This window comes from Eisenbergiella porci, assembly GCF_009696275.1.
Taxonomy (GTDB): Bacteria; Bacillota; Clostridia; order Lachnospirales; family Lachnospiraceae; genus Eisenbergiella; species Eisenbergiella porci.
In genome coordinates, this window is sequence record NZ_VUMI01000012.1 from 1 (window position 1) to 57671 (window position 57671).

The following is a 57671-nucleotide window of genomic DNA, read 5'->3' on the forward strand; positions in this document are numbered from 1 at the left end:
GTACCCAAAACCCTCTATTTTCGTACCAGATACAGAGAAATGTCCATCCTCTTGGCTCATTTATCTGAGATATGAAATTAAAAATTTCTTGAAAAATAAGGAAAAAACACTTGACTAAATAGGGAGGAAGAGGGATGGGGTGCAAAAGTAATTGACCGTATGGCCAAGGACTTAAAGGATGCATTTCCTGAAATGTCCGGTTTTTCTCCCAGAAATATTAAATATATGCGTAAGTTTGCCGAGTGCTGGCCTGATTTTCAAATTGTGCAACAGGTTGTGGCACAAATTCCGTGGAGAACAAATCGAATGTTGTTAGATAAACTGGATACTGAGAAAAGCCGTATCTGGTATGCATACAAAACAATAGAAAATGGCTGGAGTAGTAATATGTTGGAATTGCAAATACAGAGTGGCCTTATGGAGCGTTCGGGAAGAAGCACAAATAATTTTCCAGTGGCACTTCCACCAGCGGATTCCGATATGGTCAATCAAGTGTTTAAAGATCCTTACTTGTTTGATTTTCTTGGCACTGATATGCCTCGACGTGAGGTAGAGATTGAACGGCAGTTAACAGAACATATTCAAAGTTTTCTTTTGGAATTGGGACAGGGGTTTGCATTTGTGGGTAGACAGGTGCATTTGGAAGTTGGCGGTGATGATTTTTATATTGACCTTTTGTTTTATCACTTGAAGCTGCGGTGTTATGTAGTAATCGAACTGAAAGCTTGCGACTTTGAGCCGGGATTTATCAGTCAGCTTAATATGTATCAAAATGTGGTAAACGATATTCTGTGTCATCCGGATGACAAGCCTACTATTGGTTTATTACTGGTAAAGGGCAAGAATGAAACCGTAGTAGAGTATTCTCTAGCGGGCTATCAGAATCCTATTGGCGTGGCAGAATGGAAGAATCAGATTGCTAAGGCACTACCTGAAGAATTGCGTAGCAGTCTTCCGTCTATCGAAGAAATCGAAAAAGAGCTGGAGTAATTGTGCCACAGCTTGTGGCACAATTAAATCCGGTTTATGTAGAACATCACTGCCAACAATAAGACGCTTAAACTCTGAAAGTTCATGCGTCTTATTGTTGGTAATGTTCTATAATCAACAAATCATTTTTGAGAGTTGCTGCAGATATTTCAAAAATTTAGTATTTATGATACACTCTAAAAAATATGATGCGAAATGATTTATGGGTAAAAAAGCCAATATTCTACTTGAACAAGAAAGATAATGCTTTCCCCAAGGAGAGATTATACTTGCGGGACATCATTATTACCCACTCAACACATTGCGAGGTTTGTGTGAAATTGTATCGAAAATAAACATATTTTGGCTGAATTAACTCGTTGTGTTACTTTCATAATCAAACAATAAGAGGGATTTCTTGTTAGTGAGGAATTACCAGAAGGGTTTTGAGTATGTGGAATATTGCTATTAACAAAACCTGTCATATACTCATGGAGATTATGAAAACGGTAAAAACTTTATAGAAGCAAGGAGGAGTGTGAAATGGCTTCACAGCCGATTTATCAATTTTATGTAGAATTGCAAGATTATACACCCAAAATATGGCGTCGCTTCCAGGTGCTTGGAAATGTTACTGCGGCAAGGCTTGCCTATATTATCATGACGATGTTTGAAATGCAGGCAAGCCATTTGTTCTGTATCGATGTAATGTACCGTCGAAATTTTTATCAGGCTATGGGTAAATCTTTTCCATCAGAAGAGATAGAAAAACTATTTCCACCAGATAAAATAAAAGAAACCTGCCGTTATGATGTGCAGAATCAAATGACTGTTGATTTTGACGATGAAGAAGCGGAGAATGCAGCGTATGTCAAAATATCACAGCTGGTGTCAAACAGCGGTGATGAAATGGTTCTTTTCTACGATTATGGTGATGGCTGGGAGGTTTCCATTACTCTTGAAAAAATATTTGAGGATAAGGAATTACCGGGAAGAGAGTTGCCGCGGGTTCTAGAGGGCGACGGTTATGGGATTATTGAGAACTGTGGCGGACCAGGCGGTCTTAAAGAATTGGAAAAGGCATTCAAGAAGAAAAGCGGAAAGAAATATCGGGAATTTTGTAATTGGCTTGGATTTGAGGAATTGGATCTGACATCCTTTGATGTTGACGATATGAATTTCAGACTGAAAAAAGTCCCAAGAATTTATGCCGATGCATATGAATTGGGTTTAGAGCCGACAAAACAATCATTAAACTTGCTCACGAGAAAATATAAAAAGTAAATGTTTAATGTAAAGTATGCTTTAAAGAAAAGAACAGGGGATTATCGTGGACAAAAAGCATTGTATGAAACAATTGAAGATCTATCATTGGCGCTATTGTATTTGACGAGGTTTCAGAATAATTATAAATTTTGTCGGTATATGGATTTTGATGTAGTATTCATGGAGGAGATCTTTTAATAATAGTTATTTTTGGTGTATCCAATGTGGAAAAAACTGTGATAGGAAAGAAGGTTGAGGCTGGTGAAACAAAACAGGAAGCCCTTATCAGAGAATGCGAGGAAGAATTGGCAATAGAGCTTTCTGTAGAGGAAGAATTTATGTCTGTAGTACATGAGTATCCAGATATAAAGGTTCGCCTGACATTGTTTAATGCTGCAATTAAAAATGGAGTGCCTCAAAAGCTGGAGCATAATGATATAAGATGGATTCGTAGAGATGAGATTCCCCAATTTGCATTTTGCCCCGCGGATATTGAGATACTGAAACGGATAATGGAAAGCTAAGCTTGCATCTGAAGGCCCGCCTTAGGCCAATACAGTTAAAACCATAAATACCCAATACCATAATCACCCAAAAACATAAACACCTATAACCCAAAAACCCAAAACCACACCCAACCTGCCGCATATCACTGCCCCTCTCTCCTCAGAAGGCCCCTCTGATATGCAGCAGGTCAATTTTTGCCGGAGCAGGTCAAGAATATCACATTGTTGATCTGTTCCGGCCGTTTTATACTTTACTAAAGGCTTAAAATGGCCAAAAATCCAATCAGCCACAAAAAACAGAGGAGAAAAAATAAAAATGTATCAATACGAAATGTTCGAATTAAGCCTCACCGGCGAACCGCCCCAGGGCTCCCAGGCGCTGTTCACTTTCCAAACCGTATTCCATCTGGACGGCGAAGAAAAGACCGTAAAAGGCTTCTACGCAGGAAGCAATACTTATAAAGTACGTTTCCTCCCCAAAAAAACCGGCCTGTATTCCTGGAAAACCGAAAGCAATATTCCCTTGGAAGGACCTGTGGCAGGGGAAGAAGAATGCCTGCCGGCAAGGACCGGACGACATGGTATGGTAAAGACAGAGGGCCTTCATTTTGTTTATGAAGACGGTACGAAATACCTGCCGTTCGGAACCACCATTTACGCCCTTGCCCACCAGAGCGAGGAGATAATTGAACAAACCATGCACACCCTGGAGCACGCCCCCTTTAATAAAGTGCGCCATTGCATTTTTCCGAAGCATTACAGATACAATCACAATGAGCCGCAGTTTTTCCCTTTTGAAAAAAATGCGGAAGGGAAGTGGGATGTGCACCGCCCCTGCATGGACTACTGGGAGCATTTTGAAAAAATCCTGGTCCGACTGGGAGATATGGGAATAGAAACGGATTTGATTTTGTTCCATCCTTATGACCGTTGGGGCTTTTCCATAATGAGTATGGAAGAATGGAAAATTCACCTGGATTACCTGCTCCGGAGACTGTCCGCCTATCCCTTTATCTGGTGGAGCCTGGCAAATGAATATGATCTGATGTTCAACCGTACGATGGAGGATTGGTATGAGATAGAGGAATTTGTCGCTGCCAATGACTGCTATGAGCATTTGCTGAGCAATCATAACTGTCTCCATTTTTACGATTTCACCCGCCCCAATGTGACGCATTGCTGCATTCAGACGGATGGTATGCATAAGGCGGCGGAATGGCAGGAGAGGTATCAAAAGCCGGTGGTTTTTGACGAGTGCTGTTATGAGGGCAACATCGATATGGCCTGGGGGAATATTTCCGCATTTGAGCTGGTGAACCGTTTCTGGCGCGGCTGCGTTCAGGGGGCCTTTGTGACCCATGGGGAAACTTATGTTTCGGAGGACGAGGTGCTCTGGTGGGCGAGGGGCGGCCGTTTGAAGGGGCAGAGCGCGCAGCGGATTGCTTTCCTGAAGGATTTTCTGTACAGCCTGCCATCCTGCATAAGTCCCTGGAAGGAGCCTTTTGTGATGGGGCCGGATGATAGGAACATTACGGCCACAGTTTTTGAGAAACCGGAGGAAGCATATGAACGGTTCCGGGCTTTGGTAAATACAGAGGAACGGGAGCTGTCCCAGGCAAAGGACGCATGCTATTATGGCCATTGCGGGGATCAGGTCTACATAAAATATTTTGCGAGGCAGTGTTGCGCTATGTGTTTCCTTACCCTGCCGGAGGATAAAAAATACGAGGTTGAGATCATCGATGCATGGGAAATGACAAGGACGACTGCGCTGGAGGAGGCCTGCGGAAGGGTCGAAGTCAGGCTGCCCGGCAAAGAAGGGATTGCCGTGATTGCAAAACAGCTGCAATAATTAATTAAACAGCTGCAGTAATTAATTAAACAGCTGCAATAATTGTGAACGTACCGGACGTTACGTATCTTGAACGCACAATCGGGTTCCTGTATACTGGACTATACAGGGTAAAAAACGGAAACAGGCAGGTCTGCGCATTTACTGCGCAGACCGTGGAAAAACGCTGCGCTTCAGGCATCCGGCCCACAGCGCAGCGTTTAATTGGCCGGATGCGGTAACGGTTCGGCCCCGTCTGAACCGTTACAAAAAGACGCTCCGTCCGGCTTCCCGGAGGGGGAAAAAGCTTCTGATATGGGGGAAGGGGCATGAAAAAGCAGGGTATGGTGAGTGTTTTTAAAAAGCTGTACATTCTTTTTGTAATCATCATAGTAATTATCTATGTGAGTACAATCATAATTTTCCTGAAATATGCGAAACAGCAGAGGAATGTGGAAATAGGCGGGATGCAGAGCGCCGTCGTCCATAATGTTTCGGCGCTGGAGCAGCAGCTGGAAATTATTTATAATCTGGAACGCAATCTGGTCAGCGACGGAAGGATTTCGTCCCTGGTATATGACACTTCCCTGAACGGGTATGAAAGGTCCCAGCTGATGTTGGCGCTGCTGGTGAATATGCAGGGCTTTCAGTCGCTGAATAATATCATTGAGGATATCACCATTATTTTTCCCAAACAGGAGATGGAGCTGAGCGCGGTGGAGGGGCATGGCAGTAAGGAATATGTGCCCATACCCAGGAACGGGGATAATACGGCCCGCAGCCTGGTATATTGCGACGGGAAGGCGCAGATGGAGCTGCTGTACCCTCTGACCTATTCCATAGAGGAGGATTACGTCCCTGATTTCGGCGTGAGCATTACGCTTTCGGAGGATTATCTGCAGGAGCTTCTGGAGCTGTTTGGCAGCGGAGAACAGGCGGGCGCGTTTTTTGTGCTGGATGGCGGGGAAGTGCTTGGCCAGCAGCCTGTGGAGGGGGAAGCGCAGGCGCAGCTGATGGACTGCTGGTACCGGGCATGGGAGAAGCAGGGCGGAGGAGAGAGTTTTCTCGGTAAGGGAAGGTGCCTGGGGACAAGCAATCTGTTTATGTCAGAAAGCATTCCCGGCTACGGGATTACCGTGGTTGCCTACCGCAGCGGCAGAGGGATAGGCAGCTCGGCAATGGTGGCTTTGCTTATGATGGGAGTTGTGCTTTTGGTCATCAGCATACTGTTTTTTGAAATCCTCTATCAGACCAACACCGCCGTGAATAAGCCGCTGAAAAAGGTGGTGCAGGCGTTTGGGCAGGTGCAGGAGGGCAACCTGGAAATCCGGATTTTCCATAAGCCCCAGGATGAGTTTCAATACATATATTCGTCCTTCAACCGAATGGTGGAACGCATCCAGGAGCTGATTGAAAACGTAAAGGAGCAGGGCAGGCTTTTACAGAATGCGGAGCTGATGCAGCTGCAGTCCCAGATCAACCCACACTTTTTGTATAACAGCTTCTATCTGATCCGGATTATGGCTAAAAATGAGTCCTATGATCAGATTATACAGTTCGTCACCTCCCTGGCAAAGTACTACCGTTTCCTGAACAAGGAGGTGGAGCAGAATATCCTCCTAAGCCGCGAGGTGGAGCATATGGAGAATTATATCGACATCCAGCAGATGCGGTTCGGGGATAAAATCACGGTGCATAAAGGGCAGCTGCCGGAAAGCGCGGCCGGTTTCCTTGTGCCGAAGCTGATACTGCAGCCTGTCATTGAAAATGCCTATAATTATGGCATGTCGGATATTTTAAAGGACGGCCGGATCGCCATCTCTTATTCTCATAAGGAGCCTTACCTTTGTATTGTCATTGAGGATAATGGGAACGGCGGAAGCAGCGAAAATATTGAAAGAATGCGGGAATACATCCAGGATTATCAGGGTCGGGCAGCCGGACATGCGCTTTCCAATATAGAACGCAGGCTGAAGCTGGCTTACGGGGAAACAAGCGGCATCCTGCTGGAACAAAGTGAGCTGGGAGGCTTGAAGGTGATCCTGCGGATTGACATGAGGGTAACGCTGTAAGCCGTAGGCTGCTTTATACTTTTTTGAAAGGCTGGAATGGCCGCAGAAGGAGGAGGTAAAATTATGTGGAACGAAGCATTATGGCTGGGAGTGCCAAGGGCTGAGATCGAGGAAAAGAAAATATACCAGGGGGATATGAACGGGCGGTTCGCTTACTACCGCCTGGATTTCATGCTGGAGCAACGGGTGGAGCTGAAGGCGGATATTTCCGCCAATTCCCGCTACCGCTTGTGGGTAAACGGACAGCCGGTGCTGTCCGGTCCCTGCCGCGGCGATCAGTTCAGGCACTATTATGAAACGGTGGAGTTGGGGGATTATCTGCGGATGGGGAAAAACGTGCTTGCCGTGCAGGTGCTTTTGTGCGACAGCATGTATGTAAAAGAAGGACCAGGGGACAACCGGGCGCCGTTAAACAGCGTGGCGACCCTGCCGGCGGGGCACAGGCTCGCCGTGGAGGGCGTGCTTAAAGGTGAGGAAGGTAATCCGTTGGGGGAGGTGACAACGGGAAAAGCCCCCTGGAAGGTATGGCTGGACAATACGTTTTTCCTTACAAAGGAACCGGTGGTGAATGGGAATATGGGCGCGCTGACGGAAAGGATTGATTTCAATGCGACGCCGGGCGGCTGGAGACTGCCGGATTTTGACGACGGCGGCTGGCGGGCCGGCGATGTGCTGGAGCCGGTAAAATGCGGGTTTGAGATGATGTTCGGTATTCTCAAGACCTTTATGATGGAGGAGCGTCCCATCCCGCTGCTGTATGAGCGTCCGGCCGTCCTTGAAAAGGAGCTGGGAGAAAGCGTTATGAGGAAAGCAGCCTACGTGACGGTGCGGCCAGGGGAACGCAGGACGCTTCTGTTTGACGGGGATGGGCTTTTCAACGCCTTTTTCCGGTATCAAATCGAAGGCGGCGCAGGGGCGGAGATTTCTTTTACCTATTTTGAAAAGTTCACGAAGGGCATTGATCAGGTAAAAAGGGATGATTATATCAATGGGGAAATCGGGCAGAACGGACAGCGGGATACCATCGTGCTAGATGGCGGCAGCCTGCTTTATGAGCCTTTCTGGTACCGGACCATGCGCTTTTTAAAGATTGAAATTCAGGCGGCGGGGGAGGAAGTGCGTTTTTACAGGCCTGCGCTTTTAAAGACCGGTTATCCTTTAAATCCCGGCTCCTATATCAAATCGGACGCTCCCTGGGTGGAGAAGGTGTATGACATGTGCGTGCGCACCCTGCAGGGCTGCATGATGGAAACCTATATGGACTGCCCTTTCTGGGAACAGATGCAGTACCCTATGGATACCAGGCTGCAGGCGCTGTTTACCTATGTGTGCAGCGCGGATACGAAGCTGGCGGAGAAGGCCCTCCGGGATTTCCATGATTCCATGCTTCCCATGGGCCTGATTCAGGGCAGGGCGCCCAGCAACCCGAAGCAGATTATATCCACCTTTTCTTTGTACTATATTTTCATGCTGCTGGAGTATTACAGGCGTACGGGAGATACGGATATACTGAAGCGTTACCGGGCGGATGTGGACAGCATCCTGGAATATTATGACAGGCATCTCGGGCCGCAGGGACTGGTGGAAAATCTGGGCTTCTGGGATTTTGTGGACTGGCAGGAAAGCTGGCATGATACCATGGGACGTCCCGCGGCGGTACGAAAAGGCCCTTCCACCATTATTAACCTGATGTATGGACTGGCCCTGCTTGACGGGGCCGAAATCAATGAGGCCACCGGCAGGGCCGGCCTTGCGCAGGAGTACAGGGAACGGCAGAAAAACATCGTGGTTAAGATCCAGAGCCTGTGCTGGGATGCAGGGCGGGGAATGTTCCGGGAAGGCCCCTCCTGTCAGGAATTTTCCCAGCATGCCCAGAGCTGGGCGGTGTTAAACGGCATGCTTTCCGGGGAGGATGCGCGCAGGGTGATGCGCAGGACCTTTGAGGAAAAGGATGTGCTGCGCTGTTATTTTTCCACCTGCTATGAGCTGTTCCGCGCCTGTGAAAAGGCGGGCTGCTATGAGCTCACCGCCCGGCAGATGGACTGGTGGATTAAGCTGCTGGAGGAACATTGCACCACCTGCCCGGAAACACCCTCCAATTCCAGAAGCGAGTGCCATGCTTGGAGCGCGCTGCCCATGTATGAGCTGATCAGCGTCATGGGAGGCATCCGCAGGGAAGCGGGCAGTCCGGCGCGGGTGGAGGTCTGTCCCCATCTGGACTATGTTCCCAACCTGGAGGGCGGCATGCTCACCGAATATGGGCTGGTTACCTTCCGCTATTATCCGAAGGATGGCGGCATGCAGTATGAGCTGACGCTGCCGGAGGGAATGGAAGGAAGCTTCCGGGGAGCAAACGGCGGCAGCACTGTGCTGAGGGCCGGTAAAAATGAGATCTGGGAGCCTGTGAAAAAGGCCTGAAAAACAAGGTGATGGATATAACAAATAGTAAAATATCAGCCGGGGCAAAGCTGTCCCCGGCGGCGTGGAGGTTATTTATGGAACATACGGATGTGGTAATTATCGGTGCGGGAGGCGCGGGCATGATGGCCGCGCTGACGCTGGCAAAGGCCGGCAGGAGCTGTGTTGTGCTGGAGAAGGGAAAGCATTTGTCCGTAAGCAATGCGGCCAGGGCGGGCGGCCCTTCCCTGGCAGATACTCTTTTGCAGGAGGAGGAAAACTGCGCCGTTTCAGCAGAGATGTTGTTTAGGCATATGTATGGATTTTCCCGGGGCACCGTGGACGGCGGCCTGCTGTACCGGTGTATCAGAAACGGAAGGAAGGTTGAGGCGCTGCTAAGGGAAAGCGGCATTCAACTGAGGCTGACGGAGGATTTATACAGTGTTGGCTTCAGGGCCAGGCATTTTTTTGAAACGCCTGCGCCGCAGCGGTGGGAGCTGCTTGCAAGGAAGCTTGCGGAATACGGCGGCAGAGTGATCCTGAATGCCTGCGCCGGGGAGCTTTTGACGGAAAATGGCAGGATATGCGGCGTCCTGGCCGTTGACGGACAAAGCGGGGAACAGACGGCGTATTACGGAAAGGCGGTCATCATCGCCAGCGGCGGCTATCTGGGAAATGAAGAGATGCTAAAGCAGCATTTCGGGGATATTACCGTAGGCCCGCTGGGCAGCCGGCTCAGCGATGGGGCGGGGATCGCCATGGCGCTGAAGGCCGGAGGCATGGAGGATCGCAGCTGGGGAATCTGCGCCGGGGAGTTCGGCGGCTATCACAGCAGGATGAAGGGACGCTTTCCCGGGAATATGCGCTGGGCCATGACCGGCGGTCTGCTGGTGGACCGGGAGGGCCGCCGTTTTATGGATGAACAGCTGCTGGCGGATCAGCCGCTTTCCGTGGGAGGGGAAGCGACCCTGCGCGCCGGAAGCTATTATGCGGTGCTGGACGAAGCTTTTTATCAGGGCATACGTTCTGCCAGGTCGGTATACGACTTTTATGGCCGTCCGGAGGAATGGAAGACTGGAAAGTCCGCCCTTGACAGGGGACCCTGGCCCTTCCCGGAGGATCTGGAAAGGGATATCAGTGAGGGATGGGCTTTTTGCTGCGGCAGCATTGAGGAAGCGGCGGCGCATTTTTCTCTTCCTTTTCTGGAAGAAACGGTTACGCGCTACAATGCCATGTGCGAAGCCGGGCAGGATACGGAATTCGGGAAAAACAGCTGGCTGCTGAAGCCGGTGGCAAAGGCGCCCTTTTATGTATTTGCCTACGAACCCAGCGCCTGGTGCACCATAGGCGGCGTGAAGACGGACGCCTTCTGCAGGGTACTTGACAAGAAGCAGAAGCCAATTTCAGGGCTTTATGCGGCTGGTGTGGATAATGGAAGCTGTTACTGCGCTCCGTACTATGATACGGAGGGCGCATGTCTGGGGCTGGCCTTCACCAGCGGGATCACCGCGGCGGAGCATATTTTGGGTAACTGGTCCGCCTGATTGGTCCGCCATATTATGAATGGCATGGCTGAACAGTAAACATTTTGCAGGCGGCAGTTCGGGTAATGGGACGCTGTTTGGGAACAGGTCAATTTTTGAACCGGGATATCAAGAAAGTTGCATTGTTGGATTCCGTTTTCCTTTTTATACTGGCCTTAGATGAAAAACACAGCCGGGAAGGCAACGGACGGCTGGAGGAAAACAAAACTCAAGGAGGAAAACACATGAAGAAGAAAATTGCGTTATTGCTGGCGGCGGCAATGACCGTAAGCCTGATGGCAGGCTGCGGAGGGGATTCCGGCAGTGCACAGACAGCGGGAAACAGCGAAGCGGCCGGCGCTGTCGCCGAGGAAGAGGTGGATCCCAGATTCAAATATGAGGAACCGGTTACCCTGACCTCTTATTTTGAAATCTCACCGGCTTTGGGTGAGTTCAATAAGGAAGACATGCTTAACAGCGTTTATTACACCAGGATGACCGAAGAAACCAACATTTCCATCGACTGGCTTTGGTATGCGGCAAACACGCCGGATGATTCCCAGCAGAAGAAGAGCGTGGCAATTGCCTCCGGTGAAATCCCGGATTTCATGATTGTCAACAGCTCCCAGCTTTCCCTGCTTGCCAAGAGCGACCTGATTAACCGGAACATCGGTGAGGTGTTTAAAAAATATGCATCCGATGAGCTGATGGCATGGACGACCGGGGAAGGAGATGCCGCGCTGGAGGCCGCAACCGATAAGGGAGAAATCATTGCGATTCCGCTGGTGGATTCCTCCATTGATAAAGCCCCCATGCTGTGGATCAGAAGAGACTGGATTAAGAAGCTGGGCCTGGAGATGCCCAAAACCCTGGATGAACTGTACAATGTCATGGTTGCCTTCCGGGATCAGGATCCGGACGGAAACGGGAAAGACGATACCATCGGCATGGTATTCCACAATAACTTCCTCAGCGCCGGACTGGGCGACGGCGTGGGCGTTTTCAACGGCTTCGGCGCTTATCCCACCGCCTGGATTGAAGACGGGAACGGCGGTCTGGTATATGGATCCGTGAAGGAGGAAAATAAGGATGCGTTAAATTTCCTTGCAAAAATGTATCAGGAAGGGCTGATTGAACAGGATTTCTCCTCCAATGACGAGGTAAAGGCGTCCGAAGCGGCGGCTTCCGGACGGGCGGGCATCCAGTACGGCCTGATGTGGAACGCCAACTGGCCCCTGAATTCCACAGTCCAGAACGACATAGAAGCCGACTGGGTAGCCCTTCCCATTCCCACGGCTGTGGACGGGGATGCAAAGCCCCAGATTTCCCTCGCCATTACAGGCTATGTTGTGGTAAATAAGAAATGTGAGCATCCGGAGGCAGTGGTGAGAATGCTGAACTTCTGGGTTGACAAATACGGATATTCCGGAGAAGAATATAATGATTATCTGGTGAAGGATGCCAACGACGTCCTGAACTTCCCTCTCCACTGGGTTATGCTGAAGACCTGGTTCCCCTTAAAGAATCTGACAATCCACAACAATATTGTGGCGGCGCTTGAGAGCGGTGACAGCTCCTCCCTGAATGCCGAGGAGCTGGTAAGCTATAATGACATCCAGAATTACCTCTCGGGCGATATCGTGACCAGCTACGGCGGAATGAAGACCTTCGGCAATGACATGTCGGCTTACGATACCATGAACGAATATTATGAGAAGGATATGTTCATGTGGGATAAGTTCACCACCGGCCCCACACCGACCATGGGTCAGAAGATGTCTACTGTGACGGATAAGGTGATGGAGTATTATACCAAGGTTATCATGGGCATTGAGACTACCGACAATTTCGATGATTTTGTCAAGGAGCTGAATTCTCTGGGACTTGATAAAATAACGGAAGAAGTAAACGAGTGGTACGCAGGTAAGTAATCATGAAAGGGAGCTGGGCATAAAAGGCGTGAGAGTTCACACAACGTAAACTATTGCGAAAGGGCCTCGCTCCCTTTTTGTGAAGTAAGCAGAGAGAAGGGGACTGGGATGAAACAGAAAAAAAGCCTGGGCACAATTATGAAGAGGGAATGGCCGCTGCACGTAATGTTGCTGCCCGCAATCATTTTATTAATCATTTTTGCCTATCTTCCTATGGTAGGTATTGTAATCGCCTTTCAGGACTTTGTCCCGTCGGGCGGGATGAAAGGGTTTTTCACCTCCGAATGGGTGGGACTTGATAATTTCAAATACATTTTCGGCATGAAGGATTTCCGGCAGGTGCTGGTGAATACGCTGGTCATCGCGCTTTTGAAAATCATTGCGGGCATTATCGTGCCACTGATTCTGGCGCTTTTGCTAAATGAAGTAAATAACAAGGTTTTCAAGAAAGCGACGCAGACGATCATCTATGTTCCGTATTTCCTTTCCTGGGTGGTCCTGGGCGGTATCCTGGTGGATATTCTTTCACCTACCAGCGGGATTGTAAATACCGCGATTACTGCGCTTGGCCATGAACCCGTCTTTTTCCTGGGAAGTCTGGAAACCATCCGTGGAACCCTGGTGGCCTCCGATGTATGGAAAGGCTGCGGCTATAATATGGTCATCTTCCTGGCGGCGCTGACGGCCATTGACCAGAGCCAGTATGAGGCGGCTAAGGTAGACGGCGCAGGCTATTTTAAACAGATGCTTTATATTACGCTGCCCGGCATCCTGCCGCAGATCATCCTGGTGACGGTCCTGGGCATGGGCAATATCTTAAACGCAGGCTTTGACCAGGTATTTAACCTGTACAGCCCCATCGTTTATCAGAAGGCCGATATCCTGGACACCTATGTGTACCGCCTGGGTATGCTGAATCTGCAGTACAGCGTTTCCACCGCAGTGGGGCTGTTTAAATCAGTGATTTCCTTTATCCTGATCGCCTCATCCTTCACCCTTGCAAAGAAAATTGCAAACTACAGAATTTTTTAGGAGGCCGTTATGAAAATAAAATCATCTCCTGCAAGAAAGGCATTTCTGGTAGTCAACTATTTTTTCCTGACGCTGGTCATGTGTATCTCCCTGTTTCCGCTGGTGCATGTGTTCGCCCTTTCCTTAAGCTCCAACTCCGCGGCGCAGGCGGGCTGGGTAACCATCCTCCCGGTGGATTTCACCCTGGATTCCTATCAATATATCCTGGCAAAACCGGAATTTTTCCAATCTTTCGGCGTGTCGGTGGTCAGAGTGGTTCTGGGGACCCTGCTCAGCATAGGGCTCACAATCCTGTGCGCTTATGCCATGGCTCAGCCGGATGAAAGATTCCATGCGAGAAAATATTATGTCTGGGCGTTCCTGGTGACCATGGTATTCTCCGGCGGGCTGATCCCTCTGTTTATCGTAGTGAAATCCGTGGGAATCTACAACAGTATCTGGGCGCTGATACTGCCCGGCGCGGTGCAGACCTTCAATATCATACTGATGCTGAACTTTTTCAGGGGCCTTCCCTATGCGCTGACGGAATCCGCGCTGATTGACGGGGCAAACCACTTCCAGATCATGACGAAAATTATCGTGCCGGTATCCAAGCCCTCTCTGGCGACCGTGGGTCTGTTCACCATGGTAAATCACTGGAATTCCTGGTTTGACGGCATGATTTACATCAGCGATACCGCCAAGTATCCGCTGCAGACCTACCTGCGCAACGTCATCCAGTCGGTGGATATCGCCAGCATCGACCTGACCAGCGTGGGCGCCATGACAAATGTGTCACAGAAAACCGTGACGGCGGCGCAGATTTTCGTGGCGATTATCCCCATCCTTCTTGTTTATCCGCTGCTCCAGAAGTACTTCATTACCGGTATGACGCTGGGAAGCGTGAAGGAGTAGCAGCGGGCGGTACTGGCCCAAATGTGGCGGGAGTGAGAAGAGACTATGTACAGTGTTTTGATTGTTGATGATGAAAAAATGATCCGGGATGACGTATACGGCCTGCTTTCCATGGAGGAATCCCTGGAGCTTGATCTGACGACGGCGGCCAGCGGGGTAGAGGCGCAGGCCATCCTGGAAAAAAGGAAGATAGATATCGTGATTATGGATATCAACATGCCGCAGATGTCAGGTCTGGAGCTGTACGATATCGTCAGGGAAAGATGGCCTTTCTGTAAGGTCATCTTTCTCACGGGCTATTCTGATTTTGACTATGTGTATAAGGTCCATAAGCATGCAAAGTATGTGCTGAAGGCGGAGGAGGATGAAAAGATACTGGAGGCTCTGCGGGAGTCTGTGGAAGAAATCGAGAACAGCCTCCTGCTGGAACGCCTGACCGATCTGCAGCGGGAACAGCAGAAGAAACCCCTGCTCCATGAAAGAAGCATGTTTTTACGGGAGCTTTTTGAAGGATACAGGGGCCTGTCCCAGTTTACCGGGGAGCTGTCGGTACAGCTTGGGATCGATCTGGATCCGGAAAAAGAAGTGTATTACCTCCTCCTCAGACATGAAGCCTGGTACTGTGAGAATTACCAGGAGCAGCAGAATGCCACCCAGGACTGTTATCAGCTGCTGGAACGGTATTTCCTGGATTTCATGCGGGGCGCCTTTTTTGAATACAACAAGAATTACATCGTACTTCTTCTCCAGCCTGAAAAGCTGCTGCACGAGGAAACTATTGTAAAAATGCTGGCCGGCGCGGGGGAGCTGTTCCAGAAAGCGCTGAAAAAGAACCTGGGCAGGACGGTATCCATCCTGGTGGGGGAACGGCCGGTCACTCTGTCACAGCTATTGCAGGAATTTATCGGCATATGCGACCGTATGATCTGGCTGTCCGGGGAAGAGCTGGTGCAGGAGGGGCTGCAGAAGGAGGCACTCGCCAAAGAAACCCTGCCGGAGCACAAAAAGCAGGAGCTGATGCAGATGCTGTGGCGGCTGGAATATTATCTGGAAGGGATGGAGGAAGAAAATTCCCTGAATGTGCTGCGTCAGCTGCAGACAGAGCTGCAGAGCGTCAAGAGCATGCACGATCTGTTCGCGCTGGAGGCATACTGCACCATCAGCTCCCGGCTGATCGGCTGGATCAAGCGCCTGGAGCTGCACGAGGAGCTGGCCTTTCGGGTAGGCATCCTGAATTTGTACAATGTGTCAATGCATGCCAACTGGCAGGATGCCTTCGGCTACCTGCGGCATGTGGCGGAGAGCATTTTTTCCCTGAAAAACCAGAGTGTGGAAAAGCAGACCGAGGATGTGGTGAACCAGGTGAAAAAGTACATTGTGGAGCATCTGGACGGCGACACCTCCCTGTACAACCTGGCGGAGCAGGTACATTTCAGCCAGGAATATCTGCTGCGGATTTTTAAGAAAAAAGAAGGAATTACCATCCTTCAGTATATCAATGACTTAAAGCTGGCTGCGGCCAAGCAGCTGCTCACGGATTCGGAGCTGCAGGTAAGAGAGATTGCGGACCGGCTGGGCTTTGCCAGCCAGGGCTATTTCGGACGTTTTTTCCGGAATAAGACGGGCCTGACGCCCAATGCCTACCGGGAAGCGGAAAAGAGGAAAATTGAAAATGGATAATTATGTGGTTAAGACAGCCTCCGGAAAGGTCAGGGGCTTTGCAGAGGATGGCCAAATCGCTTTTCTCGGCGTCCCCTATGCCATGCCTCCTGTGGGAGAGCTGCGGTTGAAACGGGCGGTTCCGGTAAAGCCCTGGGAGGGCGTGCTGGACGCTGTAGCATACGGCCCCAAAGCGGTGCAGTATAATGACGGCGTATGCGAAGGCTCAGAGGACTGCCTGACCTTAAACATCAGAAGACCCATGGAGGGAGAGAAACTTCCCGTACTGGTTTATATCCACGGCGGCGGCTACAACTCCGGCTGTGCCTCCGACGAGCTGTACCACGGCAAATCCTTCGTCAGCCACGGGATTGTATATGTCAGCTTCCAATACCGTCTGAACGTCTTCGGTTTTTATGATTTTACCGGCTATCCCGGCTGTGAAGAGTTTGACAGCAACTGCGGCCTGTCGGACCATATTGTTGCCATGCAGTGGATTCATGAGAATATCCGGGCCTTCGGCGGCGATCCTGAAAGGGTGACGATAGCCGGAGAATCCGCCGGGGGAACGTCCATGATAGCGCTGATGGCCGCGCCGGGCGCAAAGGGCACCTTCGGGCAGGTAATCGCTTCCAGCGCCCTGCCGAACTGCTTTTTTACCAAGGAGACGGCAAAGAAGAACATTGACCTTTTTCTGGAAGGAATGGGCTGGACAGAAAAGAATCTGCCGAGACTGAAGGAAATCGAAGCCTATGAGGTACTAAAGGGAAACGAATATGTGGCAAAAGAGCATCAGTACCGCAATCCCGGCATTTTCCTGCCTACCGTTTCCATTGACGACCTTTTGCCTGAAAGGCCCCTGGAAGCGATAGCGCGGGGGAGCGCAGAAGGAATCCGGCTGATGATTGGATCCAACCTTCATGAAGGAACCATGTTTGTCCGCCCGGAGCAGACGAATTTTCCCAATTCCTGGGATATGGTAAAGGAAATGTTTGTGAAGAACCACAATGAGGCGGGCTTTGCACGGATAAAGGATTATTATGAAAAAAGAAATGACGGCAGCGTCAATGGGGTGGAGATGGCTTTCATCAATTTTGCCACGGATTATGCGTTCCAGATGCCCGCGGTGAGGACGGCGCAGGCCCAGAAGGGCCATGGCCCGGTATGGATGTACCGTTATGAATTTATGTCGCAGATGGCGCGCAAGACAGGAATGCTTTGTTCCCACGCCATGGATCTGCCCTGCGATTTCAACTGCCTGGAATTCGGCTTCAGTGCGTTTGTATTTCAGGATGAACCGAAGGAAACGGTGGAGAAGATCGTCAATGATGTGCATCTGCGCTGGGTGAACTTTATCAAGACAGGCGATCCCGGGCAGGACTGGCCGCAATATGCAGGCTATGACTCCCCGGTCATGATTTATGACCGGATGGGCGGGGCGCAGCAGCTTGACAGGACTGAGATGATGGACGTGTGGGGAGATATGAGGTTTTATGAGGATTAGGAAAGCTGTGCGCCCGGAATCCTGAAAGGGCGGCGGCTTAGGAAAAAAATGAAAATACGGATCCGTCATGGCGGTCATTAGCTGACTGCTGGCGGATCTGTTTTTTGTTTAAAGTCAGGAAGGGCAGTGCATTTACTGTGGCGGTTAATAAGGCAGACAGGGGAGCTTATGGAACAAGGCAGCTATTTTCACCGGAAACAGATACAAATTTCGAATTGTACCAAACTTTTCTTCCTTTTCATTATACTATAAGGATATATTTATCTTCTTACAGGAAAGGAGTCTATAAAAATGGCATGTCGATTAAAAATAATTTCCGGTGTTACTATTTTTTGTATCCTTACCGGATGCGGAAGAAGTTATGCAGATGGTTTTTCAGTTTCCGGCTCTTCGAAAGATTTTAATGAGAGCGGGACATTTTATGGGCAAGACAAAAAAATACAACCATAAATTTAGAGGGAACCCTTGAAAACGAAACGGGCAGTATAAGTATCAGATATCTTGCGCCGGATGGTTCGGAAAATCTTATATTTAGTGATGTGGGTACAATTAACCAAAATGTAGAGATAGAAAAAGGAACAGGTGAAATCTTTTTTGTTGGGGAAGAAGCGGAAAACAGTATTGATTTTGATTTAAAGATTTGCTTTCCTGAGGAGGTGCATCTGACTCTTGAGCAAAACAGCTTAAGTGATTTGGTTGAACCAATTCTAAATGATATTATTTCGGATGAAATAATACCGGACGAAATAATTCCGGAGGATAATGATCAAAAACAATATTGCAGAACGGCTGCTGATTGGGATATGGATAACTGGCCGGAGAGTTTCGGCGAATAAAAAGTTAAAGTTGTATTCTGGTTTTTAATCATATAGAATATAGACATCAATTATCTTATTCCCGTTTACAGAAGGAGAATATTATGTATAAAATTGGAATCTGTGATGACAGCAAGCTTACATGCACAGAACTTGAAAATATGTTGAGAGACATTATGCAGAGCCTGAGAATAGAAGCAGAAATTGAACCATGGTATTCCGGAGAATCGTTATGCAAATATCTGGAAGCCGGGAACCGGTTTGAACTGATTTTTCTGGATATAGAACTGTTAAAGTTAAGTGGGATTGATGTTGGAAACTACATCAGGAATTATCTGGATGATTTAAAAACCAGCATAATTTATATCTCTTACAACAGAAGTTATGCAATGCGGCTGTTCAAAATGCAGCCGCTTGATTTTCTGGTAAAGCCGCTGCAATACAATTCGGTCAGAGAATCAGTTGAAATGTTCCTGAAACGTGCCGGAAGAAAGAAGACATTTCTTGAATACCGGACAGGGAATAATTACTGCCGGGAAATGTGTGAGGATATCATATATTTAACCAGTGATAATAAGAAAATCCATTTGATTACAATTGCAAATAAGGAGATAGAATTTTATGGAAAACTCAAAGCGCTGAAACCACAGTAAAAAGTTTTATGCTCACATGCTATTCCTGTTCAAGCTTGGTTTACAAGCATGGTTTACCGGAAGAAAAAATCTTGACTTTTAAATCTTACATATGTAATATATAGAACATAACAGCAATATGGCGCACAAAAAAATATTTCTTACATGCGTAGGAAAAGGAGAAAATAATTGAAAGAGAAAGGATTTGCTTCTATTTTAATTATTATGATAACAGCGGCTTTGGCAATAACCGGCTGCGTTAAAAACGCGGCGGTCACGCCTTCAGATAAAGAGGAACCTGTGAGAATAGAAAATACCGGCATTCCCGCAGCCATAAAAGAAGAACGGACGTCGGAAGAAACAGCGGAGCTTTACCGTGACATTTACGAAAACGCCGCCTCCAATCCGTCTGCCACTTCTGCCGGCAGCGCAGCCTCATACTATGACAGGCTTCCGGTCATCCGCCAAATCGTAGAAAGGCTTGGTTCTTACGGATACGCGGCCATTGACTCAGAAAACAAAAACCAGCTTAACATGGTCAATCCCGGGCTGATAGAAGACTTTTGCAGGAAAGTGGAGGAAAAAAAGGAGGCCTGTGCCACACTTTTTTCAGTTATGGAAAATCTTGGTTTTATCCGTTTTGATTTCGTTACTTCAGAAGAAATGGAAGGAAAAGTCCATGTTACAAGAAGCGTCCTCTGCTGGATTGGCGATATGCCCAGGGTTACTGATAAATACAGCTATAACGCGGCCATATGGGAATACACAAAAGAAGGCTATCTGTTTTTCGAAGAAAATACGCCTGTGGCATACGACGGCCCGCCCGGCTATACGGCAGTGAGGGTGAAACCCTTGGAGGAGGAATGCAGGGAACTGAACCGGCATTATATCCTACCCATAGGCTATGGCGCCAACAATATGTTCCTGACGGACTGGAATGAAGAAAATTTCGGGGAGCTTGATTTTTATGATCTGTTCCAGCTGCTGTACCCCTTTGTATACTATAGGAATTCTCCCTACGGGCTGACCGTTGACGGAGCAAAATATCGGGTGCCGGAGGAAGAATTCAACCGCGTGATCATGACATATTTTAATATAGATGAAGAGACCCTTCACAGCTGTACGAAATATCTGCCGGAGGGAAAATACTATGAGTACCGCACAAGAAGCTTTCTTGATTATGGAAATTCCCCCAATACCCCCTGGCCGGAGGTGACTTCCCGGAAAGAAAATGCGGACGGTACGATCACGCTGACGGTAAGTGCGGTGTGGCCGCAGCGCCATTTGGGAAGGGCGATGTCTTCGGAAGTAGTAATCAGGCCTTTGGAAGACGGCGGTTTTCAGTATGTTTCCAACCGCATCATCGATTCGCCGGAAAATGTGGAACCCGACTGGTATGAAATCCCCAGCCGGGATAAAATGTCTTCTGTGATTTCCGCGGCCCTGCTGCCTGCCGCGCCGTCGCTTCCCTGAATATTTGCGGCAAAGCAGTATACCTGTCCTCTGGTTTCCACATACCCTATGAACCAGCCGTTCACGTCTTTGCCATCCACCCGTCCGGTTCCTGTTTTGCCGTAAAGGCTGCCGTCCGGAGTTTGGGACAGAAGCATTGCATCCTTTACCGCCCGGATATTGGCAGGCGCAAAGCCGAAGTCATTGCGGTACAGCTTTATGAGAAGCGCGGTCTGCTCCATGGGAGAAATTTTCAGGGAAGCTTCCAGCCAGTAGGAGGACAGCCCTGCGCTGCTGTCCTGGTTTCCATAACTTATTTTGTGCAGATAATCCTGAACCCTCCCGGCGCCCAGCCGGGAATCTATGGACTGAAAATACCAGTTCACAGAATTTTCCATAGCGGATGCCAAATCCTGATCGGAGTTCCAGGCCGCAAAGGGATAGGCCGTCCCGTCCCAGGGCAGAACGGAGGCGTTGTGTGCGATGACCCCTTCCTCCAGGCCGAATAAGGCGTCGTAAACCTTGTAAGTGGAGTCCGGGGAAATACGTCTTTCTGCCTGGGCGCGGTTGTAAACGTACCAGGTATCCTCCTGCATGTCATATAGGACAAAGCTTCCGTCAAGGTCCCCGAAATATTCCCCATAATCAACGGAAACCACATTCTTAAGAGCTTCCATTGTAAGCGCGTCCTCATCCTGCGCAGCGCGGATAGACAGATATGGAGCAAAGCTAAACAGCAGCAGTGAAATAAATGCAAACACAGCGACGCTCAACGCTTTTTGGCGGAAGGAGGGAGCCTTATAGGAGGCTATGCTGCGGATGCGCCGTTTCAGCTGCTTCATGCTGCCGCTCATACCGGCGGTGAAAGGAAACGGCCGGAGAGAGATTTTTTCGGCAAGGCTGATCAGCGTGTTCCCATAGGCGACGTATTCTTTTTCCCCAAGCAGTTCCAGCACGGAGGTATCGCAGGCCGCCTCCCTGTCGTTCTGCATTTCCTTCAGGGCGGACCATACAAAAGGATTGAACCAGTAAAGGATGCCGGCCAGATTCATCAGATGATTGCCAAACGCGTCCTTATGCTTATAATGCTGCAGCTCATGAAGCAGCATATAACGCATATCCACGGAATTAAAGTCGGATATCAGGTGGATCGGCACGTAGATCCGAGGAAAAAAGAGTCCGGTAATCACAGGGGATTTCAGAAACGCCGTGCTGTAAACCGGAACCGGTTTTTTCAGCTTCATCTCCCGCAGACATTCCCCGTATAAGGCGCGCACCTCCAGGTTCTGCAGGGGAAGCGCCGACTGCCTGATCCGGTATAATTCAGCCTGCGTTTTTATGACCCTGAAAAGCATAACCATGATTCCTAGCAGCCACAGAAGAAAAAGGGCGCGTCCGGCGCCGGAGGACGTCCTTCTGCTGACAGATACTGCAAAGTCAGGAAACTGTCCCTCAGGCGCTAAAGCCCGTGCACCTGCGCCTTCCTGCAGGGAGGGCAGCAAGGCTAAAGAGGAATGGAAAAGATCTGCTCCTCCCGGCAGCTTCAGAAAATCGGCCGGTATCAAAGACAGAAAAGGCGCCGCAAGAAGCATAAGAAAACAATACCACAGACTGTACTGCATCCTGTAAGTGAGCACCCGTCCCAAAAGCTGTTTTATGCCAAGGAAAGAAACTGTCAGCAGGATTAGAAACAGATTGTTCATTAAAAAGCGAATCATAAAATCAGACATATCAGTTTCCTTTGTCATTGTCCGCATCGTCCAGAATCGAACGCAGCGTGCCGATTTCTTCGGCGGAGAGTCTGTCGTTTTTGATATAGGCTGACAGCATGGCAGTGATATCGCCGTCATAGAAGCGCCGTAAAAAGGAATTGCTCTGCTGGCTGATATATTCATTCTCCTTTACCAACGGCGTATAGACGTATACCCGCCCTTCTTTTTCATAGGTAAGGGCGCCCTTATTTGTCAGGCGCTTGATCAGGGTCTGGATGGTTTTGGCACCCCAGCTGGTGGTTTTCATTAAACGGTCGGTTATTTCATTGGTGCTGACAGGCGCATACTGCCATACGATTTTCATAATCTCGAATTCGGCCTCGGATATCTGTGGTAAACGGTTCATAAAGCTTCCTCCAAAATCTTACGTTTGTAATAAAAATATTATATAATCACTTCCCCGACGTGTCAAACATCCTGCCTTCTTTTCCAAAATCAAAGACTCCGCTGCAAGCAGCGGGGTCTTTGAGCCTCGCGGCAGTCGCCAAATATCCATGCAAGCATGGTTACTTGGCTCGTTGCTCGCGGGAATAAATGTACAGACCGCTAATAAAAACGTCGTCACTGTGCCTGAAGTCACTGTGCCTGAAATATGACGGAAGCAGACGAAGGAGCATTTCACAGGCCGTAAAATCCGGGGTGTAAATTCTCCCATATTTATGTTGAATAAGCCGGAAATAAATGATAGGATGGATCGGGGGACAGCCCTGGGGACTGTGAACGAAACCTGCGATGATGATTAAAAAGGAAAGGAAAAAGAAGATGGAGGAAAGTAATAAAAAATATCAGATTGACACAGAAGAAAACAGAAAATTTTTAGAGGAGATCCGGGATGGGCTGCTTAGCTTCGGACATAAATTTCCCTCACCGGGAGGAAGCTCCTATTACCTGGGGGATGACGGCACGCCGTGGACGGACCGGAACCGTGAAACCTGGATAACGAGCCGTATGGTCCATGTATACAGCCTGGGCTGCTTCCTGGGCCATCCCGGAAGCGAAGCGCTGGCGGATGCCGGGTTAAAGGGGCTTAAGGGCGAGCTTCATGATGAGAAAAACGGCGGATGGTATGCGGGGCTTACTTCCGACGGGGAGATACTTCCCAACAAGCAGTGCTATGCCCATGCATTTGTGATTCTGGCGGCGTCTTCCGCCGTCCTTGCCGGAAGGCCGGGGGCGCAGGAGCTGCTTGAGGATGCGCTGAAGCTGTATGACCTGCGTTTCTGGAATGAAGAGGAAGGGCTTTCCTGCGATACCTGGAATACCGAATTTACCGTTCTGGATGACTACCGCGGGCTGAATGCAAATATGCATACGGTGGAGGCATTTCTGGCGGCGTCGGATGTGACCGGCGATGAAAAATACCGTGTGAGGGCGGGCCGCATCATTGATCATGTGGTAGGCTGGGCTTCCCGGAATGAATGGAGGATCCCGGAGCATTTTACAAAGGAATGGGTGGCGGATCTGGAATGCAATAAGGAGAAGCCGGATGATCAGTTCAAGCCTTACGGGGCAACTCCCGGACACGGCATTGAATGGGCAAGGCTGATTGCACAGTGGGCGCTTTCTACATATCTGGAGGAAAAGGAAGCGGCTTCCAAATATATTGAGGTGTCCGAGAATCTTTTCCGCCGTGCTGTCAGTGATGCCTGGAATGCGGACGGTGCGCCCGGTATCGTGTATACCACGGACTGGAGCGGAAGACCGGTGGTGCATGACAGGATGCACTGGACGCTTGCGGAAGCCATCAATACCTCCGCAGTGCTTTACCATGTGACGGGAAAACAGGAATATGCGGATGATTATGCGCAGTTTATGAAGTATCTGGACGAAAGGGTGCTGGATCATGTGAACGGCTCCTGGTTCCATCAGCTGGATCGGAATAATCAGCTGATCGGTAGCGTATGGCCTGGGAAATCTGATATTTACCACGCGCTGCAGGCGACGCTGATTCCCTGCTACGACGCGGGTCTTTCCATTGCCCCCGCGGTAAAAGGCGGAAAAAAACTATCCTGAAAATAAGCTTCCGGCAGTGCCTTCAGGGCTGCTGATTCCCGAGGGCAGCGGGCCAGGCAGCCATGCCCGCAAGGATATTTGGCGGCTGCCGTGAGGGCCAAAGACCCCACTGTTTGCAGCGGGGTCTTTGAATTACAGGATGTTAAAAGACGCTCTGAAAGACAGTCAGGAGGAGGCGCGCTATGATTTATCTGTCACAGTTTTCTTTCCCGGACATAGAGGAGGAATATGATTTCCTGATGGCACAGGCCAGAACCTGTTATGATTCCTATTATCCTTTCCAGATTATTTCAAAGCACCGGCTGCGGATGCTGGATTTTGAGCCGGTTACTTTTCTTTATGGAGGCAACGGATCGGGGAAGACGACGGTTCTCAACTGTATCGCGGAAAAGCTGCGGCTTAACAGGGATACCCGTTTTAACCGGACTGTTTTTTTTTGAAGACTATACGCGGATGTGCTCTTTTACGGCAGATTATGGGATACCGGTGGAAAGCAGGATTATCACCAGCGATGACGTCTTTGACTTCATCCTGAATATGAGGGCGATAAACGACGGGATTGATGAAAAGCGGGAAGAGCTGTTCGAAGAGTATCTGGATGCCAAGTACTCTGATTTCAGGATGAAATCCCTGGAGGATTATGATCGGCTGAAGAAGGTCAACATGGCGCGCCGGAAAACGCAGTCGCGTTATGTGAGAAATAACCTGATGGACAATGCGAGGGAGCATTCCAACGGGGAAAGCGCCTTCCTTTATTTCTCTGAAAAAATAAAGGAGGATGGGCTGTATCTGCTGGATGAGCCGGAAAACAGCCTGTCCCCGGAGCGGCAGCAGGAGCTGGTGCGTTTCATTGAGGATTCCGCCCGGTTTTTCGGCTGCCAGTTCGTGATTGCCACGCATTCGCCGTTTCTGCTGGCGGTAAGGAATGCCAGGATTTACGATATGGATGAAGAGCCGGTGGATGTGAAGCGGTGGACACAGCTGCCCAACGTCCGGGCATATTATGATTTTTTTAAGAAGCATAAGGAAGAATTTGAATGAAAAGGAGGCCGGTCAGCAAATGACCTGCCTCCTTTTTCGGCTGCCTTTCAGGGCGCGCCCGGCGGCGCAGGTTTCTCAGCTCTGGTTTTTGAAATTCCTGATATGCATGTATACCGTGTTTTTTGAAATATTCAGCTGTTCAGCCACCTTGATTACAGCATCCTTCAGGTTGAAAATGCCGCGCTGGTAAAGCTGAAGGACGATTTCTTTATTTTTATTGGCGGAGGAAATGTTCGGGTCGCTGTAAACGGCCTCCCTCGTTTCGGAAAGTGAGGAGAGGATCAAATCATCAATGCTGTCGGAGAAGGTTTCCGCAGGCGCGGCTGCGGCGGTAACCGTGCTCTGGGGCGGCGCAAGGGTCTGCAGGATATTGGAAAGAGGGATTTCCATGTGGAAATTCATGCAGAGCAGGCCGATGATGCGCCCGTGCTCCCCTGTAATGGGGATGGTGCAGGAGCGAAGGACGGAACCGGATTTGTTCTTATTATAATAGGGAGAAACCGTCCGGCCTGGATCCTTTTCCAGTTCCCCCAGCATTTTCAGGGCCAAATCCGTAATGGGAGAGCCTTCCTTCCTTCCGGTGTAATGCCCGTTGATTATTTTTATGACGGAATGATCCAGGCTTTCCAGGCTGTGGAGCACCAGCTCGTAGCCTTCGCCCAGATAAGCGCCCAGCCCATCCAGCATGAGGGCGTAGGAATTCAGAATCTGTCTGTCGGTTGGGGTAAGTTCAATAAAAGGAGTATCCATAGTTGTCACCTGTGCCTTTCGGGGGGATAGTTTTTCTTTGTAACCTTGAAAAGTGAAATAATTACGATAATATGTAATTTCACACGGGCCTAATTAGTGAAAATTATTTCAGTGCAGCTTTCTGATTCTATTATAATGGAGGGGAGGGGAATGTGCAAGAAATTAGTGAAATAATTTTTAGTAAATATACAGAATAAATAAACAAAAGTGTATTGACTAAAATATATTTTATTGATATAATGCAGTTATCAAGTAAAAACGAAGAAAGAGGTGGAGAAATTGCTGAAAAAAATTTACACAAAAAATGCTCCGGAAGCTATTGGCCCTTATTCGCAGGCGATTCTGTTCAATGAACTTTTGTTCAGTTCAGGACAAATCCCGGTGGACCCTGCTACCGGAGAGGTTGTGCAGGGAGACATTACGGCTCAGGCGGAGCAGGTAATGAAGAACGTGGGAGCAGTGCTTGCGGAAGCGGGGACGGACTTTGAGGCTGTTATCAAGACGACCTGTTTCCTGAGCGACATGGGAGACTTTGCCGCATTTAACGAGGTGTACGGAAGGTATTTTACCGAAAAGCCGGCGCGTTCCTGTGTGGCGGTGAAGGCGCTTCCCAAGAATGTGCTGTGCGAGGTTGAGGTTATCGCAGCGGTTGGAAAGTAAAGCAAAAGTTTATGGTCTGGACTGCTGTAAGCAGAAATGCAGAGTTCAAATTAAAGAGCTGATATGTAACAAAACGTGAAATAGCACAATGCGGGAGTGTATTGTGCATAAGGAGGGGAATTTTTCCATGAGTGAAAAAAAAGTAAGAGAAAAAAAGAAACCGAGTTTTTTCCTGGCAGTGCTTCCGATTCTGGCAATGATACTGCTGCTGGGCGTAGGCTATGCGGTAATGGGCTTAAGCCCTGAGGTTCTGATGCTGGTATCCGCAGCAGTGGCAGCGGTGATTGCCGTTTCGCTGGGGTATACCTGGGACGACATCATGAATTCCATCGTAGGAAAGCTTTCCAAAACGATGCCGGCTATTTTTATTCTGATTATCGTAGGCTTCCTGATTGGCTCCTGGATGATCGGCGGCACCATCCCGATGATGGTTTATTACGGACTGAAAATTATCAGCCCCCGTTATATCGCAGTTACTTCTTTTCTGGTAACGGCAGTGGTTTCCCTGTGTACCGGAACCTCCTGGGGTTCTGCGGGAACCATCGGCGTGGCCCTGATGGGTGTTGCAGCAGGTATGGGCGCTCCGCTTCCGTTGGTAGCAGGCGCTGTTGTATCCGGTGCGTATTTCGGCGACAAGATGTCCCCGCTTTCCGATACCACCAACCTGGCTCCTATTGCAGCAGGCTCCAAGCTGTATGACCATATCGGACATATGTTCTACACTACGATTCCCGGATGTATTATCTGTCTGATCGTTTATACCATAGCCGGATTTTCGCTGGCAGGCGGCGGTGCGGTGGCAACTCCTGAAAAGGTGGATACCATCCTGACAACGCTGGAAGGGATGTTCCGCTTCAACCCGCTGGTGATTCTGCCTCCGATTATCGTACTGTACGGTTCTGTCCGCAAGAAGCCTACCATCCCGGTAATGCTGATTTCCAGCGTGGTTGCTTTCTTTAACGCCACGGTTTTCCAGGGCTTCTCCCTGCAGCAGTGCTTTACCGCAGCTATCAGCGGCTTCAGCCTTGATATGGTTACCAAAGCCGGTTTTGATGCGGCGGCCCTGATTCCTGATATCCCGAGGCTGCTGGAACGCGGCGGCATGCTTTCCATGCTGAATACGGTTCTGATTGCATTCTGTGCTTATGGCTTTGCCGGAACCTTGGCTGTTACAGGTTCCCTTGATATCGTGCTGAATAAGCTGATGAAGTCCGTAAAGAGCACGGGCGGCCTGATTGTATCCACAATCGTTTCCTGTATTACTGCAGTTTTCGTAACAAGCAACGGACAGCTCTCCATCCTGATTCCCGGAGAAATGTTCTCCAAGACCTATATCAAAAAGGGCCTGCAGCCCAAGAACCTTTCCAGGACACTGGAAGACTCCGCAACCGTTGTGGAACCCATCGTTCCCTGGACGGCAGCAGGCGTTTACATGGCAACAACACTGGGCGTGCCCACGCTTTCCTATCTGCCCTGGGCGATCCTGTGCTACACCGGCGTGATTTTTGCAATCATCTGGGGCTTCACCGGCTTCGGTATTGCCAAGATTAAGCCCGGCGACGATTATTATGAGGAATATCTGGCTCTTCAGAAAGAAGACAAAGCAGCATAAGCGCTGTCCCGGGAGGAGGTTTTACAATGGGAATGCATTTTGATTTTGACACTATGACGGACCGCAGGAATACAAACTGCGGGAAATGGGACACCATGGATAAAAAATACGGCCGGAAGGACATGATTCATCTGGGCGTTGCGGATATGGATTTCAAGGCGCCGGCGCCTGTCCTTGACGGGCTGCGCGAGGTGCTTGACATGGGCGTCCTGGGCTACACGGACTTAAGCGATAAGTTTTTTGAAAGCATTCAGCGCTGGTATAAGAAGCAGTACGGCCTGGAGGTGCCCAGGGAGTGGATCGTATTCTGTCCCAGAATCAATATTGCCTCCAGTATCTGTGTGGAAACCTATACGGAAGCGGGCGACGGCGTCATCATGAATACGCCTGCCTATGGCCCGCTGCAGAGCGCGATCCTCAAAAACGGCAGAAGGATGCTTTCCAGCCCGCTGAAAAGGAACGGGGATCGGTATGAACTGGATTTTGACCATATGGAAAGCCTGGTGGACGAGCGGACGAAAATGCTGATCATGTGCAATCCCCACAACCCGACCGGGCGTTCCTGGACAAGAGAAGAACTGGCGCAGGCAGCCGATTTCTGTAAAAAGCACAACCTCGTTCTTTTTTCAGATGAAATCCACGGGGATCTGACAGCAGAAGGGGTGAAGCACCAGTCCACCCTTTCCGTTACAGAGGATGTGAACGACAGGCTGATTCTGGCAACCTCGCCTGCAAAGACCTTCAACATCCCGGGAGTTATCGTTTCCTATATGATAATTCCCAATGAGGAGCTTCGCAGCCGGATCGCTGCCGACATTGACAGGATCGGCATGCATAACCCCACTATTTTTGCAGTTACCGCCGTGGAAAAGGCGTATACGGAATGTGACGACTGGTATGAGGCGGTAAAGAAGTATATTGATGAAAATGAAAAATATACCCGCAGTTATTTTGCGGAGCATTTCCCCAAGCTTCATATCATGCCCAGAGAGGGTACCTATCTGTTATGGATTGATTACCGGGAAACCGGCATGAGTGAAGAAGAGCTGGAGCAGTGGTTCCTGCAGGAGGCCAACGTATCCGTATATATGGGAAGCGTGTTCGGGGAAGCCGGCCGCGGCTATATCCGGCTGAATCTGGCGTCACCCAGAAGCCTGCTGGAAGAAGCGTATGAAAGAATGCGCGGGGCGTGGAAACGCTGATGCGTGGAAGCGTTTTGTTAAAATACCATGCAGAAAATGTTATGCGGTAAAATGTTGTGCGGTAAGATGCTATGCGGTCGTATGCGGAGAACGATACGTGCTGCAAAAGCGCAGTGCAAATTATTTTCAGCAGTTAAGAAAGACGTTCAAAAAAATGGAGCAGAAAAGCCGTCTGCCGGGAAAAGCCCGGTCAGGCGGCTTTTCTTGTCAGGCGGAACTCCATTCAATGGATGAGCAGTTTCAAACCACGGCGAAAATGAGTGCTTTGGTGTGAAAAAATGTCTGCATACCTGCCTGTAAAACAAGTATCCGCCTGAGAAAAAGATGCCAGGCATCTGGCTTCTAAACAGCGTCAGGCATCTGCCTGAGAAACAGTTGACAAACCCAAACGCCCTGTATATAATAAAACACAATTTCATATATAAAAGGCGAAGAAGAGAAGAGTAGGCGGCAGGCGCTTTTACAGAGAGTCCAGGTTGGTGAGAATGGATGAAGTAAATGCAGCTGAACATGGTCTTGGAGCTGCGCACCGAAAACCTGTGGGTTCAGGCTGCGACGGAAGCACCCGTTAGCGTGATATACTATCGATGAATCATTTCTCATCCGTAGTTGATAAGGTCTGCGCCGTGAGGCTCAGGCGAATTTGGGGTGGTAACACGAAGCGAAGCTCTCGTCCCCGAAAAAGAAATTTTTTCGGAGAGGAGGGATTTTTTTTGCCCTCAGTCCGGGAAGGCCGGACTGCAGCGGAGCGGGCATCCGCGTTATCATAACAAATTCAGGAAATGAGGGATATTAAATGAAAAATATTTTAATCGGAGGAGCCTGGCCCTACGCCAACGGCTCACTTCATATCTGGCATCTAGCAGCGCTGCTGCCGGCGGATGTGCTGGCGCGTTATCACAGAGCTGCCGGCGATAAGGTGTGTTTTGTATCAGGAAGCGACTGCCACGGGACACCGGTGGCCATCCGGGCAAAAAAGGAAGGGAAAACGCCTGAGGAAATCAGTGACTTATATCATGAAGAATTTTCCCAATGCTTCAAAAAGCTGGGATTTAGCTATGATTTGTATACGAAAACCTCGTCCCCGGCGCATAAGGATTTTGTCAGTAAGTTCCATAAAAAACTGTATGAAAGCCCATATGTTTATGAAAAGGAGGTGCCGCAGGCCTACTGTGAATGCTGTCAAGCCTTTTTGGCGGATCGTTTCGTGGAAGGGCTCTGCCCGGTCTGCAGGAAAAGCGCCAGGGGGGATCAATGTGATGAATGCGGCGCGGTGCTGGAGGCGGAAAACCTGAAGCAGCCGGTATGCGCGGTCTGCGGTTCCGCGGTTTCCTTCCGCAGCAGCAGGCATCTGTTTATTGCGATTACCAGGCTGAAGGAAAGACTGCAGGAGCTGGTGGACACCCATGAAAACTGGAGAAAAAACGCGGCGGCATTTTCCAGGCGGTATCTTGGCGAAGGTCTGCGCGACCGGGCGCTGACGCGGGATCTGGAATGGGGCATCGATGTGCCGAAGGCGGGCTATGAAGGAAAGAAAATATATATCTGGGCGGAAAATGTGCTGGGCTATTTATCTACAAGCCACGAGGCGCTGAAAGGCTGCCCGGGGGAATTTGAAAGGCTCTGGGGGCTGGACGGAGGCTGCGGAAGCGAAGCAGGGGCGGAGACGGAAGCCCCGGAAACCGGCGCCGAGGGAGAAAACGCGGAGATCAGGCATTATTACGTGCATGGGAAGGATAATATTCCCTTTCATACGATTATTCTCCCTTCGCTGCTGATTGCCAATGGCAGTGGCTGGCATCTTCCTGATGAAATCATTTCCAGTGAATATCTGACGCTGGAAGGGCGCAAGATTTCCACCAGCCGGAATTATGCCATCTGGATAAAGGATATGATAGATAAGTACGATGCGGATTCCCTGCGTTATTATCTGCTGGCAAACGGACCGGAGAAAAAGGACGCCGATTTTTCCTGGAGAGAATTTGTCAACAGCCACAACGGGGAGCTTCTTGGGGCCTACGGCAATTTTGTGAACCGGACGCTGGTATTTATCCGGAAGTATCTGGACGGAACTGTCCCCTGCGGCACGCCCGATACGGCGCTGGAGGAGGAACTAGAGAAGCTTTTCGCCGATACGGGCGCGAGGATTGAAAAAGGACGCTTTAAGGATGCGGTGGACGGGATTTTTGAACTTGTAAGGAAGGCGAATAAATACTTTGATTCCACCCAGCCCTGGATTACAAGGAACACGGATGCCGGGAAATGTGCGGATACTCTGTATAACTGCGTACAGCTGATAGCCGGACTGGCGGTTCTTTTATATCCTTTCCTGCCATTTTCTTCTGAGAAAATCTGCGGCTGGCTGCAGCTGTCCGCAGAATGGAAGCCTCAGCAGGTGAAGGCAGGATATCCTGTTCCGGAAGTGCAGGTGCTCTTTGAACGGCTGGATAAGAAGGTGGCTGAGGAAGAAACGGAAAAGCTGGAGAGGCTTTTGCCGGAGAATTAGGTAAATAATCGAAAGCATTAAGAGGGTTCGGGATGAGATTCCCGGGCCCCTTTTTAAATGAAAGCATGTATAGCCGGAATGTTTTTTCAGCTGTTAGATAATCTACCATAAGCTTTACTGCATCAGTCGCAATCCTTCTGTGCCAATATGATTCATTTATCGAAATCCCTCCCGCCAAGGCATCTAATGGCAGCTGGCAAGTTTCCCCTGCTTTTTCTGTACAGGTATGGAGGTATATATTGATAGACGTTAGGATTAACCGTAATTTCTATAAGGTTGCTCACATCAACTTCAACCATTTTCCTGATTATAATATATTCATTTCTAAGGTATGGAAATGTATCAAATAGCTCTGTCAAGTCATTATGCATATCCTCACAGGGCAATCGCTTACGAAAAAAGAATAAATAGGAAAAGGCTTCCTCCATAAATTAAAAAGTGGTATCCTCTAAAGAAAGGATACTGATAAGATATGGGACGAGGATTGGCAGAAATATTGAAGGAAGTATATCGCATTGTACTTTTTAGCATTGTACTTTTTCAAAGGGAAGGGAAAATGTGAATATGCGAAGACATCAGAAAAAGGACATGGATGCTATGAGACGCGGGAATGCTATGCGGCAATGGACAGCAGCTGGCTGCCGCAAAAAAACGACTGGGAAGACATATGCGGGACAGGAATGCTGGTCAGAAGAAAACAAACTACATTGAGTACTGGACGTAGAATTTGATGAGGATCATATGCGGATGCGGAAACAAGGGGGATATGATTTATCCTGCCCCCCGAAACCGGGCATCCAACGTTCCGCACAGCCCATCTTGGCATGAGAAGTATGCCATCTCATACCAGGGATATTTTCATGTGTGGCAGGAATTCCAATCCCACAAAAAACCATCGTGGCAAGCAAGAAGTACGTCTTATTACCAATAAGACGCATTCAACTAACCTCATAAACTTTTATTTATCGGGCTTCAATACTTACATCCAGGGCATAATCGGAGGCAGTATACAGAACGGATGTCCCGCAGGGTCAATCATCACCCGCCAACGGTCGTCATATTGGTACTCCGATAAGCTTGCACCGCACGACAAGGCATATCTCACTCCTTCTTCCACATCCTGAACGTGAAAGTCCAAGTGCGCCATTTGCTGCTGCGCATCCAGTGTAGCAGGCCACACGGGCGGCACATAATCATCCACCTGTTGAATGGTAATCCAGGTTGGAGTTCCTGTTTGTTCCAAATTTACTAAGACTGTATATTCTTCACCCTTGAACCGCGTCCAGCCAAGCAATTTTTCATAAAATGCAGACAACTCGTCCGCGTGATTGGAATCCAAAACGACATTCCATCCCACAAGATTAAGTGCCATTATACAATTACAAAATTTCATTCTGCCGCCCATAACCCTGTTTGTTTGCCTGGGCACCATTTTACCCTTGCAGAAGTATATTGTACACAGCGGAAATGCTGATTCTATGGGTCTTTCAGGCTGGAAAAAAGATTTTATTACCGCCGAATATTTACTGTTTTTTATAATGGGCAACAGCGCAAAAAGGAGAAAAAGCCGATGAATATAAAAAATATGGACATTGTGCGCGAATACGGCCGGCCGCCGTTCCGGGCAATAGTCCTGCACGGAGGCCCCGGGGCTCCCGGATGTGCCGCAGGCCTGTGCAGAGGGGCTGCCGAACGGGGAATTCCCGTACTTGAACACCTTCAGGCAGCAGATACCTTTGTTGGTCTGATGGAAGAAATCCTTAGCATTATGAAACGATATTCTATGGAACAGACAATCCTGATTGGTCATTCCTTCGGTTCGTGGCTGGCATGGTGCTTTGCAGAAAAATATCCTTATATGGTACAGAAAATTATTTTGGCAGGAGGCGGGCCCCTGGAAGCAAAATACCTGCAGGATATTATCAGAACACGTAATGAACGGAAAAGCCAGGGAATAGAGGACACCGATAATTACTGCGCGCTGCCCGGGACAAGCGAAGACATGCTTTTTTTTAACAAGGAACAATATGAAGCGCTGATGGCGGAGGCGTTTGCCCTACGTGAAAGCGGAGATCTTCTCAAAAGGGCGCTGCGTGTCCAGTGTCCTGTTACCCTGATTCAGGGAGATTACGATCCACATCCGACGGAAGGAGTGTACGCCCCTCTTGCAGGCAGGCTTCCTCAGTTTTCTTATTATGTCCTTGAAAAATGCGGCCATGATCCATGGAAAGAAAAATAAGCAAGGAAGCGGTTCCTGGATTTGCTGGAAGCAGAAGTAAATTTCTTGATAAAACCTGCGGAACTCCGGACGCCCAGGCTATTATAAAAAGATTCCGGGCCGAGGAACCGGAAAGAAAGAGGTATGAAATGGAAATAGAAACAGAACGGCTGAGAATTACCGCTCTTACTCCCGAACAGCTTGATTGGTGGTTAAACGATTTGCCTCGGCTGGAAGAAAAACTGAACTGCTCCTACCAGGCCGAACCGCTGGAAGGAATATTCAAAGAAATTGTTTCCGGACAGTTGGAAATTACCAGACAGGACAGCGAAAACTACCTGTGGCACAGCTTTTGGCTTCTCATCAGAAAAGCCGATAATGTCGTTGTAGGCTCCGCTGATTTTAAGAATGTACCCGATGAAAAAGGCCAGGTTGAAATAGGCTATGGCCTGGGAAAAGCCTTTGAACATGAAGGATATATGACGGAAGCCGTCCGCGCCATGTGCAGCTGGGCAAAGGAACAGGAAGGGGTGTCCTATATTACTGCGGAAACGGAAGCAGACGGCTTTGCTTCCCAGCGTATCCTAAAGCGCTGCGGTTTTACGGAATATGCAGGGAATGATACCATCTGGTGGAGAATGCAGCCGGAATCAGACAGTTAATATCAGAAAATTATCCTCCATATACAAGCAGGCCCCCCCATGAAATCCCGATAAAAATAAACCCAGAAACCATATTACAAAACTGTAACCTTCAGGAAAGCCAATATGATACCTTCCCATAAGAAAATCCGGTATCCTGTGAATCAGAAAGACAACACCATCAATTAACCGGAATGAAATATGGAAAGGATGAATGGATATGAAAAAAAGGATCGTTATCATGCTTCTGCTGGCGGCAGTGATGCTGAACGGCTGTAAGGCAGACAGCAAAGCGGAGCGTCCGGCGGCGGATTCTGTGACAGCATTGGACAGCGTAGCGCAAACAGGAGACAACAAGGCAGAAGACAAAAAGGCAGAGGAAAGTGCAGTAAAAGAAAGCGCAACAAAGAAAAATACAGCAGAGGAAACAGCAGCAGGCGAATCAGCGGGAGAGTCCTCCGGGCAGCCGCCGGAAACAGAAGAAGGAATTACTGTAATCGGTGAGTTTGCCAGACTTTCCGCAGAGGAAGGAAACTGGAAAGGGCTGACAACAGAAGAAAAGCTGGAAGATTTCGATTTCCTGTATCAAACCCTGAAAGAAAATTACCCCTACTGGAATCTGGCCGAGCGGACGCAGAATATAGATTTGGAAGAGCAGTACCGGATCTGCAGGGAAAAAATAAAAAACTCCGAAACGGACATGCAGCTTTTCACAAATATACAGGGGTTCGTAGGACCATGCGGCGGAATCGGCCACTTGCAGCTTGTTGTTGAAAATTGGGCGGATGATTACAGCAACCTGGACGGCATTTCCGAAGATTTGCTCCCTCTCATGCGAAAAATCAGTGATGCCTATGCGAATGATACTTCAGTTGCAGCATATGAGAAGATTGAAAAATCATTTCAAAAAGCATGGGAAAAAGTCCAGGCGTACTATGAAGAACAGGGGATGTCTGACTTGCTTCAGTCAGACCCGGGCTCCATGGCTCAGGAGGATGAAACAGGAGATACCATACTTCTGGACAGCGGCGAAACCGATAATCTTTTATACGGGAGCATTGAAGAAGGAAAGACTGCCTACATTAAAATAAGATTTTTTGATATGGATTATTATGAAGAAGACCGTAAAATCCTGACCGGCTTATATGAAAAATACAGCGATTATGAAAATGTCATTTTTGATTTAACCGATAACGGAGGCGGCGGAATGCCCTACTTTGACGATCTCATTATGGCTCCTAACATTGACCATACCTGTACCGCCGACACATACCAATTTGTAAAAAACGGCAGCTATAACCGCAAATTCATGGATTTTTCTGAATATAAGCCTGTCAGTGAGGTCCCCGAACTGCCCAGATTGAATCAGGAAGACCTTTCCGGACTTGATTTATTTGTGGCCGATACCTATAAGGTTGAGCCTTCCGGAGAAAAGAAAGCCCTGAAAGGAAAACTGTGGATGCTGGTGAACGAAAATGTGTATTCCTCCTCCGAATATGCGGCCATGTTCACGAAAGCCACCGGATTTGCAACTCTTGTGGAGCGGACGACAGGCGGCGATGGAATCGGTTCCGAACCTCTGCCCATCGTCCTTAAGAACAGCGGCCTTATCGTGCGGTACAGCCCTGTTTACGGAACTACCCCTGACGGCGCGGGCAGCGAGGAATTCGGAACGGAACCTGATATCCTTTCCCCGGAAGGCGAAAGCCCGCTGGAAACCTGCCTGAAAGCTATTGGCTAAAAACCCGGGGCAATGTTTTTATATTAATGAAATAACATTAAGCAGGCGGCATTGAAAATATGTCATTGACAAATATTTAATAGAGGAGTAAGCTGAAAACAGAAAGAGAGAGGATCCATATGAGAGTTTCCAAAGAACCTGAAGTCAGAAAACAGGAAATGCTGGATACCGCCATGCGGGTATTTGCCGAGAAAGGCTTTGAAGCCACTACCATGAAGGATATTGCCGCTGAAATGAATGTGGTTTCCGGGCTTTGCTACCATTATTTCCAGAATAAACAGCAGCTGTATGAAGAAGCTTTGACGCACTATGCAGAAGAGTGCAGCGAGCCTTTTATCCAGATTTTCAGGAATACAAAGCAGCCGCTGGAAGAGTGCATGAAGGCTGTTATTGCATTCCTGTATCAGGAGGAAGGAAAATATAAATACGCCTCTTTTTTTGATAAAAAAGGAAATGAATTTTTTCATCGCCAGCTGAGTATGCATATGGAGGAGAAAATTGCCCCATACCTTACGGAATATCTCAGGTGCCGCTCTGAAATGGGAGAAATCCACGTGGATTATCCGGAGCAGACAGCTCTTTTTATTTTAAGCGGCCAGTCTCCCATCGTCATTGATGAAAGGATTCCATTAAAGGAAAAGACAGAACTGCTGCACAAATTGATTTATAAAATATTACAGTAGGCCGGCCCCGCTGTTTAGCGGGGCTTTTCTGCAAAACACTATTGAATATAAGTCAATGACATGGGTTTAATCATTTTTACAGCAATTATTGCCCTGAAGAATTATCCTCAAATGGCATATTAAACGGACAGTTCTGCCCCTGAAGGCCTGAAGGTGAAAACGCACCAGTTTACGGCAAAAAACAATATTTGAAAGGACGGCGCCAGAGAATGGAAGATACGAGCAAAAAAATAACAACAGATTATTTCAACAAAACAGCGGAGGATTACGACACAAGCCATGACGGAAAATTTGTCCAATGTATGTACCGGGAAATTCTTGCCCGCGTACCGGATACCAGAGGACAGCGGCTTCTTGATTTGGGCTGCGGCAACGGCAATATACTAAAAACCCTGAATGAACGCATCCACGCAGAATATTACGGCCTGGATATTTCGGAAAAAATGATTGAAGAGGCGGGAAAGAAACTGGGGAAGGCGGCGCGGCTTCAGGTGGGAGATGCGGAACAGCTGCCCTATAAGGACAATTTTTTTGATGTGATGGTTTGCAATGCTTCCTTCCACCATTACCCGAACCCGGAAAAGGCCGCCGCAGAAATGGGCAGAATCATAAAACCCGGCGGCCTTCTAATCCTCGGTGACCCCACAATGCCCTCTATAATGATTGAGGTGTTCAACTGGGCGTTAAAGTGGAGCAGTTCCGGCGACGTTAAGCTGTGGAAGAAACGGGAAATCAGGGAGCTTTTTGGAAGATGCGGCTTTGTAATGGAGGATTGGAAGCGGATTAAATACAGATGCTTTGTCAGCAGTTTGAGGAAAAGGTAAGGGGGGCGGCTGCAACTGCCGCTATAACAGAAAAATATGTCGGGAAGAAAAAATACTGCCGCCCTGTAGTACAAAAGGGCCGGCAGTATTTTTTCTTCTTCCTGCTTATAATAAAGAACGTCTGTCGAATTTCTCTTCGCAGTATTTGCAGCGGTATATTTCTTTTTTCTCATCGGAGAGAACGAAAATATGAGGAAGTCCCTGCTCAATGGAAGTGATGCAGCGGGGATTTTTGCAGTGAATAACGTTTTTGATTTCTTTGGGGAGTATCAGTTCCTTCTTCTTAACGATTTCGCCATTTTTTATAATATTTACGGTAATATTATGATCTATGAAGGCCAGGACATCAAGGTTCATCATGTCCACATCGCATTCCACCTTCAGAATATCTTTTTTCCCCATTTTATTGCTGCGTGCATTTTTGATGATAGCCACCGTGCAGTCCAGCTTGTCCAGCTGCAGGTGACGGTAAATGGACAGGCTGGTGCCGGCCTTGATGTGGTCAAGCACGAAGCCTTCTTCAATTTTTCCTACATTTAACATAAGGTTGCCTTTCTGCCCGCTAATGGGCGTTTATACTAATGCCACAAAGGGCGTTTCCCTGGTAAATTAATCGTTTACGCTGATACCCAGCAGGGTGAGGATAAGCGCCATGCGGACATACACGCCATACTGCGCCTGCTTGAAGTAAACAGCCCTCGGATCGTCATCCACATCCACGGAGATTTCATTGACCCTGGGCAGGGGATGAAGGACGAGCATGTCACTGGGAGCCAGGGAAAGCTTGGCTTTGTCGAGCACATAGAAGTCCTTTAAGCGGACGTAATCCTCTTCGTTGAAGAAACGCTCCTTCTGAACGCGGGTCATGTAAAGGATATCCAGGCCGGGCATAATTTCCTCCAGCTGTGTGACTTCCTCGTAGGGAATATTTTTTTCCTTCAGCATTTCCGTAATGTAGTCGGGGACGCGCAGTTCATCAGGGGAGATGAAAATAAAGCGTACATTGTCATAGCGAACGAGGGCATTAATCAGGGAATGTACGGTCCGGCCGAATTTCAGGTCGCCGCACAGTCCGATGGTAAGCTGGTTCAGGCGGCCCTTCAGCGTGCTGATGGTCATCAGGTCCGTCAGCGTCTGGGTCGGATGCTGATGTCCGCCGTCGCCGGCGTTGATTACCGGGATCCCTGAAACAGAGGCGGCTACCATAGGAGCGCCCTCTTTGGGATGGCGCATGGCGCAGATATCTGCATAGCAGGAGATGATGCGGATGGTGTCGGCCACGCTTTCGCCCTTGGAAGCGGAGGAGCTTGCGGCGTCGGAGAAGCCCAGCACGCTGCCGCCCAGATTGAGCATGGCGGCTTCAAAGCTTAAGCGGGTCCGGGTGCTCGGTTCATAGAAACAGGTAGCTAACTTTTTCCCCTCGCAGGCATGCGCATATTTCGGCATGTTCGATTCGATATCCCTTGCCAGGGCAAAGAGCTTGTCCAGTTCCTCCACGGAAAAGTCAAGCGGGTTCATTAAATGTTTCATTTATCAGTCTCCTTTCTGTTAAATGCGGAAATATTGGGATCCGGACATCAATTTTGCTGAACGTGTCCGGCCGCCCCCGGCCCATAAATAACGCCTGCGGTCGGCAGGCGTTGATTTTAGAAAATCGAAGAGAAAATAATTTTCCCTTCGATTTATATTCAGATATCCGGTATGAAATTCTGCTTATTGCCAGGCTTGCAGCGGTTTGCAAATCGTCCCATAAAATTCTCCACATTTCTTACAGCCACTTACTATTTGTGACATTATAGCACATCGAAAAAGGGGGTTCAATCTATTTTTATGTAAAATTTATTTTTTATAAAATTAGAAGGTCCGGATGAAAAACCTTTGCAAATCAGGTGCATATCTATTATAATTTACGCGAAGGATATGAAGTAAGGCAGCAGTTTGGAAGTCTTAACTGTTGCGAAGAGAGAACTGAATGGCACAGATACACGCGCACATAAGAACGCGCATAAGCAGCATAAGAAAAGAGGTAGCCTATGGACGGTGAAAACAGGAACGGGGAAGTGCAGTTTACGGAACGAAAAAGATGGCTGTTTTTCGGCCTGCCCTTTACCTTTACCGTATATACGGTGAAGGATGATATCATTACCGTTTCGGAAGGTTTTCTGAATAAAAAGGAAAACGACTGTTATATGTATAAGGTGCAGGACGTGGAACTGGTGGAGTCTCTGGCGGAACGCATTGTTGGAATAGGTACGGTGAAATGCTATACCGGCGATACCACCAATCCGGTGCTGATGCTGACTCATATAAAAAATGCCAGAACCATTAAAAATTACATATTGGAGGCCTCGGAGAAGGCAAGAATCCGGCGCCGTACCATGAATATGCTGAATATCGGCGCAGAAGGCGCGGATGACGGCGATTGGGACGACGGCAGGGAATAGGCGGGGACGTTTGGAATATTTTCATTCTCGAAAAGAAAGATGCGGAAAACCAGTTTTTTTCTGCATTTTTTTGTGTAAGGGAGTGAGTCCGGCCGCGAATGGGTTCACCGAAGGACCGGGGCAGGCAGGAGGAGTGTTGGAGATGGAACTTGATATGACGAAGGGGAGTCCCTTTAAGCTGATTGTGAGGTTTATTATTCCGATTATTATCGGGAATATTTTTCAGCAGCTGTATAGTCTGGTGGATACCGTGATTGTGGGGCGGTTTGTGGGTGTGAAGGCACTGGCGGCTGTGGGGGCCACGGGGACGATTACGTTTTTGATTCTGGGATTTCTGCAGGGGCTGACTACAGGCTTTACGATTCTGACGGCGCAGCGTTTCGGCGCCGGGGATGAGGAGGGGATGAAGAAGAGCGTGGGAAATGCCGCGGTCCTTTCTGTTATCGTTACGGTGGTTATGACCTTTACGAGTGTGCTGATTATGGACTGGCTGCTGCGTATTATGAGGACGCCTGCGGATATTATGGATATGTCCAGGGAATATATTCTGATTATCTGCTGGGGAATGGGCTTCAGCGTACTTTATAATCTGCTGTCCAGTATTCTGCGGGCTGTGGGGAACAGTAAGGTGCCGCTTTATTTTCTGGTGCTGTCGGCTGCGATTAATATTATAGGGGATTTGGTTCTGATCATTTGTTTTGATATGGGTGTGGCCGGGGCTGCGGTGGCGACGATTGCATCGCAGGGAATTTCCGGGCTTTTGTGTCTTGTTTATATGGTAAAGAAGGTCCCGCTTCTTGCTTTGCATAAAGAGCATCTGAGGCTGGATCCGTGGTGTGTGCGGAATCAGGTATCCATCGGGATTCCCATGGCGTTGCAGTTTTCCATTACTGCGGTGGGGACGATTATGGTACAGGTTGCGCTGAATATGCTGGGTTCTACCGTGGTTGCCGCTTATACGGCGGCCTGCAAGGTGGAGCAGCTGGTGACGCAGGTGTTTGCTTCCATGGGTATGACGATGGCCACCTTCTGCGGGCAGAACCGGGGGATTAATGATCTGGGGCGTATTAAGAAGGGAAGCAGGATCGCTTTCTGGATGTCTGCGGTTTACGGGGGGATTATTTATGCAGTGGTTGTTGTGGCGCTGCCGGTGATTATCCGGTTGTTTGTAACCGGGGACAGCACGGAGGTGCTGGGGTATGCGCGGACCTATATTTTGATTAACGGGGCTTTCTTTATTCCGCTGGGGATGATTTTTATCTACAGAAATGTGATGCAGAGCTGTGGTTATGCGTTGATGCCGATGATGGGCGGCGTGGTGGAGCTTTTGAGCAGGGCCGTGCTGGCCGTGGTGGCGGCGAAGCTGCTGAGCTATGTGGGCGTGTGCGCCGCAAATGCCAGCGCATGGTGTCTGGGCGGAATTTTCCTGTACATTGCTTATCGGTTTACCATGAAGAAGATGGAGAGGGAGAAGCTGTTTGCCGAGGGGCAGCGGCAGGAGGCTTCCTCATAATTGCTTCCTTTAATTAGGAAGAAAGCGGAAATAGCGGGCAGGGATATCCTGTCCGCTATTTCCGCGGGTAATGGGGAAGGCTGTGCTGGTATTTTCCGGATTTAATGTTTCTTTTTCCCGGCAGGGGACTGGATTGCCTGTTCCATGAGCAGTCCGGTGGCAAACCAGCAGGGGGCGTAGTCCAGGCGGATGACCTTGCCGATGTTCCAGCGGGCCTTGCCGTAGCTCCAGGGGCAGAGGCCTTTTTTCAGAAGAAAACGGCCTGAGAGGTATTCTGCCACGAAAATGAAAAGGGCATAGACGCAGCCTCTGACGAACCAGTGGCATTTTTTTACCAGGGCGCAGATGGGGCGCAGCAGGCAGCCAGCCCCGTAGATGGGAAACATCCACAGGGAGGTGGTGCCCTGAAGCGTGAATTTGCGCTGCTGGAGGGAGTGGAGGGCGGTAAATGTAATTTCAAGGCACCAGCCGAGGATGCCGCATTTTAAAAAGTCTTTACATAATTTTTGCATGCTAATATTTTGGCCGGTTATTCTTTTTTTATGCAAAATGTGCTAGGATAAAGAAGTTGAAAAAATGTTATTCCCGTGAGCAGCAGCCAGGCACCCGTGCTTGTATGGATATCTGGCGGCTTGCCCTGCATCGTTGCAGGTTTGATGCTTCGTTGTCTGCGGCGGGGGATTTGATTGCGCGCAGCGGCGCGCGGATAGGAGAAGAGATGAATTATCAGGAGGCGCTTGCCTATATGCAGGAATGCAATACCTTCGGCGTGGTGCCGGGCCTTGAGAATATAAAGGAGCTGTTGGCGCGGCTGGGTAATCCGCAGGAGAAATTAAGCTTTATACATATCGCGGGGACGAACGGCAAAGGCTCCGTAATGAATTTTATTTCCACGGCGCTTACGGAAGGCGGTTATAAGACGGGGCGGTATATTTCCCCTGCCATTTTTGAGTACAGGGAGCTGTTTCAGATCAATGGGAAGCCAATCAGCAAGGTAGCGCTTGGCAAAACCATGAAACCTGTGCGGGAGGCGGCGGAGGCTATGGCGGCGGAAACCGGAAGGCATCCCACTGTTTTTGAGGTGGAGACAGCGCTTGCTTTCTTATGGTTTTGTCAGAAAAAATGTGATATTGTGGTGCTGGAAACCGGGATGGGCGGGCTGCTGGATGCCACAAATGTAATTCCGGCGCCGCTGCTTTGCGTTTTTGCGTCCATCAGTATGGATCATATGGCTTTTCTGGGCGATACGCTGGAGGAGATTGCGGCGCAGAAGGCGGGGATTATCAAGCCGGGAAGCCGTGTGGTTTCCTGCAGGCAGCTTCCTGAGGCTATGGGAGTGATTGAGGAAACCTGTAAAGAAAAGGGCTGTGAACTGTTTGTATCCGATATGGAGTCGGCCAAAAATGTGAAGTACGGGCTGGAGAAGCAGCGATTTTCTTATAAGGGGCATAAAAATCTGGAAATCACCATGGCCGGAATCCATCAAATCGACAACTGCGCCCTTGCCGTGGAAGCTCTTGACAGGCTTGCGGATTTGGGCTTTCCCGTAAAGGAGGAGAAGCTGAAGGCCGGGCTTCTGCGCGCAAAGTGGCCGGGGCGCTTTGAAATTATCGGCAGGAAACCGCTGTTTATCGCAGACGGGGCGCATAACGAGGACGGCGCGGTAAAACTGGCCCAGTCCATACGTTTCTATTTTACAAATAGAAGAATCATATATATAATGGGAATATTGAAGGACAAGGAAGTGGATAAAATCATCCTGAATACCTGTGATTATGCAGATGCCATTATCACGGTGGCAGCGCCCTGCAACCCCAGGGCGATGTCTTCCTGTGAGCTGGCGGAGGTGGTGCGCAGGGTGCATGAAAATGTGACCGCGGCGGACAGTCCGGAGGAGGCCGTGGAAATGGCACGCCTTCTGGCAGGGAAAGAGGATGTTATCATCGCTTTTGGCTCCCTGTCCTTTCTGGGGGATGTCATCAGAATCGCGGAAAAGAGGCAGCAGTGAGAAATCAGGCAGCGGCCGGTCAGGAGAGACACGCATGGTAGATAAAGCAAAAATTGAGGAAGCGGTGAAGCTGCTTCTGGAAGGAATCGGAGAAGATGTAAACCGGGAAGGGCTGGTGGAGACGCCCCAGCGGATAGCAAGGATGTATGAGGAGATTTTCGGCGGGATGGATGAGGATCCGGCGGTGCCGCTGTCCAAGCAGTTTCAGGCGGAGGGCGCAGGGATTGTGCTGGAAAAGGACATTACCTTTTATTCCACCTGTGAGCATCATCTGATGCCGTTTTTCGGAAAAGCCCATGTGGCTTATCTTCCGGACGGCAAGGTGGTGGGTTTAAGCAAACTGGCGAGGACGGTGGAGATTTTCGCCAGAAGGCCGCAGCTTCAGGAAAAGCTTACGGCGCAGGTGGCGGATGCCCTGATGGATTATCTGAAGCCCAGGGGAGTGATGATCCTGATTGAGGCGGAGCATATGTGCATGACAATGCGCGGTGTGAAGAAGCCGGGGAGCAAGACGGTAACTGTGGCGACAAGAGGTGCTTTTGAAGAGAATGCCGCGCTGCAGGAAACCTTTTATCATATGCTGGAGCGTTAGGGCGTATTTGAAATTTGCTCCACAACCTGTCGGGGAAAGGAAGAGCGGTATGGACAGAGTCAACAGGATACTGCACAATCCGAAGTACAGGGAATGTGTGGAAAAAAACCGGAAATATGAAGAAGAACGGATCTTCTGCAGGCACGATATGTCTCATTTCCTGGATGTGGCCCGGCTTTCCTGGATTGAAAATCTGGAAAGGGGGCTGGGAATTGAGAAGGAGCTTATTTACGCGGCGGCACTGCTGCATGACTGCGGCAGGTTCCGGCAGTATGAGGACGGCACGCCCCATGAGCTTGCCGGAGCACAGCTGGCGGAGGAGATTCTTCTTGACTGCGGCTTTGAGGAACCGGAGCGGGAGGAAATCCTCCGGGCGATTTCAGGGCACAGGGAAAAAAAGCTGGCACAGGAGGAGAGCCTGCGCGGGGTGCTTTACAGGGCGGATAAGAAAAGCCGGCCCTGCTTTGCATGCCCGGCGGAAGGAGCCTGCAGCTGGCCGCCCTCCAAAAAGAACCTTTTGCTGAAGTGGCGAGGGGAGGCAGGCTGTGAAGAGGGGAGAAGGGCAGATAGAGAGAAAATGGGGTAGTGGTGAATTTAGGGCGGGTGTGGAAAAAATATTTTTTTAAGGAGGCAGGCAGGATGGTTATAGGCGACAGGGAGTTTGTTGACAGTGGGAAGACATATGTGATGGGGATTTTGAATGTGACTCCGGATTCTTTTTCGGATGGGGGGCGTTTTAATGAGATGGACAGGGCGCTTTGGCATGTGGAGGAGATGATTGGGGATGGGATGGATATCCTGGATATCGGCGGGGAGTCCACCAGGCCGGGGTATACGCTGCTTTCGGAGGAGGAGGAGACTTCGCGGGTGGCGCCGGTGATTGAGGCGGTGAAGAAACGGTTTGACGTGCCGGTTTCCCTGGATACATATAAGTATAAGGTGGCGCAGGCGGGAATCGCGGCAGGGGCGGATTTGATTAATGATATTTGGGGACTGAAATATGACGGCGGCCAGATGGCGGAGACGATTGCGGGAAGCGGGCTGCCCTGTTGCCTGATGCATAACAGACAGAATGCGGATTACGGGAATTTCCTGGAGGATCTGGCGGCGGATCTGGCGGATACGCTGCGGATTGCGGAATCGGCCGGAATCAGGGATGATAAGATTATCCTGGACCCGGGCGTGGGCTTTGGGAAAACCTATGAAAATAATCTGGAGGTGATCAATCATCTGGATAGCCTGCGGATTTTTAACTGTCCGCTGCTGCTGGGGACTTCCAGGAAGTCGGTGATAGGGCTGACGCTTGATCTGCCTGCGGACGAAAGGCTGGAGGGTACGCTGGTGACCACGGTATTTGCGGTGCTGAGCGGGTGTTCCTTTGTGCGTGTGCATGATGTGAAGGCGAATAAGAGGGCCATTCGTATGGCAGAGGCGATTCTGCGGGAGGGCAGGCAGTTACTGGTCACGGAGTGAACAGTAATATAAAAAGGAGGTGCCGTTGTGGATCAGATACGGATTAGGGGACTGGAAATTTTTGGGCATCATGGAGTTTATCCGGAGGAAAAGGAAAAGGGACAGCATTTTTTCCTGGATGCGGTGTTATATACGGATACGAGAAGAGCGGGGCTGACGGACAGGCTGGAGCTCTCCACCGATTATGGAGAGGTGTGCAGGCTGATGAACGAGGTTATGTGCGCCCAGATCTATGATTTGATAGAACGGGCGGCGGAACAGACTGCGCAGGAGGTTTTGCTGGCATTTCCGCTGATCCGGCGGCTGGAGCTGGAGCTGCATAAGCCGGAGGCGCCGATTCCGCTTCCCTTCGGGGATGTGTCGGTGCGGATTGAGCGGGGCTGGCACAGGGCGTTCGTTGCGTTTGGCTCCAATATGGGGGATAAAGAGTATTATCTGGAAAAAGGGCTGAAGGAGCTGAAGGAACATTCGCTCTGCCGTCCGGTGAAGGTTTCGAAGGTTTACAGGACCACGCCCTACGGCGGCGTTGAGCAGGAGGATTTCCTCAACGGCGTCATGGAGCTGGAAACGCTGCTTACTCCCTTTGAGCTGCTGGAGAAGCTGCAGCAGGTGGAAAGGCAGGCCGGACGGGAGCGTAAGGTACACTGGGGGCCGCGGACGCTGGATCTGGATCTGCTGCTTTACGATGATTGTGTGATCGATACCGAGACGCTTACGGTGCCTCATCCCGACATGCAGAACAGGGATTTTGTGCTGGCGCCGCTGTGTGAAATAGCGCCGTTCGTAAGGCATCCTTTCACTGGAAAGACGGCAAAACAGATGCTGGAGGAGCTTAAGCACAATGGTGAAAAGCATGTGGTTGACACAGCGCAAAATAAATTGGATTGAAGAAAAATAAGTTTGCACAGGACCGGTTCAGCCTCATCTGATCTGGTATGTGAAGGACGAAGGAGCGAAGAAGCATGGATTTAGGGGATTTGAGGAAACAGATAGATTCGGTGGATGAGCAGATTGTCAGCCTCTATGAGGAACGGATGGACATCTGTAAGCATGTGGCCGAGGTGAAGATAGAAACAGGGAAAAAGGTCTTTGACAGGGAACGGGAAAAAGAAAAGATCGCCAGAGTAAAATCCCTGACACATAATGATTTTAACCGCACAGGGATCGGAGAGCTGTTTGAACAGATTATGTCCATGAGCCGCAAGCTCCAGTATCAGCTGCTGGCAGAAAAAGGAAGCATGGGGCGCCTTCCCTTCATCGGGGTGGATTCTCTGGAGGATGACCGGGGGAGAGTGGTTTTTCAGGGAGCGGAAGGGGCTTATTCCCAGGCAGCCATGCATCAGTACTTCGGAGAGGAGGTAAACAGCTTCCATGTGGATACCTTCCGGGATGCCTGCTGCGCCATAGAGGAAGGCAGCGCGGATTTCGCCGTGCTTCCCATTGAAAATTCTACCGCCGGGATCGTGAATGAAATTTATGATCTGCTTGTGGAATTTGAAAATTATATTGTGGGAGAGCAGATAATCAGGATAGAGCACTGCCTGCTGGGCGTCCCGGGAACAAGGATGGAGGATATCAGGACGGTATTTTCCCACCCCCAGTCACTGATGCAGAGCGCAAGGTTTCTGGCGGAGCATGACTGGAAGCAGATCAGCCTGCCCAATAACGCCTTTGCCGCCAGAAAGGTAGCGCAGGAGGGCGACTGTACGCAGGCGGCTATTGCCAGCGAATATGCGGGCAAGGTATACGGGCTGGAGGTGCTTAAAAAGCCTGTGAACCAGTCTGAAACGAATTCCACCCGCTTCATTATAATCACCAACCAGAAGATTTTCCGCAAGGATGCAAAAAAGGTGAGCATCTGCTTTGAAATCGCCCATGAAAGCGGTTCCCTTTATCATATGCTGTCCCATTTTATCTACAACAATCTGAATATGACCAAAATAGAAAGCCGCCCCATTGAAGGACGCAACTGGGAATACCGGTTTTTCGTTGACTTTGACGGCAACCTGGCTGACAGCGCGGTGAAGAATGCGCTGCGCGGGCTGCGGGATGAAGCGCAGAACATGCGGATTTTGGGAAATTACTGACGGCAGAGCCGGGAAAGTGATTTATCATTATAAAGAGGATGGGAAGGACAGGCACAATGAGAGAAAAAGAGCTGATTGTATATAAGGATTTTGGTGAGGACGGCGCGCTGCTTGCGGACATGGTCTGGCTGATGGAGCATTACGGCACCGGTGAGGAGGGCATCCAGAAGGAAAGCTCCCTGCTGTACGAGTGTATGCACGGGCTGCTGGAAATGGCCGGAAGCCATGGCTTTTCAGGCAATCTGTGGCACTGCTATCTGACGAACCTGCTTGTGAATAATGAAAACAGCTATAGCCGCGCCTGCGAAATCAGGGGGGCTGTGGAGGGCACCATCAATGAGGCGGTGCTGCATGACATTGCTATTTTTAAAGAATTTTTTGATTATGACTTTACGGATATGATGGATAAGCTGGAAGCGCCTGCTTTTTCCATGGCTCTTTCCTATGAAGGGAATATGCAGGAGAGCAAGGTGTACAACACCCGTATCCGCGACCGCATCTGCACGCTGGCCGTGCGTTTCAGGGAGGATGGGACGCCGGAGGAGATGAAGGCGACCCTGACGGAATTTTATAAGGAATACGGCGTCGGCAAATTCGGCCTGCACAAGGCCTTCCGCATCGCCCATAAGGAAGGGGAAACGGTAATCGAACCGATCCTGAACATCGCCCACGTGAAGCTTTCCGATCTGGTGGGCTATGAAACCGCCAAGAAAAAGCTCATCGACAATACAGAAGCCTTTGTATTAGGAAAGAAGGCAAACAACTGCCTGCTGTACGGCGATGCGGGAACCGGAAAATCCTCCAGCATCAAAGCCATTGCCAATGCATATTATTCACAGGGGCTGCGCATCATTGAGGTATATAAACACCAGTTCCAGGATTTGAATGATGTGATCGGCCAGATTAAAAACAGGAATTATAAGTTTATCATCTATATGGATGACCTGAGCTTTGAGGATTTTGAAATCGAATATAAGTACCTGAAGGCGGTTATCGAAGGCGGGCTGGAGAAGAAGCCGGCCAACGTCCTGATTTATGCCACCTCCAACAGAAGGCATCTGGTCAGGGAAAAATTCAGTGACAAGAGGGAGCTGGATGACGATCTGCACAACAACGACACCGTACAGGAAAAGCTGTCTCTGGTATCCCGGTTCGGCGTGACCATTTATTTCGGCGCGCCGGATAAAGCCCAGTTCCAGAATATCGTAAAAACGCTGGCGCTCCGTTACGGGGTAACCATGCCGGAGGAGGAACTGCTGGCAGAAGCCAATAAGTGGGAGCTGTACCACGGCGGGCTTTCCGGCAGGACGGCGCAGCAGTTTATCGATTATCTGCTGGGCCGGATGTAGGAGCGAAAAACAGGGGAAGAAAGGAAGGGATGCAGGGTGAAGACTTTTGCCGCCATAGACGTGGGATCTTATGAGCTTTCCATGAAGATATTTGAATTTTCGGCGAAAACAAGCATGAAGGAAATCGACCATATCCGCCATCGGATCGATCTGGGAAACGATACCTTCGCCACCGGAAAAATCAGCTATGAAAAGGTAGATGAACTATGCCGTGTCCTCCGTGAATTCGAAGAAATCATGCGCAGCTACAAGGTGGAGGACTACAGGGCCTACGGCACCAGCGCCATACGGGAAACGGAAAATACCATGATCGTGCTGGATCAGATCCAGCAGCGCACGGGAATCCATATTGATGTGCTCAGCAATTCCGAGCAGCGTTTCCTGGATTACAAATCCATTGCGCTGAAGGGCCAGGATTTTAACAAAATTATTGAAAAAGGAACGGCGATCGTGGATATCGGCGGCGGCAGCATCCAGGTTTCCCTGTTTGACAAGGATACGCTGGTAGCCACCCAGAACCTGCGCCTGGGCGTGCTGCGCCTCCAAGAGCTGTTAAACAAGCTGAACGCCAGGCCTGCCAAATACGAAGGGCTGCTGGAGGAAATGATCGACAGCCAGCTCTCCGTTTTCAAAAAGCTGTATCTGAAGGACAGAATCGTTGAAAATATTATCATTGTGGATGATTATGTGTCAACGCTGATTCAGAAAAGGCTCACCGGCTCCCAGACGCCGGGATATGTGGACAGCGCCAGCTACGGCGTTTTCATGGAAGCCCTGCGCAGCCATGCAAGGGAAGAAGTGGCGGCCCACTTCGGCGTTTCCGTGGAAAGCCTGCCGCTGATATTTATTTCCGCCGTACTGATTTACAACGTGGCGAAGCTCATGGAAGCCAAGCTGCTGTGGGCGCCCGGCGTGACGCTCTGCGACGGCATTGCCTATGAATATGCGGAAAAAAATAAAATCATTGGGCCGAAGCATGATTTTGAACAGGATATCGTAGCCTGTGCCAGGAATATCAGCAAGCGCTTCATGGGAAGCAGACGCCGCGGCGAAACCCTGGAGCATATCTGCGTCACGATTTTTGACAGCATGAAAAAGGTGCATGGCCTGGGAAAGAGGGAGAGGCTATTGCTGCGCATTGCCGCCCTGCTCCATGACTGCGGGAAATATATCAGCATGGTGAACCTGGGGGAATGCTCCTACAGCATTGTTATGGCAACGGAGATCATCGGCCTTTCCCACAGGGAACGTGAAATTGTCGCCAACGTGGTTAAATATAACCATCAGGATTTTGACTATTATGAAGAATTGGGGACCACCACAACGCTGGACACCCAGTCCTATCTGACCATTGCCAAGCTGACGGCCATCCTGCGGGTAGCAAACGGCCTGGATCGCAGCCATAAGCAGAAGTTCCGGGATTTCAGGACGACCCTGAAGGAGGATCAGCTGATCATCACGGTAAACACCACTGAGGATATCACCCTGGAAAGAGGGCTGTTTGAGGCCAAAGCGTCATTTTTCGAAGAGGTTTTCAGTTTACATCCTGTCATTAAGCAGAAAAAATTGTAACCGTGAAGGGAAGAAGCAGTTACAAAGAATTCATATAAATGGAGAAAAATTATGGCGGAGAAAAAAGATTATCTGGACCCTGAGCTTTATACCAACCGGGAACTGAGCTGGATTCTGTTTAATAAAAGAGTGCTGTCGGAAGCGAGAGACAAACAGATCCCACTGTTTGAAAGACTGAAATTCTTAAGCATTACCGCATCCAACCTGGATGAGTTTTTCATGGTGCGCGTGGCATCGCTGAAGGACATGGTAAATGCGAAATATACCAAAAAGGATATTGCGGGGCTTACCGCCGCCCAGCAGCTGGATAAGCTGAACGTGGTGACCCACGAGCTGGTGGCCCAGCAGTATTCTACATACAACCGTTCCCTGCTGCCGCTGCTTAAGGCAAACGGGCTTACGGTTGTAGAAAAGCATGAGCAGCTGAGCAAGGATCAGGCCGAATATGTGGACGCCTATTTTGATGAAAATGTATATCCCGTGCTGACCCCCATGGCGGTGGACTCCTCCAGGCCCTTCCCGCTCATCAGGAATAAATCCTTAAATATCGGGGCGCTGCTTTCCAAACGGAAAGAAAAGGGGGAGCTGGAATTTGCCACGGTCCAGGTGCCCAGCGTGCTGGCACGTATTGTGCCCATTCCGGCCGGGGACAACGGCGGCAAGGCGGTCATCCTGCTGGAAGAGGTGATTGAGCGGAATATTTCCAGGCTTTTTCTCAATTATGACGTGGTGTGCTCCCATCCTTTCCGTATCATGAGAAATGCGGATCTGACCATTGATGAGGACGAGGCGGAGGATCTGCTGAAGGAAATCGAAAAACAGCTGAAAAAGAGGCAGTGGGGGCAGGCAATCCGTCTGGAGGTGGAAGCCGGCATGGATAAACGCCTGCTGCGCATCATCAAGGATGAGCTTTCCATTGAGGAAGAGGATATTTACCATATCGACGGCCCCCTGGATCTTACCTTCCTTATGAAAATGTACGGCCTGGAGGGCTTTGAACATCTGAAGGAAGAAAAGTATGTGCCCCAGCCGGTGCCGGAATTTATGGAAGAGGGTTCTGTTTTTGATAAAATCAGGCAGGGAGACATTCTGCTGCACCATCCCTTCCAGACCTTTGCCCCTGTGGTGCAGTTCATCCGGGAAGCCGCCAGGGATCCGGAAGTGCTGGCCATCAAGCAGACACTGTACCGCGTCAGCGGTAATTCGCCCATCATTGCGGCGCTGGCCCAGGCGGCGGAAAACGGAAAGCAGGTTTCCGTGCTTGTGGAGCTGAAGGCGCGTTTTGACGAGGAAAACAATATCGTATGGGCGAGAAAGCTGGAAAAGGCGGGCTGTCACGTAATTTACGGCCTGGTGGGCCTGAAAACCCACAGCAAAATCACGCTTGTGGTGCGCCGTGAGGAAGACGGCATCCGCCGTTATGTCCATCTGGGAACCGGAAACTATAACGATGCCACGGCAAAGCTATATACGGACATCGGCATGATGACCTGTTCCGAAGCCATCGGCGAGGATGCCACGGCGGTATTCAATATGCTTTCCGGTTATTCCGAGCCTCTTTCCTGGAATAAGCTTTCCCTTGCACCGCTGTGGCTGAAGGATAAGTTCCTTTACCTTATCGGACGGGAAGTGAAAAATGTGCGGGCCGGGGAAACGGGCCATATTATTGCCAAAATGAACTCCCTCTGCGATCAGGATATCATAGCCGCTCTGTATGAAGCCTCCGCAGCGGGCGTAAAAATAGAGCTTATCGTGCGAGGCATCTGTTCACTGAAGGTGGGCATACCCGGCGTCAGCGAGAATATATCCGTCCGTTCCATCGTGGGCACCTTCCTGGAGCACAGCCGTATTTTCTATTTTGAAAATGCGGGCAAGAGTGAGGTTTACTGCGGCAGTGCGGACTGGATGCCCAGGAACCTGGAACGCCGTGTGGAAATCCTGTTCCCTGTGGAGGATCCGAAGCTGAAGGAAAAGGTGCTGCATATTCTTGACGTGCAGCTGCGGGATACGGTGAAGGCCCATCTGCTGCAGCCGGACGGCAGCTATGAAAAGGTGGACAGAAGAGGAAAGGAAACCTTTAATTCCCAGGTTGCCTTCTGCGTTGAAGCGATGGAAGCGGCAAAAGCCCAGGAGACGCCTCACGATGACCGGGTGTTCATCCCGGAAAAGCATGTAAGTGAGGAAGAGGAATAACCGGGAAGCGCCGGACAGCGAAGGAAAGGCAGCGAAAAAAACAGAAGTAAAAACAGAAGTAAAAACAGAGGTTAAAAAACAGGAGTAAAAAAGATGAAAAGCAGGATAATACTGGCTTCCGCATCCCCCAGGCGGCAGGAGTTGCTGACGCAGATAGGTCTGCCGTTTGAGGTCTGTCCCAGCGAATGGGAAGAGGTTACGGACAAAGAGCTTCCGGAGGAGGTCGTTCAGGAGCTTTCTTATCATAAGGCAATGGAAGTCTATGAAAGAAACGTCACAGAGGAAGGCACCGTCGTAATAGGCGCGGATACCATTGTGGCCTGCGGGGGGCAGATTCTGGGAAAGCCCGGCACCAGGGAACGGGCAGAAGAGATGCTGGGTAAGCTGCAGGGCGGCACGCACCAGGTCTATACCGGAGTTGCCTTTGTGTGGAAAGAAAAGGGGAGGACGGAATCCGCCGGCTTTTATGAGTGCACAGACGTGCGGATTTTTCCTATGACAGAAGAGGAAATCCGGTGTTACGTGGAGACGGGAGAGCCTATGGACAAGGCCGGCGCTTACGGGATACAGGGCGGTTTCGCCGCTTTTATACAGGGGATATGCGGGGATTACAATAACGTGGTGGGCCTGCCGGTGGGCAGGGTCTACCAGGAACTGAAAAAAAGACAGCTGATCGGCTGACATTTTTACGAAGCGGCAAAACCAGCCGTTTACGTAACCTGCCGTCGCTTCTGCCAGTCTGTTTTGCAAGAAAAGGAGAACCTGCATGAAAAAAGCTGTGATATTTGATTTGGACGGCACGCTTGCCAATACCATAGAATCCCTGACCTACTGCGGGAACCGGGCGCTTCAAAAGTTCGGTCTGCCCTCCTTTACACAGGAGGATTATAAATATTTTGTAGGAGACGGCTCCGCCGTGCTGGTGCGCAGGGCGCTGACAAAGGCGGGAGACGCTGAGCTGACCCATTATGATGAGGTTTATGAGGAATACTGCAGACTGTTTGCCAAAGACTGCATGTATCAGGTCCGGCCCTATGATGGAATCATCCCTCTGCTGGAGGAACTGAAGAAAAAAGGAATCCGTATCGCGGTTCTATCCAACAAGCCCCATGAAAACAGCGTCAGCGTGGTGGAAACCCTGTTCGGCAAGGATTATTTCGACTGCATCCAGGGACAGAAGGCGGGAATCCCCAAAAAGCCGGATCCCGCCGGAGTCTTTAAAATAGAAGAATACCTGGGACTTGCCCCGGAGGACTTCCTTTATGTGGGGGATACCAGTGTGGATATGCGCACCGGAAAAAGCGCAGGGCTTTTTACGGTTGGCGTTCTGTGGGGCTTCCGTGACCGGAAGGAACTGGAGGAAAACCACGCGGACGTGATTATTGAAAAACCCGCCGAACTGCTGGAATTTTTATAGACAGACAACAGGGCATACGCCGCGGAAAATACCGTATGCGCCGATGCGCGCGGATAGGAGTGTTATGATAAAATTGATCGCATCTGACATAGACGGTACGCTGATACCGGATTCCACACCGAATCTGTATCCGGAAATTGTGGAGGAAATCAAAAGCCTGGCGGAACGGGGCGTCATTTTTTGCGGCGCCAGCGGCAGGCAGCTGTGCAGCATTCAGAATGTTTTCAGGGAGGTAGCTGATAAAATATGCTATATTGCGGAGAATGGGGCGCATATCCATTATAAGGGGGAGGACATATCCCTGACGAGCATGGACAGGGAATATGCAGAGCAGATTATCCATCAGCTGCGCGGCCTGGGGAATGAATATGAATTTGTGGTATCAACGCCCCACGGCAGTCTTCTGGAAACGAAGAACCGCACATTTCTCGATATGATGAAATACGGCTACCACAATACCTTCCGGCAGGTAGAGGATGTGCTGGCCCAGGAGGCGGTTATCCTGAAGGTTGCGGTATATCACAGAGGAAGCATACGGCAGCTGGGAGAAGAAGTACTGATCCCTCAATGGGGTGAAAAGGTGCAGACCTGCGTTGCCGGCGAGGAATGGGTGGATTTCATGGACGCCTCTGTGGATAAAGGAAATGCGCTGAGGATACTGCAGGACTATTTCGGCGTGTCCAGGGAGGAAACCATGGCCTTTGGGGACAATACCAATGACATTGGCCTGATGAAAGCCGCGGGCTTCAGCTATGCGGTGGAAAATGCCAGGCCTGAGGTAAAGGAAGCCGCCCGTTTTATCTGTCCCTCTTATCTGGAGAAGGGCGTGTGGAAGGTTATTTCAGAAAAATGCGGCCCTTCCGGCTCAGAAGATGAAAAGAGAAGCGCCGGGATTTGAAAAAAGTCTTGCACAAAGGCCGCATAGACTGTATATTTTATGTAGAAGAGTAACTGTGAAGGAACTGAACGGTTACGCAGAAGAAACAAAGAGGAAGGAGGGAAGAAGATGCACGAGTTTGATGACGCGGTTTTAATGTGTTTTCTGAAGAAGCAGAGCCAGCTCTTTCCTGAAGAAGATGTTGCTTCCAATCTGGAAGAAGCAGAAGCTTTTCTGGAAGAGTGTATGGCGGTTGTAGTCGAATCTGCAGAAGAAGTAAAGGAATATTTTGAAGAAGAAGGCATTGACATGGACGGTGCTGATTTGGACGAAATTCTGGAAGCGGATGAAGTATTTGAAGTGGGTGACGGAAGATATTTGATCGTTGAAGGCTGACCCCCGGTCCTGGAAAAGACAGTATTATAAAATTTATCAGACGGAATGAAACAGCATACAGCAGCGGGATTCGTTAAACTGCCGGAAGCGAAGGCCCGTGGAAAACAGGTGTGTAAGAGCATGCAGGCGCATGGTTTTACGCACCTGTTTTTGTGTTGACAATTACAGCCATAATGCGTTGTGAACGGTAAACGTCGGCTGGTTATACGGAAAAGTCAAAAATAATTTTTAATAAAAGGATTGACCGTAAGGAAAGGAGGATGGTATACTGGATACAATTAGGAGATCGTGAAATAAAGAGAAGAACATGCTGGCAGCTGTGCTGGTTTTTGCGGCATTGCTTAAGCTTTTAAACGGCTTCCCGGTCTGGAAAAGAGACCCTGAGGCCCGTGTGAAAAGAAATCGCAGGCATTGTTTTTGAAAAAAAGGAGAGATTTTATTTTAATGGGTTTGGGAAAAAAACAGCAGATTGGATGGATCAACTGTGCCAAGTTCTTTGCAATTCTGGCGGTGGTAATTGATCACGTAAAGGGGATTCTGTATGAGGATGAGGCGGTACAGTATATTTTCTTTTACTCTGTAACCGTATTTCTTTTCCTTGCGGGGATGACCGCCTATTATTCCCTGCAGAACAGGAAACCGGAGGAATCGTTCGGCAGATGGGTGGTAAGGCGGATTGGAGGAATCCTCGTTCCCTATCTGGCGGCAGTGGCTGTTTATCAGTATGTGCGCACCGGGTTCCAGCTGAATCTAGGAGCCTTTGTGCTGTGGGCGGTGAACTTCAACCTGGAAGGGCAGTTTTATTATGTGCTTATTTATATACAGCTGATTGCGGCGGCGCCGGTGCTTTATTTGCTGGTGATGAACTGCAGGAGAGGTAAGGCGGCCTTTTTGTTTCGGGGGATTTTCCTGGTACTGGCATGGTTTGCATCCATGTTCTGCATGAAGCATACTTTTGCCCTGGAGACCTATGGCGGAGGCAAATATCTGCTGGGAGGGACGTATCTGTTCGTCTTTGCGGCGGGGATGGTTGCGGCCGATATGCATATTTCGCTGTCCAACAAAAAGAAGGCGGGAATTGCCTCAGCAGCGTCCGTCGTGCTTCTTGCTGGAGCGATGGCATTTCTCCTGCATGACCGGCTGGCCTGGGATGAATCCATGTTTGGCTGGCTGCTGCGCGTGAATCCTCCGGGAATTACTCTGATATTATATTCACTGGCGGTAATCTTCTTCCTGTTTTCCGTATGCACCTTCCTGGCAATGCTCCAAAACCGGGTGGTGGATAAGATACTGCAGGCGCTGCAGTACCTGGGGAAATATACCCTTTATATTTTCCTCTATCATACGCTGATTCTGGACACACTGCTCCCAAAGCTGACATTTCTGGATAATGGGCCTGCATTCCTTAAAATCCTGGTGTATATGGCAGGAATGCTGCTGCTTCCCCTGGCCGGAAAGAACCTGTATGACTGGCTGAAGCGGGCGATGGTACGAAAGACGCGGAAAGAGGAAATGATGCTGAAGGAAAAATAGAGAACAGGAACGCTAAATTATGGCAGTATCCTGTTAACAGGCTGCGGCTGCACAGATAAGAAACCATCTGT

General features: G+C 49.6%; 51 protein-coding genes, 2 pseudogenes and 1 other annotated feature. Of the genes and pseudogenes, 46 read left to right on the forward strand and 7 right to left on the reverse strand.

Features of this window, described 5'->3' with window-relative positions; genetic code table 11:
• Positions 1-132: 132 nt before the first annotated feature.
• The 17 genes and pseudogenes from FYJ45_RS31420 to FYJ45_RS30585 form a co-directional block, all read left to right on the forward strand.
• A pseudogene (locus tag FYJ45_RS31420) lies at positions 133-414 on the forward strand (DUF1016 N-terminal domain-containing protein); the annotation flags it as partial.
• Complete coding sequence (locus FYJ45_RS31425; protein WP_320620667.1) at positions 388-990, forward strand: PDDEXK nuclease domain-containing protein; 603 nt, start codon at positions 388-390, stop codon at positions 988-990. The pseudogene FYJ45_RS31420 and the gene FYJ45_RS31425, both read left to right, overlap by 27 nt.
• A 522-nt stretch (positions 991-1512) precedes the next feature.
• Positions 1513-2253, forward strand: a complete 741-nt coding sequence (locus FYJ45_RS09080) for a plasmid pRiA4b ORF-3 family protein (protein ID WP_154464349.1) — start codon at positions 1513-1515, stop codon at positions 2251-2253.
• Between the two features lie 206 nt (positions 2254-2459).
• Positions 2460-2759, forward strand: a complete 300-nt coding sequence (locus FYJ45_RS09085; protein ID WP_321035440.1) for a (deoxy)nucleoside triphosphate pyrophosphohydrolase — start codon at positions 2460-2462, stop codon at positions 2757-2759.
• A 298-nt stretch (positions 2760-3057) separates the two neighbouring features.
• Positions 3058-4593, forward strand: coding sequence for a DUF5605 domain-containing protein (locus tag FYJ45_RS09090; RefSeq protein ID WP_154464350.1), 1536 nt, complete (start codon positions 3058-3060; stop codon positions 4591-4593).
• 308 nt (positions 4594-4901) lie between these two features.
• Positions 4902-6644: a sensor histidine kinase gene (locus tag FYJ45_RS09095; RefSeq protein WP_154464351.1), complete on the forward strand. Its 1743-nt coding sequence runs from the start codon at positions 4902-4904 to the stop codon at positions 6642-6644.
• Positions 6645-6707: 63 nt separating this feature from the next.
• A complete protein-coding gene (locus FYJ45_RS09100; RefSeq protein WP_195841747.1) occupies positions 6708-9062 on the forward strand; it encodes an alpha-L-rhamnosidase-related protein in 2355 nt (784 codons plus the stop codon).
• 77 nt (positions 9063-9139) lie between these two features.
• On the forward strand, positions 9140-10585 hold the full coding sequence (locus FYJ45_RS09105; protein WP_195841748.1) for an FAD-dependent oxidoreductase: 1446 nt from the start codon (positions 9140-9142) through the stop codon (positions 10583-10585).
• A 224-nt stretch (positions 10586-10809) separates the two neighbouring features.
• The gene (locus FYJ45_RS09110) at positions 10810-12495 is read left to right on the forward strand and encodes an extracellular solute-binding protein (RefSeq protein ID WP_195841749.1); all 1686 of its coding nucleotides are present in this window, start codon (positions 10810-10812) and stop codon (positions 12493-12495) included.
• A 108-nt stretch (positions 12496-12603) separates the two neighbouring features.
• Positions 12604-13527, forward strand: coding sequence for an ABC transporter permease (locus FYJ45_RS09115; RefSeq protein WP_154464355.1), 924 nt, complete (start codon positions 12604-12606; stop codon positions 13525-13527).
• Between the two features lie 9 nt (positions 13528-13536).
• A complete protein-coding gene (locus FYJ45_RS09120) occupies positions 13537-14421 on the forward strand; it encodes a carbohydrate ABC transporter permease (protein WP_154464356.1) in 885 nt (294 codons plus the stop codon).
• Positions 14422-14466: 45 nt separating this feature from the next.
• Complete coding sequence (locus tag FYJ45_RS09125; protein ID WP_154464357.1) at positions 14467-16101, forward strand: response regulator transcription factor; 1635 nt, start codon at positions 14467-14469, stop codon at positions 16099-16101.
• The gene (locus FYJ45_RS09130) at positions 16094-17584 is read left to right on the forward strand and encodes a carboxylesterase/lipase family protein (protein WP_154464358.1); all 1491 of its coding nucleotides are present in this window, start codon (positions 16094-16096) and stop codon (positions 17582-17584) included. The genes FYJ45_RS09125 and FYJ45_RS09130 overlap by 8 nt, the downstream gene beginning before the upstream one ends.
• A 291-nt stretch (positions 17585-17875) precedes the next feature.
• Positions 17876-18034 (forward strand): hypothetical protein, encoded by a 159-nt coding sequence (locus FYJ45_RS09135; protein ID WP_154464359.1) that lies wholly within the window; start codon positions 17876-17878, stop codon positions 18032-18034.
• Positions 18035-18123: 89 nt separating this feature from the next.
• Complete coding sequence (locus tag FYJ45_RS09140) at positions 18124-18420, forward strand: hypothetical protein (protein WP_154464360.1); 297 nt, start codon at positions 18124-18126, stop codon at positions 18418-18420.
• 83 nt (positions 18421-18503) lie between these two features.
• Positions 18504-19052: a LytR/AlgR family response regulator transcription factor gene (locus tag FYJ45_RS09145; protein WP_154464361.1), complete on the forward strand. Its 549-nt coding sequence runs from the start codon at positions 18504-18506 to the stop codon at positions 19050-19052.
• 204 nt (positions 19053-19256) lie between these two features.
• Positions 19257-20372: pseudogene (locus FYJ45_RS30585) on the forward strand (DUF6070 family protein); the annotation flags it as partial.
• Here FYJ45_RS30585 and FYJ45_RS09150 read toward each other — a convergent pair.
• Positions 20372-22213, reverse strand: a complete 1842-nt coding sequence (locus FYJ45_RS09150; protein ID WP_154464362.1) for a BlaR1 family beta-lactam sensor/signal transducer — start codon at positions 22211-22213, stop codon at positions 20372-20374. The pseudogene FYJ45_RS30585 and the gene FYJ45_RS09150 sit on opposite strands and share 1 nt — an antisense overlap.
• A 1-nt stretch (position 22214) precedes the next feature.
• Positions 22215-22601: a BlaI/MecI/CopY family transcriptional regulator gene (locus FYJ45_RS09155; RefSeq protein ID WP_154464363.1), complete on the reverse strand. Its 387-nt coding sequence runs from the start codon at positions 22599-22601 to the stop codon at positions 22215-22217.
• A 416-nt stretch (positions 22602-23017) separates the two neighbouring features.
• Here FYJ45_RS09155 and FYJ45_RS09160 point away from each other — a divergent pair, with 416 nt between their 5' ends.
• From FYJ45_RS09160 to FYJ45_RS09165, 3 genes are all read left to right on the forward strand, one after another.
• A complete protein-coding gene (locus FYJ45_RS09160) occupies positions 23018-24268 on the forward strand; it encodes an AGE family epimerase/isomerase (RefSeq protein ID WP_154464364.1) in 1251 nt (416 codons plus the stop codon).
• Between the two features lie 182 nt (positions 24269-24450).
• The gene (locus FYJ45_RS32165; protein ID WP_330588624.1) at positions 24451-24708 is read left to right on the forward strand and encodes an AAA family ATPase; all 258 of its coding nucleotides are present in this window, start codon (positions 24451-24453) and stop codon (positions 24706-24708) included.
• Between the two features lie 13 nt (positions 24709-24721).
• Complete coding sequence (locus FYJ45_RS09165) at positions 24722-25309, forward strand: AAA family ATPase (RefSeq protein WP_330588625.1); 588 nt, start codon at positions 24722-24724, stop codon at positions 25307-25309.
• Positions 25310-25384: 75 nt separating this feature from the next.
• Here FYJ45_RS09165 and FYJ45_RS09170 read toward each other — a convergent pair whose 3' ends face one another.
• A complete protein-coding gene (locus tag FYJ45_RS09170; protein ID WP_021634878.1) occupies positions 25385-26059 on the reverse strand; it encodes a helix-turn-helix transcriptional regulator in 675 nt (224 codons plus the stop codon).
• Between the two features lie 279 nt (positions 26060-26338).
• On the opposite strand from FYJ45_RS09170, the gene FYJ45_RS09175 reads away from it, so the two are divergent.
• The 5 genes from FYJ45_RS09175 to metG all read left to right on the forward strand — a co-directional run bounded on the left by FYJ45_RS09175 (position 26339) and on the right by metG (position 32039).
• A complete protein-coding gene (locus FYJ45_RS09175; protein WP_025490839.1) occupies positions 26339-26719 on the forward strand; it encodes a RidA family protein in 381 nt (126 codons plus the stop codon).
• Between the two features lie 127 nt (positions 26720-26846).
• Positions 26847-28331 (forward strand): Na+/H+ antiporter NhaC, encoded by a 1485-nt coding sequence (gene nhaC, locus FYJ45_RS09180; protein WP_102288209.1) that lies wholly within the window; start codon positions 26847-26849, stop codon positions 28329-28331.
• A gap of 26 nt (positions 28332-28357) precedes the next feature.
• Positions 28358-29533 carry a MalY/PatB family protein gene (locus FYJ45_RS09185; RefSeq protein WP_117545474.1) on the forward strand — a complete coding sequence of 392 codons (1176 nt, stop codon included), beginning with the start codon at positions 28358-28360 and terminating at the stop codon, positions 29531-29533.
• A 97-nt stretch (positions 29534-29630) separates the two neighbouring features.
• Positions 29631-29807: a hypothetical protein gene (locus FYJ45_RS09190; RefSeq protein ID WP_021634873.1), complete on the forward strand. Its 177-nt coding sequence runs from the start codon at positions 29631-29633 to the stop codon at positions 29805-29807.
• 148 nt (positions 29808-29955) lie between these two features.
• Positions 29956-30214, forward strand: a binding site (T-box leader).
• A 115-nt stretch (positions 30215-30329) separates the two neighbouring features.
• Positions 30330-32039 carry a methionine--tRNA ligase gene (gene metG, locus FYJ45_RS09195; RefSeq protein WP_154464365.1) on the forward strand — a complete coding sequence of 570 codons (1710 nt, stop codon included), beginning with the start codon at positions 30330-30332 and terminating at the stop codon, positions 32037-32039.
• 979 nt (positions 32040-33018) lie between these two features.
• On the opposite strand, the gene FYJ45_RS09200 is transcribed toward metG, so the two are convergent.
• On the reverse strand, positions 33019-33432 hold the full coding sequence (locus tag FYJ45_RS09200; protein ID WP_235930736.1) for a VOC family protein: 414 nt from the start codon (positions 33430-33432) through the stop codon (positions 33019-33021).
• Positions 33433-33609: 177 nt separating this feature from the next.
• On the opposite strand from FYJ45_RS09200, the gene FYJ45_RS09205 reads away from it, so the two are divergent.
• The 5 genes from FYJ45_RS09205 to FYJ45_RS09225 all read left to right on the forward strand — a co-directional run bounded on the left by FYJ45_RS09205 (position 33610) and on the right by FYJ45_RS09225 (position 38146).
• Positions 33610-34278, forward strand: coding sequence for an alpha/beta fold hydrolase (locus FYJ45_RS09205; RefSeq protein WP_154464366.1), 669 nt, complete (start codon positions 33610-33612; stop codon positions 34276-34278).
• Positions 34263-34919, forward strand: a complete 657-nt coding sequence (locus FYJ45_RS09210) for a GNAT family N-acetyltransferase (protein ID WP_330588626.1) — start codon at positions 34263-34265, stop codon at positions 34917-34919. The genes FYJ45_RS09205 and FYJ45_RS09210 overlap by 16 nt, the downstream gene beginning before the upstream one ends.
• A 199-nt stretch (positions 34920-35118) precedes the next feature.
• A complete protein-coding gene (locus tag FYJ45_RS09215) occupies positions 35119-36639 on the forward strand; it encodes a S41 family peptidase (protein ID WP_235930737.1) in 1521 nt (506 codons plus the stop codon).
• A 119-nt stretch (positions 36640-36758) separates the two neighbouring features.
• Complete coding sequence (locus tag FYJ45_RS09220) at positions 36759-37322, forward strand: TetR/AcrR family transcriptional regulator (RefSeq protein ID WP_154464368.1); 564 nt, start codon at positions 36759-36761, stop codon at positions 37320-37322.
• A 209-nt stretch (positions 37323-37531) separates the two neighbouring features.
• Entirely contained in the window at positions 37532-38146 is a 615-nt protein-coding gene (locus FYJ45_RS09225) for a class I SAM-dependent methyltransferase (RefSeq protein ID WP_154464369.1), read from the forward strand.
• Positions 38147-38251: 105 nt separating this feature from the next.
• Here FYJ45_RS09225 and FYJ45_RS09230 read toward each other — a convergent pair whose 3' ends face one another.
• Both FYJ45_RS09230 and pyrB read right to left on the reverse strand, forming a co-directional pair.
• Positions 38252-38689, reverse strand: a complete 438-nt coding sequence (locus FYJ45_RS09230) for an aspartate carbamoyltransferase regulatory subunit (protein ID WP_021635641.1) — start codon at positions 38687-38689, stop codon at positions 38252-38254.
• A 66-nt stretch (positions 38690-38755) separates the two neighbouring features.
• Positions 38756-39676, reverse strand: a complete 921-nt coding sequence (pyrB, locus tag FYJ45_RS09235) for an aspartate carbamoyltransferase (protein WP_021635640.1) — start codon at positions 39674-39676, stop codon at positions 38756-38758.
• Between the two features lie 503 nt (positions 39677-40179).
• Between pyrB and FYJ45_RS09240 the strand changes: the two genes are divergently transcribed.
• On the forward strand, positions 40180-40590 hold the full coding sequence (locus tag FYJ45_RS09240) for a PH domain-containing protein (RefSeq protein WP_021635638.1): 411 nt from the start codon (positions 40180-40182) through the stop codon (positions 40588-40590).
• A 142-nt stretch (positions 40591-40732) separates the two neighbouring features.
• A complete protein-coding gene (locus tag FYJ45_RS09245; protein WP_154464370.1) occupies positions 40733-42103 on the forward strand; it encodes an MATE family efflux transporter in 1371 nt (456 codons plus the stop codon).
• A gap of 101 nt (positions 42104-42204) precedes the next feature.
• Here FYJ45_RS09245 and FYJ45_RS09250 read toward each other — a convergent pair whose 3' ends face one another.
• Entirely contained in the window at positions 42205-42615 is a 411-nt protein-coding gene (locus FYJ45_RS09250; RefSeq protein WP_154464371.1) for a putative ABC transporter permease, read from the reverse strand.
• Positions 42616-42671: 56 nt separating this feature from the next.
• Between FYJ45_RS09250 and FYJ45_RS09255 the strand changes: the two genes are divergently transcribed.
• The 14 genes from FYJ45_RS09255 (at position 42672) to FYJ45_RS09320 (ending at position 57600) form a co-directional block, all read left to right on the forward strand.
• Positions 42672-44111: a bifunctional folylpolyglutamate synthase/dihydrofolate synthase gene (locus tag FYJ45_RS09255; RefSeq protein ID WP_235930738.1), complete on the forward strand. Its 1440-nt coding sequence runs from the start codon at positions 42672-42674 to the stop codon at positions 44109-44111.
• A 34-nt stretch (positions 44112-44145) separates the two neighbouring features.
• Positions 44146-44703 (forward strand): GTP cyclohydrolase I FolE, encoded by a 558-nt coding sequence (gene folE, locus FYJ45_RS09260; RefSeq protein WP_154464372.1) that lies wholly within the window; start codon positions 44146-44148, stop codon positions 44701-44703.
• Positions 44704-44752: 49 nt separating this feature from the next.
• Positions 44753-45289, forward strand: coding sequence for an HD domain-containing protein (locus tag FYJ45_RS09265; protein ID WP_154464373.1), 537 nt, complete (start codon positions 44753-44755; stop codon positions 45287-45289).
• A 53-nt stretch (positions 45290-45342) separates the two neighbouring features.
• Complete coding sequence (folP, locus tag FYJ45_RS09270) at positions 45343-46176, forward strand: dihydropteroate synthase (protein WP_154464374.1); 834 nt, start codon at positions 45343-45345, stop codon at positions 46174-46176.
• Positions 46177-46203: 27 nt separating this feature from the next.
• Positions 46204-47064, forward strand: a complete 861-nt coding sequence (gene folK / locus FYJ45_RS09275; protein ID WP_276891773.1) for a 2-amino-4-hydroxy-6-hydroxymethyldihydropteridine diphosphokinase — start codon at positions 46204-46206, stop codon at positions 47062-47064.
• Positions 47065-47138: 74 nt separating this feature from the next.
• Positions 47139-48263, forward strand: a complete 1125-nt coding sequence (gene pheA / locus FYJ45_RS09280) for a prephenate dehydratase (RefSeq protein ID WP_154464375.1) — start codon at positions 47139-47141, stop codon at positions 48261-48263.
• Between the two features lie 56 nt (positions 48264-48319).
• The gene (locus FYJ45_RS09285) at positions 48320-49612 is read left to right on the forward strand and encodes an ATP-binding protein (RefSeq protein WP_025490848.1); all 1293 of its coding nucleotides are present in this window, start codon (positions 48320-48322) and stop codon (positions 49610-49612) included.
• 81 nt (positions 49613-49693) lie between these two features.
• Complete coding sequence (locus tag FYJ45_RS09290; protein ID WP_154464421.1) at positions 49694-51184, forward strand: Ppx/GppA phosphatase family protein; 1491 nt, start codon at positions 49694-49696, stop codon at positions 51182-51184.
• 51 nt (positions 51185-51235) lie between these two features.
• Positions 51236-53377: an RNA degradosome polyphosphate kinase gene (locus FYJ45_RS09295; RefSeq protein ID WP_021634094.1), complete on the forward strand. Its 2142-nt coding sequence runs from the start codon at positions 51236-51238 to the stop codon at positions 53375-53377.
• Between the two features lie 93 nt (positions 53378-53470).
• Complete coding sequence (locus tag FYJ45_RS09300; RefSeq protein ID WP_154464376.1) at positions 53471-54058, forward strand: Maf family protein; 588 nt, start codon at positions 53471-53473, stop codon at positions 54056-54058.
• Positions 54059-54143: 85 nt separating this feature from the next.
• Positions 54144-54794 carry an HAD family hydrolase gene (locus FYJ45_RS09305; RefSeq protein WP_154464377.1) on the forward strand — a complete coding sequence of 217 codons (651 nt, stop codon included), beginning with the start codon at positions 54144-54146 and terminating at the stop codon, positions 54792-54794.
• 64 nt (positions 54795-54858) lie between these two features.
• Positions 54859-55692: an HAD family hydrolase gene (locus tag FYJ45_RS09310; protein ID WP_117545458.1), complete on the forward strand. Its 834-nt coding sequence runs from the start codon at positions 54859-54861 to the stop codon at positions 55690-55692.
• A 108-nt stretch (positions 55693-55800) separates the two neighbouring features.
• On the forward strand, positions 55801-56067 hold the full coding sequence (locus tag FYJ45_RS09315) for a hypothetical protein (RefSeq protein WP_021634089.1): 267 nt from the start codon (positions 55801-55803) through the stop codon (positions 56065-56067).
• A 417-nt stretch (positions 56068-56484) separates the two neighbouring features.
• Positions 56485-57600: an acyltransferase family protein gene (locus FYJ45_RS09320; RefSeq protein WP_207708410.1), complete on the forward strand. Its 1116-nt coding sequence runs from the start codon at positions 56485-56487 to the stop codon at positions 57598-57600.
• The last annotated feature ends 71 nt before the right edge of the window (positions 57601-57671 follow it).

Excerpts from the sequence above, each read along its gene's own strand:
- FYJ45_RS09100 (WP_195841747.1), top strand. The coding sequence starts at position 6,708 with ATGTGGAACGAAGCATTATGGCTGGGAGTGCCAAGGGCTGAGATCGAG.
- FYJ45_RS09170 (WP_021634878.1), bottom strand. The coding sequence starts at position 26,059 with ATGGATACTCCTTTTATTGAACTTACCCCAACCGACAGACAGATTCTG.
- FYJ45_RS09210 (WP_330588626.1), top strand. The coding sequence starts at position 34,263 with ATGGAAAGAAAAATAAGCAAGGAAGCGGTTCCTGGATTTGCTGGAAGC.
- FYJ45_RS09165 (WP_330588625.1), top strand. The coding sequence starts at position 24,722 with ATGTGCTCTTTTACGGCAGATTATGGGATACCGGTGGAAAGCAGGATT.
- FYJ45_RS09240 (WP_021635638.1), top strand. The coding sequence starts at position 40,180 with ATGGACGGTGAAAACAGGAACGGGGAAGTGCAGTTTACGGAACGAAAA.
- FYJ45_RS09150 (WP_154464362.1), bottom strand. The coding sequence starts at position 22,213 with ATGTCTGATTTTATGATTCGCTTTTTAATGAACAATCTGTTTCTAATC.
- folE (WP_154464372.1), top strand. The coding sequence starts at position 44,146 with ATGGTAGATAAAGCAAAAATTGAGGAAGCGGTGAAGCTGCTTCTGGAA.
- FYJ45_RS09215 (WP_235930737.1), top strand. The coding sequence starts at position 35,119 with ATGAAAAAAAGGATCGTTATCATGCTTCTGCTGGCGGCAGTGATGCTG.
- FYJ45_RS32165 (WP_330588624.1), top strand. The coding sequence starts at position 24,451 with ATGATTTATCTGTCACAGTTTTCTTTCCCGGACATAGAGGAGGAATAT.
- FYJ45_RS09185 (WP_117545474.1), top strand. The coding sequence starts at position 28,358 with ATGGGAATGCATTTTGATTTTGACACTATGACGGACCGCAGGAATACA.
- FYJ45_RS09155 (WP_154464363.1), bottom strand. The coding sequence starts at position 22,601 with ATGAACCGTTTACCACAGATATCCGAGGCCGAATTCGAGATTATGAAA.
- FYJ45_RS09220 (WP_154464368.1), top strand. The coding sequence starts at position 36,759 with ATGAGAGTTTCCAAAGAACCTGAAGTCAGAAAACAGGAAATGCTGGAT.
- FYJ45_RS09305 (WP_154464377.1), top strand. The coding sequence starts at position 54,144 with ATGAAAAAAGCTGTGATATTTGATTTGGACGGCACGCTTGCCAATACC.
- FYJ45_RS09200 (WP_235930736.1), bottom strand. The coding sequence starts at position 33,432 with ATGAAATTTTGTAATTGTATAATGGCACTTAATCTTGTGGGATGGAAT.
- FYJ45_RS09310 (WP_117545458.1), top strand. The coding sequence starts at position 54,859 with ATGATAAAATTGATCGCATCTGACATAGACGGTACGCTGATACCGGAT.
- FYJ45_RS09245 (WP_154464370.1), top strand. The coding sequence starts at position 40,733 with ATGGAACTTGATATGACGAAGGGGAGTCCCTTTAAGCTGATTGTGAGG.
- FYJ45_RS09205 (WP_154464366.1), top strand. The coding sequence starts at position 33,610 with ATGAATATAAAAAATATGGACATTGTGCGCGAATACGGCCGGCCGCCG.
- FYJ45_RS09315 (WP_021634089.1), top strand. The coding sequence starts at position 55,801 with ATGCACGAGTTTGATGACGCGGTTTTAATGTGTTTTCTGAAGAAGCAG.
- FYJ45_RS09250 (WP_154464371.1), bottom strand. The coding sequence starts at position 42,615 with ATGCAAAAATTATGTAAAGACTTTTTAAAATGCGGCATCCTCGGCTGG.
- FYJ45_RS09160 (WP_154464364.1), top strand. The coding sequence starts at position 23,018 with ATGGAGGAAAGTAATAAAAAATATCAGATTGACACAGAAGAAAACAGA.
- FYJ45_RS09120 (WP_154464356.1), top strand. The coding sequence starts at position 13,537 with ATGAAAATAAAATCATCTCCTGCAAGAAAGGCATTTCTGGTAGTCAAC.
- FYJ45_RS09130 (WP_154464358.1), top strand. The coding sequence starts at position 16,094 with ATGGATAATTATGTGGTTAAGACAGCCTCCGGAAAGGTCAGGGGCTTT.
- pyrB (WP_021635640.1), bottom strand. The coding sequence starts at position 39,676 with ATGAAACATTTAATGAACCCGCTTGACTTTTCCGTGGAGGAACTGGAC.
- FYJ45_RS09230 (WP_021635641.1), bottom strand. The coding sequence starts at position 38,689 with ATGTTAAATGTAGGAAAAATTGAAGAAGGCTTCGTGCTTGACCACATC.
- FYJ45_RS09110 (WP_195841749.1), top strand. The coding sequence starts at position 10,810 with ATGAAGAAGAAAATTGCGTTATTGCTGGCGGCGGCAATGACCGTAAGC.
- FYJ45_RS09145 (WP_154464361.1), top strand. The coding sequence starts at position 18,504 with ATGTATAAAATTGGAATCTGTGATGACAGCAAGCTTACATGCACAGAA.
- FYJ45_RS09115 (WP_154464355.1), top strand. The coding sequence starts at position 12,604 with ATGAAACAGAAAAAAAGCCTGGGCACAATTATGAAGAGGGAATGGCCG.
- folP (WP_154464374.1), top strand. The coding sequence starts at position 45,343 with ATGGTTATAGGCGACAGGGAGTTTGTTGACAGTGGGAAGACATATGTG.
- pheA (WP_154464375.1), top strand. The coding sequence starts at position 47,139 with ATGGATTTAGGGGATTTGAGGAAACAGATAGATTCGGTGGATGAGCAG.
- FYJ45_RS09090 (WP_154464350.1), top strand. The coding sequence starts at position 3,058 with ATGTATCAATACGAAATGTTCGAATTAAGCCTCACCGGCGAACCGCCC.
- FYJ45_RS09095 (WP_154464351.1), top strand. The coding sequence starts at position 4,902 with ATGAAAAAGCAGGGTATGGTGAGTGTTTTTAAAAAGCTGTACATTCTT.
- FYJ45_RS31425 (WP_320620667.1), top strand. The coding sequence starts at position 388 with ATGTTGGAATTGCAAATACAGAGTGGCCTTATGGAGCGTTCGGGAAGA.
- FYJ45_RS09295 (WP_021634094.1), top strand. The coding sequence starts at position 51,236 with ATGGCGGAGAAAAAAGATTATCTGGACCCTGAGCTTTATACCAACCGG.
- FYJ45_RS09225 (WP_154464369.1), top strand. The coding sequence starts at position 37,532 with ATGGAAGATACGAGCAAAAAAATAACAACAGATTATTTCAACAAAACA.
- FYJ45_RS09285 (WP_025490848.1), top strand. The coding sequence starts at position 48,320 with ATGAGAGAAAAAGAGCTGATTGTATATAAGGATTTTGGTGAGGACGGC.
- FYJ45_RS09290 (WP_154464421.1), top strand. The coding sequence starts at position 49,694 with ATGAAGATATTTGAATTTTCGGCGAAAACAAGCATGAAGGAAATCGAC.
- metG (WP_154464365.1), top strand. The coding sequence starts at position 30,330 with ATGAAAAATATTTTAATCGGAGGAGCCTGGCCCTACGCCAACGGCTCA.
- FYJ45_RS09105 (WP_195841748.1), top strand. The coding sequence starts at position 9,140 with ATGGAACATACGGATGTGGTAATTATCGGTGCGGGAGGCGCGGGCATG.
- FYJ45_RS09125 (WP_154464357.1), top strand. The coding sequence starts at position 14,467 with ATGTACAGTGTTTTGATTGTTGATGATGAAAAAATGATCCGGGATGAC.
- FYJ45_RS09265 (WP_154464373.1), top strand. The coding sequence starts at position 44,753 with ATGGACAGAGTCAACAGGATACTGCACAATCCGAAGTACAGGGAATGT.
- FYJ45_RS09080 (WP_154464349.1), top strand. The coding sequence starts at position 1,513 with ATGGCTTCACAGCCGATTTATCAATTTTATGTAGAATTGCAAGATTAT.
- nhaC (WP_102288209.1), top strand. The coding sequence starts at position 26,847 with ATGAGTGAAAAAAAAGTAAGAGAAAAAAAGAAACCGAGTTTTTTCCTG.
- FYJ45_RS09135 (WP_154464359.1), top strand. The coding sequence starts at position 17,876 with ATGGCATGTCGATTAAAAATAATTTCCGGTGTTACTATTTTTTGTATC.
- FYJ45_RS09300 (WP_154464376.1), top strand. The coding sequence starts at position 53,471 with ATGAAAAGCAGGATAATACTGGCTTCCGCATCCCCCAGGCGGCAGGAG.